Source organism: Brevibacterium sp. 91QC2O2 (assembly GCF_024580695.1).
In the GTDB taxonomy this organism is placed as follows: Bacteria; Actinomycetota; Actinomycetes; order Actinomycetales; family Brevibacteriaceae; genus Brevibacterium; species Brevibacterium moorei.
In genome coordinates, this window is the sequence record NZ_JANIJY010000001.1 from 284572 (window position 1) to 342242 (window position 57671).

Annotated in this window: 49 protein-coding genes and 7 tRNA genes (2 of these 56 only partly in view); 11 read left to right on the plus strand and 45 right to left on the minus strand. The window is 67.0% G+C overall.

The genetic code is table 11. The features are described 5' to 3' along the window. The 7 genes from ruvX to NQ036_RS01395 form a co-directional block, all read right to left on the minus strand. Positions 1-222, minus strand: partial view of a Holliday junction resolvase RuvX gene (gene ruvX / locus NQ036_RS01365; protein WP_257046453.1) — the 5' portion only. It extends 273 nt beyond the left edge of the window; only the first 222 of its 495 coding nucleotides appear in the window; its start codon is at positions 220-222; the stop codon falls past the left edge of the window. Then, entirely contained in the window at positions 219-2876 is a 2658-nt protein-coding gene (gene alaS, locus NQ036_RS01370; RefSeq protein ID WP_257046454.1) for an alanine--tRNA ligase, read from the minus strand. Before alaS ends, ruvX begins: the two co-directional genes overlap by 4 nt. Before the next feature lie 159 nt (positions 2877-3035). Next, on the minus strand, positions 3036-3662 hold the full coding sequence (gene rpsD / locus NQ036_RS01375; protein WP_257046455.1) for a 30S ribosomal protein S4: 627 nt from the start codon (positions 3660-3662) through the stop codon (positions 3036-3038). A 206-nt stretch (positions 3663-3868) separates the two neighbouring features. After that, entirely contained in the window at positions 3869-5251 is a 1383-nt protein-coding gene (locus NQ036_RS01380) for a replication-associated recombination protein A (protein ID WP_257046456.1), read from the minus strand. An 8-nt stretch (positions 5252-5259) separates the two neighbouring features. Then, the gene (gene aspS / locus NQ036_RS01385; RefSeq protein WP_257046457.1) at positions 5260-7035 is read right to left on the minus strand and encodes an aspartate--tRNA ligase; all 1776 of its coding nucleotides are present in this window, start codon (positions 7033-7035) and stop codon (positions 5260-5262) included. A gap of 88 nt (positions 7036-7123) precedes the next feature. Continuing rightward, the gene (hisS, locus tag NQ036_RS01390) at positions 7124-8470 is read right to left on the minus strand and encodes a histidine--tRNA ligase (protein WP_257046458.1); all 1347 of its coding nucleotides are present in this window, start codon (positions 8468-8470) and stop codon (positions 7124-7126) included. Positions 8471-8531: 61 nt separating this feature from the next. Next, on the minus strand, positions 8532-9179 hold the full coding sequence (locus NQ036_RS01395) for an MBL fold metallo-hydrolase (protein ID WP_257046459.1): 648 nt from the start codon (positions 9177-9179) through the stop codon (positions 8532-8534). A gap of 138 nt (positions 9180-9317) precedes the next feature. Between NQ036_RS01395 and NQ036_RS01400 the strand changes: the two genes are divergently transcribed. Both NQ036_RS01400 and NQ036_RS01405 read left to right on the plus strand, forming a co-directional pair. Further along, positions 9318-10679, plus strand: a complete 1362-nt coding sequence (locus NQ036_RS01400) for a DUF349 domain-containing protein (RefSeq protein ID WP_257046460.1) — start codon at positions 9318-9320, stop codon at positions 10677-10679. Positions 10680-10790: 111 nt separating this feature from the next. Next, positions 10791-11360 (plus strand): hypothetical protein, encoded by a 570-nt coding sequence (locus tag NQ036_RS01405; RefSeq protein WP_257046461.1) that lies wholly within the window; start codon positions 10791-10793, stop codon positions 11358-11360. 10 nt (positions 11361-11370) lie between these two features. Here NQ036_RS01405 and NQ036_RS01410 read toward each other — a convergent pair whose 3' ends face one another. From NQ036_RS01410 to NQ036_RS01450, 9 genes are all read right to left on the minus strand, one after another. Then, positions 11371-13674, minus strand: coding sequence for a bifunctional (p)ppGpp synthetase/guanosine-3',5'-bis(diphosphate) 3'-pyrophosphohydrolase (locus NQ036_RS01410; RefSeq protein ID WP_257046462.1), 2304 nt, complete (start codon positions 13672-13674; stop codon positions 11371-11373). A 102-nt stretch (positions 13675-13776) separates the two neighbouring features. Beyond that, positions 13777-14754, minus strand: a complete 978-nt coding sequence (gene secF, locus NQ036_RS01415) for a protein translocase subunit SecF (RefSeq protein WP_257046463.1) — start codon at positions 14752-14754, stop codon at positions 13777-13779. After that, positions 14755-16635 (minus strand): protein translocase subunit SecD, encoded by a 1881-nt coding sequence (gene secD, locus NQ036_RS01420; protein WP_257046464.1) that lies wholly within the window; start codon positions 16633-16635, stop codon positions 14755-14757. Between the two features lie 73 nt (positions 16636-16708). Next, on the minus strand, positions 16709-17137 hold the full coding sequence (gene yajC, locus NQ036_RS01425) for a preprotein translocase subunit YajC (protein ID WP_257046465.1): 429 nt from the start codon (positions 17135-17137) through the stop codon (positions 16709-16711). A 98-nt stretch (positions 17138-17235) separates the two neighbouring features. Further along, complete coding sequence (ruvB, locus tag NQ036_RS01430; RefSeq protein WP_257046646.1) at positions 17236-18231, minus strand: Holliday junction branch migration DNA helicase RuvB; 996 nt, start codon at positions 18229-18231, stop codon at positions 17236-17238. Positions 18232-18293: 62 nt separating this feature from the next. Beyond that, the gene (gene ruvA / locus NQ036_RS01435; protein ID WP_257046466.1) at positions 18294-18887 is read right to left on the minus strand and encodes a Holliday junction branch migration protein RuvA; all 594 of its coding nucleotides are present in this window, start codon (positions 18885-18887) and stop codon (positions 18294-18296) included. An 80-nt stretch (positions 18888-18967) separates the two neighbouring features. Further along, entirely contained in the window at positions 18968-19564 is a 597-nt protein-coding gene (gene ruvC, locus NQ036_RS01440) for a crossover junction endodeoxyribonuclease RuvC (RefSeq protein WP_257046467.1), read from the minus strand. A 9-nt stretch (positions 19565-19573) separates the two neighbouring features. Next, complete coding sequence (locus NQ036_RS01445) at positions 19574-20332, minus strand: YebC/PmpR family DNA-binding transcriptional regulator (protein ID WP_257046468.1); 759 nt, start codon at positions 20330-20332, stop codon at positions 19574-19576. Between the two features lie 68 nt (positions 20333-20400). Next, on the minus strand, positions 20401-20919 hold the full coding sequence (locus NQ036_RS01450) for an NUDIX hydrolase (protein ID WP_257046469.1): 519 nt from the start codon (positions 20917-20919) through the stop codon (positions 20401-20403). A 125-nt stretch (positions 20920-21044) separates the two neighbouring features. On the opposite strand from NQ036_RS01450, the gene lgt reads away from it, so the two are divergent. Then, on the plus strand, positions 21045-21941 hold the full coding sequence (lgt, locus tag NQ036_RS01455; RefSeq protein WP_257046470.1) for a prolipoprotein diacylglyceryl transferase: 897 nt from the start codon (positions 21045-21047) through the stop codon (positions 21939-21941). 79 nt (positions 21942-22020) lie between these two features. Here the strand turns inward: lgt and NQ036_RS01460 are convergent, their stop codons facing one another. The 12 genes from NQ036_RS01460 to NQ036_RS01515 all read right to left on the minus strand — a co-directional run bounded on the left by NQ036_RS01460 (position 22021) and on the right by NQ036_RS01515 (position 29382). Beyond that, on the minus strand, positions 22021-23997 hold the full coding sequence (locus NQ036_RS01460; RefSeq protein ID WP_257046471.1) for a S9 family peptidase: 1977 nt from the start codon (positions 23995-23997) through the stop codon (positions 22021-22023). Position 23998: 1 nt separating this feature from the next. After that, the gene (locus NQ036_RS01465) at positions 23999-24577 is read right to left on the minus strand and encodes an HIT domain-containing protein (protein ID WP_257046472.1); all 579 of its coding nucleotides are present in this window, start codon (positions 24575-24577) and stop codon (positions 23999-24001) included. After that, complete coding sequence (thrS, locus tag NQ036_RS01470; protein WP_257056909.1) at positions 24574-26565, minus strand: threonine--tRNA ligase; 1992 nt, start codon at positions 26563-26565, stop codon at positions 24574-24576. The genes NQ036_RS01465 and thrS overlap by 4 nt, the downstream gene beginning before the upstream one ends. Before the next feature lie 61 nt (positions 26566-26626). Further along, positions 26627-27424 (minus strand): hypothetical protein, encoded by a 798-nt coding sequence (locus NQ036_RS01475; protein WP_257046473.1) that lies wholly within the window; start codon positions 27422-27424, stop codon positions 26627-26629. A gap of 1 nt (position 27425) precedes the next feature. Then, on the minus strand, positions 27426-28490 hold the full coding sequence (locus NQ036_RS01480) for a DUF4190 domain-containing protein (protein WP_257046474.1): 1065 nt from the start codon (positions 28488-28490) through the stop codon (positions 27426-27428). 172 nt (positions 28491-28662) lie between these two features. Further along, positions 28663-28734 (minus strand) — tRNA-Val (locus NQ036_RS01485). Positions 28735-28760: 26 nt separating this feature from the next. Beyond that, positions 28761-28831 (minus strand) — tRNA-Cys (locus tag NQ036_RS01490). A 48-nt stretch (positions 28832-28879) separates the two neighbouring features. Next, a tRNA-Gly gene (locus tag NQ036_RS01495) sits at positions 28880-28952 on the minus strand. Between the two features lie 31 nt (positions 28953-28983). Beyond that, positions 28984-29056 (minus strand) — tRNA-Gly (locus NQ036_RS01500). A 38-nt stretch (positions 29057-29094) separates the two neighbouring features. Further along, positions 29095-29166: transfer RNA gene (locus NQ036_RS01505), tRNA-Val, on the minus strand. 47 nt (positions 29167-29213) lie between these two features. Then, a tRNA-Val gene (locus NQ036_RS01510) sits at positions 29214-29285 on the minus strand. Positions 29286-29309: 24 nt separating this feature from the next. Next, positions 29310-29382 (minus strand) — tRNA-Gly (locus tag NQ036_RS01515). A 196-nt stretch (positions 29383-29578) separates the two neighbouring features. Here NQ036_RS01515 and NQ036_RS01520 point away from each other — a divergent pair. Then, positions 29579-30103 carry a TIGR02611 family protein gene (locus NQ036_RS01520; protein WP_257046475.1) on the plus strand — a complete coding sequence of 175 codons (525 nt, stop codon included), beginning with the start codon at positions 29579-29581 and terminating at the stop codon, positions 30101-30103. A gap of 25 nt (positions 30104-30128) precedes the next feature. Here the strand turns inward: NQ036_RS01520 and zapE are convergent, their stop codons facing one another. The 8 genes from zapE to hrcA form a co-directional block, all read right to left on the minus strand. After that, positions 30129-31145 (minus strand): cell division protein ZapE, encoded by a 1017-nt coding sequence (gene zapE / locus NQ036_RS01525; RefSeq protein WP_257046476.1) that lies wholly within the window; start codon positions 31143-31145, stop codon positions 30129-30131. Between the two features lie 39 nt (positions 31146-31184). Beyond that, a complete protein-coding gene (gene era / locus NQ036_RS01530; protein WP_257046477.1) occupies positions 31185-32120 on the minus strand; it encodes a GTPase Era in 936 nt (311 codons plus the stop codon). Next, positions 32117-33409 (minus strand): hemolysin family protein, encoded by a 1293-nt coding sequence (locus tag NQ036_RS01535; protein ID WP_257046478.1) that lies wholly within the window; start codon positions 33407-33409, stop codon positions 32117-32119. Before NQ036_RS01535 ends, era begins: the two co-directional genes overlap by 4 nt. Then, complete coding sequence (gene ybeY, locus NQ036_RS01540; protein WP_257056870.1) at positions 33410-33889, minus strand: rRNA maturation RNase YbeY; 480 nt, start codon at positions 33887-33889, stop codon at positions 33410-33412. Continuing rightward, positions 33886-34857, minus strand: a complete 972-nt coding sequence (locus NQ036_RS01545) for a PhoH family protein (RefSeq protein WP_306439893.1) — start codon at positions 34855-34857, stop codon at positions 33886-33888. The genes ybeY and NQ036_RS01545 overlap by 4 nt, the downstream gene beginning before the upstream one ends. A gap of 137 nt (positions 34858-34994) precedes the next feature. Further along, positions 34995-35744, minus strand: a complete 750-nt coding sequence (locus NQ036_RS01550; RefSeq protein ID WP_257046481.1) for a 16S rRNA (uracil(1498)-N(3))-methyltransferase — start codon at positions 35742-35744, stop codon at positions 34995-34997. Positions 35745-35753: 9 nt separating this feature from the next. Then, positions 35754-36887 carry a molecular chaperone DnaJ gene (gene dnaJ / locus NQ036_RS01555; protein WP_257046482.1) on the minus strand — a complete coding sequence of 378 codons (1134 nt, stop codon included), beginning with the start codon at positions 36885-36887 and terminating at the stop codon, positions 35754-35756. A gap of 48 nt (positions 36888-36935) precedes the next feature. Next, positions 36936-37946, minus strand: a complete 1011-nt coding sequence (gene hrcA, locus NQ036_RS01560) for a heat-inducible transcriptional repressor HrcA (RefSeq protein ID WP_257046483.1) — start codon at positions 37944-37946, stop codon at positions 36936-36938. A 162-nt stretch (positions 37947-38108) separates the two neighbouring features. Here hrcA and NQ036_RS01565 point away from each other — a divergent pair, with 162 nt between their 5' ends. Beyond that, positions 38109-39026 carry a DUF3097 domain-containing protein gene (locus NQ036_RS01565; RefSeq protein WP_257046484.1) on the plus strand — a complete coding sequence of 306 codons (918 nt, stop codon included), beginning with the start codon at positions 38109-38111 and terminating at the stop codon, positions 39024-39026. A 143-nt stretch (positions 39027-39169) separates the two neighbouring features. Continuing rightward, a complete protein-coding gene (locus NQ036_RS01570) occupies positions 39170-39739 on the plus strand; it encodes a DUF4870 domain-containing protein (protein WP_257046485.1) in 570 nt (189 codons plus the stop codon). Positions 39740-39836: 97 nt separating this feature from the next. Here NQ036_RS01570 and hemW read toward each other — a convergent pair whose 3' ends face one another. Then, a complete protein-coding gene (hemW, locus tag NQ036_RS01575; RefSeq protein WP_257056874.1) occupies positions 39837-41060 on the minus strand; it encodes a radical SAM family heme chaperone HemW in 1224 nt (407 codons plus the stop codon). A gap of 1 nt (position 41061) precedes the next feature. Further along, positions 41062-42936 (minus strand): translation elongation factor 4, encoded by a 1875-nt coding sequence (gene lepA / locus NQ036_RS01580; RefSeq protein WP_257046487.1) that lies wholly within the window; start codon positions 42934-42936, stop codon positions 41062-41064. A gap of 75 nt (positions 42937-43011) precedes the next feature. Here lepA and NQ036_RS01585 point away from each other — a divergent pair, with 75 nt between their 5' ends. Together NQ036_RS01585 and rpsT are read left to right on the plus strand one after the other, a co-directional pair. Further along, entirely contained in the window at positions 43012-43710 is a 699-nt protein-coding gene (locus NQ036_RS01585; protein WP_257046488.1) for a type II toxin-antitoxin system PemK/MazF family toxin, read from the plus strand. A gap of 222 nt (positions 43711-43932) precedes the next feature. Further along, on the plus strand, positions 43933-44193 hold the full coding sequence (gene rpsT / locus NQ036_RS01590; RefSeq protein WP_257046489.1) for a 30S ribosomal protein S20: 261 nt from the start codon (positions 43933-43935) through the stop codon (positions 44191-44193). 93 nt (positions 44194-44286) lie between these two features. On the opposite strand, the gene holA is transcribed toward rpsT, so the two are convergent. From holA to NQ036_RS01610, 4 genes are all read right to left on the minus strand, one after another. Then, the gene (gene holA, locus NQ036_RS01595) at positions 44287-45297 is read right to left on the minus strand and encodes a DNA polymerase III subunit delta (RefSeq protein WP_257046490.1); all 1011 of its coding nucleotides are present in this window, start codon (positions 45295-45297) and stop codon (positions 44287-44289) included. A gap of 35 nt (positions 45298-45332) precedes the next feature. Next, the gene (locus NQ036_RS01600) at positions 45333-47609 is read right to left on the minus strand and encodes a ComEC/Rec2 family competence protein (RefSeq protein WP_257046491.1); all 2277 of its coding nucleotides are present in this window, start codon (positions 47607-47609) and stop codon (positions 45333-45335) included. Continuing rightward, positions 47606-48313, minus strand: coding sequence for a ComEA family DNA-binding protein (locus NQ036_RS01605; protein ID WP_257046492.1), 708 nt, complete (start codon positions 48311-48313; stop codon positions 47606-47608). Before NQ036_RS01605 ends, NQ036_RS01600 begins: the two co-directional genes overlap by 4 nt. 127 nt (positions 48314-48440) lie before the next feature. Continuing rightward, complete coding sequence (locus NQ036_RS01610; protein ID WP_257046493.1) at positions 48441-49334, minus strand: DegV family protein; 894 nt, start codon at positions 49332-49334, stop codon at positions 48441-48443. Between the two features lie 82 nt (positions 49335-49416). On the opposite strand from NQ036_RS01610, the gene NQ036_RS01615 reads away from it, so the two are divergent. Then, complete coding sequence (locus tag NQ036_RS01615) at positions 49417-50097, plus strand: hypothetical protein (protein ID WP_257046494.1); 681 nt, start codon at positions 49417-49419, stop codon at positions 50095-50097. On the opposite strand, the gene nadE is transcribed toward NQ036_RS01615, so the two are convergent. Both nadE and leuS read right to left on the minus strand, forming a co-directional pair. Then, positions 50094-50921 carry an ammonia-dependent NAD(+) synthetase gene (nadE, locus tag NQ036_RS01620; protein WP_257046495.1) on the minus strand — a complete coding sequence of 276 codons (828 nt, stop codon included), beginning with the start codon at positions 50919-50921 and terminating at the stop codon, positions 50094-50096. The two genes, NQ036_RS01615 and nadE, sit on opposite strands and share 4 nt — an antisense overlap. Positions 50922-51071: 150 nt before the next feature. Further along, complete coding sequence (gene leuS, locus NQ036_RS01625) at positions 51072-53960, minus strand: leucine--tRNA ligase (RefSeq protein ID WP_257046496.1); 2889 nt, start codon at positions 53958-53960, stop codon at positions 51072-51074. 163 nt (positions 53961-54123) lie between these two features. Here leuS and NQ036_RS01630 point away from each other — a divergent pair, with 163 nt between their 5' ends. Then, positions 54124-55932, plus strand: a complete 1809-nt coding sequence (locus NQ036_RS01630; protein WP_306428066.1) for a long-chain fatty acid--CoA ligase — start codon at positions 54124-54126, stop codon at positions 55930-55932. Here the strand turns inward: NQ036_RS01630 and NQ036_RS01635 are convergent. Continuing rightward, positions 55908-57017: an FUSC family protein gene (locus NQ036_RS01635; RefSeq protein ID WP_257046497.1), complete on the minus strand. Its 1110-nt coding sequence runs from the start codon at positions 57015-57017 to the stop codon at positions 55908-55910. The genes NQ036_RS01630 and NQ036_RS01635 overlap by 25 nt on opposite strands. Before the next feature lie 69 nt (positions 57018-57086). Between NQ036_RS01635 and ppk2 the strand changes: the two genes are divergently transcribed. After that, positions 57087-57671, plus strand: the 5' portion of a protein-coding gene (gene ppk2, locus NQ036_RS01640; RefSeq protein ID WP_257046498.1) for a polyphosphate kinase 2. Its footprint extends 357 nt past the window's final position; only the first 585 of its 942 coding nucleotides appear in the window; it begins with the start codon at positions 57087-57089; the stop codon falls past the right edge of the window.

A 57671-nucleotide genomic window follows, 5' to 3' on the forward strand; every position in this document is an offset into this window, starting at 1 on the left:
GCCCTCCTGCCCGCGCAGGGTCTTCGGCTTACCACAGACGATTTCGATAGGTTCGACTTCGTTAATGAGATCGCGGATCTCCCGCAGCGCGCGTTCGTCCCCATCGCGCCGGTAGACCGTCGCCAGCGGGGTGGCGAGAATCCCGTCGGGGTCGCAGTAGGCGACCCCGACGCGTACGCTGCCGACGTCGATGCCCAGACGTCTGCCCCTGCGGAAACTCACGAATGAGATCCGGCCAGGCGGGCGATCTCCTCCAGAGCCGCAGCGGCGCGGCCGTAGTCGCTGCCGCCGCCCTGGGCGATATCGGGCTTGCCGCCACCGCCTCCGCCGAGGACCGCAGAGGCGGCCCGCACCAACTCGCCGGCCCGCAGACCCAGCGCCTGCGCCGCATCGTTGACCGCGACGACGACCGCGGGCTTGCCAGCGGCATCGCCGATCCCGGCGATCACCGCTGGTTCGGCGCCCAGGCGTCCGCGCACATCGAGGACGAAGGCGCGTACGTCACCTGCATTGGACACGGCCCCCAGATCCGTACCGGAGAACCGGATGCCGGCCACCTCGCGGATGGAGGCGACGGCGGAGGCCGCCTGGCCCAGGACCCGTTCGGAGTTGAGCTTCGCCAGTTCGCGTTCGGTCTCCTTGATCCGCTCCAGGAGTCCCGCGACCCTGGCGGGGACGTCCGCGCCCGGCACGCGCAGCATCTCCGAGACCGAGGACAGAATCGTGCGTTCCTTGGCCAGATCGCGGAAGGCCTGCAGACCGACGCTCGCCTCGATTCGCCTGGTACCCGATCCCACGGAGGATTCGGCGATCACGGAGATCGGCCCGATCTCACTGGTCAGGCCCACATGGGTGCCGGCGCACAGCTCACGCGAGAACGGCCCGCCGATGTTCACCACGCGCACGATTTCCGGGTAGCGCTCACCGAACAGCGCCATCGCACCGGACTTCTTGGCCTCCTCGAAGGGCATGTACTGGTAGTCGACTTCCAGATTGTCGCGGACGGCGACATTGGCCGCGTCCTCGATCTCGGCCCTGGCAGCCGCCGAAAGCGCATCGGGGAAGGAGAAGTCGAAGCGCATATAACCGGGCTGGTTCAGCGAGCCCGCCTGGACGGCATTGGGCCCCAGGATCTCCCTGAGTGCCGCATGGACCAGGTGGGTCGCCGAATGCGCCTGCGCGGAGGCGAAGCGATGGGCCGGATCCACCGCGGCCAAGACGTCGCCGCCGGCGCGCAGCTCGCCCTCGAGCACCTCGACCTTGTGGGCGCGCAGGCCCTTGACGGGGCTCTGCACATCGGTCACACGGGCGGTGAAGCCATCACCGGAGATCAACCCGACGTCCGCGCGCTGGCCGCCGGCCTCGGCGTAGAACGGGGTGGTGTCGAGCACCAGGTCCACGGTGTCCCCGGGCCGGGCGACGTCGACGAACTGCCCAGCGGAGACCAGGCCACGCACCGTGGCGCCCGATTCCAGGGTGTCGTAGCCGACGAACTCCGTCGCCCCGCCGTCGAGCAGTTCGCTGAATGCCGTGACGTCGGCGTGGCCGCCCTTCTTCGATTTGGCATCGGCCTTGGCACGCTGTCGCTGCTGCTCCATCAGGGTCCGGAAGCCCGCCTCGTCGACCTCGACGCCCTGTTCGTGGGCCATCTCCAGGGTCAGGTCGATCGGGAACCCGTGGGTATCGTGCAGGGCGAAGGCCACCTCGCCGGAGAGCTCGTGTCCGCCGTGTAGGTGTGCCACCGACTTATTCAACAGCTCGGTGCCCGATTCCAGCGTGCGCCGGAAGGCCTTCTCCTCAGCATAGGCGACCCGCGAGATCCGCTCGAAGTCGGTCGCCAGTTCCGGATAGGACTCGGCCATGGCATCGCGTGAAACGGGCAGCAGCACGGGCAGGACGGGTTCGCTCACACCCAGCAGGCGCATCGCGCGCACCGCCCGGCGCAGCAGGCGGCGCAGAATGTAACCGCGACCCTCGTTCGAGGGGCGGACCCCGTCGCCGATGATGATGAGAGAGGAACGGATGTGGTCGGCGACCACGCGCATGCGCACATCGTCGTCGTGATCGGCGCCGTAGGTCTTGCCGGCCAGTTCGCAGGCCGCCGCGAGCACGGGATAGACCTCGTCGATCTCGTACATGTTCTCCACGCCCTGTTTGAGGAAGGCGACGCGCTCCAGCCCCATGCCGGTGTCGATGTTCTTCGCGGGCAGTTCCCCCGCGATGTCGAAGTCGACCTTGGTCCGCACGGCCGAGAGCTCGAACTCCGTGAACACGAGGTTCCAGATCTCGATGTAGCGGTCCTCATCGGCCTCCGGGCCGCCCTCGGCTCCATAGGCGGGCCCGCGGTCGAAGTAGATCTCCGAGCAGTACCCACCGGGACCGGGCTGGCCCGTGTGCCAGAAGTTGTCGGCGTTTCCGCGCTTCTGGATCCGCTCGATCGGGATCTCCGACTCCTCGAGCCAGATCCCGATGGACTCTTCGTCCTCGTGGTGGACGGTGACCCACAGCCGTTCGGGATCGAAGCCCAGGCCGCCATCGGCCTCGGGAGTCGACAACAGCTCCCAGGCGTACTGGATCGCCTCGCGCTTGAAGTAGTCGCCGAAGCTGAAGTTGCCGTTCATCTGGAAGAACGTGCCGTGCCGGGTTGTCTTACCCACCTCTTCGATATCGCCGGTGCGCACGCACTTCTGCACGCTCGTCGCACGCGGATAGGGCGCGGGTTCGCGGCCGGACAGGTAGGGGATGAAGGGGACCATACCGGCGATGGTGAACAGGACCGAGGGCTCCGGGCTGATGACCGACGCACTGGGCACGACGGTGTGTCCCTTGGATTCGAAGAATTTCAGCCAACGACGCTTGATTTCAGCGGTCTTCATTCCCAACCTTCCGGTTTTCTTAGCAGGGGGTGCGCCCGAGCGCCGTGGGACCGGCTGCGCGGACACTGTGTCAACACCCGATCGATTCTACGGGATGACACGACCGCCCCGACACCACAGTGGGTGCCGGGGCGGGGTGACGCTACCTGTGCGCGGCGATCAGCGCGAGTAGTGCTCGACGACCAGCTGGACGTCGCAGGTCACGGGGACCTCTTCACGCTTGGGCCGACGCAGCAGCGTGGCCTGCAGGGCTTCGAGGTTCACGTTCAGGTAACCGGGGACCGCGGGCAGCACATCGCGGTGCGCACCGGCGGCGGCGACCTGGAACGGATCCATATCGGCCGAGCGGGTGTGCACGGAGATGGTCTGGCCTTCCTTCACGCGGAAGGAGGGGCGGTCCACGCGCTGGCCGTCGACGCAGATGTGACGGTGCACGACGAACTGGCGGGCCTGGGCGATGGTGCGGGCGAAGCCGGCACGCAGGACCAGGGCGTCCAGACGCATTTCGAGCAGCTCGACCAGGTTTTCACCGGTCATGCCCGGCTGGCGGTGGGCTTCCTTGTAGACCTTGAGCAGCTGGGCCTCGCGGATGCCGTACTGGGCGCGCAGACGCTGCTTCTCCTTCAGGCGGATCGAGTAGTCCGAGTCGTTGCGACGACGGGCACGGCCGTGCTCGCCGGGCGGGTACGGACGACGCTCGAAGTACTTTTCGGCCTTCGGGGTCAGGGCAATGCCGAGGGCGCGCGACAGGCGGACCTGACGGCGCGAACGCGTTGCATGAGACATGTGATGTCTACCTTTCGTATGTGCATTGAGCTTCGACGCCTGTGCTCCACGGGAATCCGCGAGTACTGGGCTCGGCCGGCGTCCAAGCGGCTGTTTCCCAGGGTGGGAAGGCAATGGTCCGGCTCGAGTCAACCGGGCAAGGCCGCCTTTAAGGTGCAGGCACAGCAGTAGACAACTCTACCGCACCCGGACCCGTGCAAGCCGCCTCACCCCTGTGGTTTGCGTCTCGCCTCGATATGGCGCAGGCGCTCGGCCATGTTCCTCTCCGCCCCGTTGCCCGTCGGCCGATAGTAGCGAGCGGCTTCCAGGGACTCCGGCAGATAGTCCTGCGGTGAGATCGAGAAGGGGTAGTCGTGGGAGTATTTGTATCCGTCCCCGTGTCCCAGGGCCGCAGCCCCCGGATAGTGCGCATCGCGCAGATGAGCTGGGACCTCCCCCGCCTTGCCCGCTTTGACATCGGCGATGGCCTCGTTGATACCGGTGTACGAGGCATTGGATTTCGGTGCGGCCGCCAGGTAGACCACGGCCTCGGCCAGGGGGATCCTGCCCTCGGGCATGCCGATGCGCTCCACGGCGGTCTGCGCGGCAACGGCCAGGGTCAGCGCCTGCGGATCCGCCATGCCGATGTCCTCGGCCGCCGAGATCACGATCCGTCTGGCGATGAAGCGCGGGTCCTCACCGGCGACGATCATCCTGGCCAGATAGTGCAACGCGGCATCCGGATCCGAGCCGCGAATCGACTTGATGAAGGCACTGATCACGTCGTAGTGCTGATCCCCTGCCCGGTCGTAGCGGACCATCGCCTGGTCCGCCGCCTCGGCGGTGAAGGCCGCCGTGATGACGGGGGTCCCCTCCCCCTTGGTCCGCGCCTGGGCGATCGCCGCAGCGGCCTCGAGCACGGTCAGGGACCGGCGCGCGTCTCCCCCGGCGATCGCCACGATGTGCTCCCTGGCCTCGTCCTCGAGGACGAAACCGCCGGCCAGTCCCCGGTCGCTTGACACCGCGTGCTCGAGCAGGTGGGAGATGTCCTCGGGCGTCAGGGGTTTGAGTGTGAGCACCAGCGAGCGGGAGACCAGGGGTGCGATCACGGAGAAGGACGGATTCTCGGTGGTCGCCGCCACCAACACCACCAGACGGTTCTCCACGGCCGGCAGCAGGGCATCCTGTTGCGCCTTGGAGAACCGGTGGATCTCATCGAGGAACAGCACAGTGGTGCGCCCGTGCAGGTCCCGTTCGTTGCGCGCGTTCTCCACCACGCGGCGCACGTCCTTGACCCCGGCTGTGATCGCGGAGAGCTCCACGAAGCGCCGGTCCCCGGCATGGGAGATGACGTGCGCCAGGGTGGTCTTGCCCACGCCCGGCGGACCCCACAGGATCACGGAGGACGCGCCCGCCTTCGAACCGGCCTGTGCGCCGGCCAACTGCTGCAGTGGTGAACCGGGGAACGTCAGGTGTTCCTGGCCGACCACCTCGTCCATGGTCCGCGGGCGCATCCGCACCGCCAGCGGGTCCAGTGCGGATCCGGAGCCGGCGAAGGCCGGGGACGGCGATTCGTCGTCCCCGGCCTCCTGGTTGAACAGGTCCGCCACGATGGGTGTCAGTCCTCTTCTTCTGCGACGTAGTCCACGCCGGCTTCCTTGCGCTGGTGCTCGGTGATCGCACCGGGTGCATCGGTCAGCGGGTCGTAGCCGCCACCGGACTTCGGGAAGGCGATGACGTCGCGAATCGAATCGGAGTGGGTCAGCAGCGAGACGATGCGGTCCCACCCGAAGGCGATGCCGCCGTGCGGCGGGGCGCCGAAGGCGAAGGCGTCGAGCAGGAAGCCGAACTTCTCACGCGCCTCGGCCTCGGAGATGCCCATCACCTTGAACACGCGCTCCTGGATGTCCGGGCGGTGAATACGGATGGAACCGCCGCCGATCTCATTGCCGTTGCACACGATGTCGTAGGCGTAGGCCAGCGCGGAACCCGGATCCGTGTCGAAGGTGTCGAGGAATTCCGGCTTGGGCGAGGTGAAGGCGTGGTGCACCGCGGTCCATTTGCCGGCGCCCACGGCCACATCGCCCGCTGCCACCGCCTCTTCTGCGGGTTCGAACAGCGGAGCGTCGACGACCCAGACGAAGGCCCAGGCGTTCTCATCGATCAGGCCGGAGCGCGCGGCGATCTCATTGCGGGCTGAACCCAGCAGGGCGCGGGCGGCCTTGGGCTTGTCCGCTGCGAAGAAGATCGCATCGCCGGGGACGGCGCCCACCGCTGCGGCCAGTCCGGCCTTCTCGTCCTCCGAGATGTTCTTGGCCACCGGTCCGCCCAGCGTGCCATCGGCCTGGACCTGTACATAGGCCAGGCCCTTGGCTCCGCGCTGCTTGGCCCAGTCCTGCCAGGCATCGAACTGCCGACGCGGCAGCGAGGCCCCACCCGGGTAGACGACCGCGCCCACATAGGGCGCCTGGAACACGCGGAACGGCGTGTCCTTGAAGTATTCGGTCAGATCGGTCAGCTCCAGGCCGAAGCGCAGGTCCGGCTTGTCCGAACCGTACTTCTCCATTGCGTCCTTGTACGTCATCCGGGCGATCGGCGTCGTGATGTCGTAGCCGATGAGCTTCCACACGGCCTTGAGGACGTCTTCGGCCAGGGCGATGATGTCGTCCTGATCGACGAACGAGGCCTCGATGTCGAGCTGGGTGAATTCCGGCTGGCGATCCGCTCGGAAGTCCTCATCGCGGTAGCAGCGGGCGATCTGGTAGTAGCGTTCCATCCCGGCCACCTGGAGCAGCTGCTTGAACAGCTGCGGGGACTGCGGCAGCGCATACCAGTTGCCGGGGCGCAGACGCGCCGGAACCAGGAAGTCGCGGGCGCCCTCGGGGGTGGAGCGGGTCAGCGTCGGGGTCTCGATCTCCGTGAAGCGGTGGGCCTCGAGGACCGTCCTGGCCGCCCGGTTCGCCTCGGAGCGCAGGCGCAGGTTCGCGGCCTGGCCCTTCCGACGCAGATCCAGGTAACGGTACTTCAGCCGCGTCTCCTCGCCGACCTGGCCGGCGTCCTCGGCATGTTCGGAGACCTGGAAGGGCAGGGGCGCGGCCTCGGCCAGGACTTTGACCTCGGTGTCGACGATCTCCACATCGCCGGTGGCCAGGTCCGGGTTGGCGTTGCCCTCGGGCCGCTGGGCCACGGTTCCGGTGACCTGCACGACGGTCTCATTGCGCAGCTTGTCCGCGACGTCCTCGCGCACGACGACCTGGACGATGCCGGAGGCGTCGCGCAAGTCGATGAAGGCGACCCCACCGTGGTCGCGGCGGCGGTCCACCCAGCCGGCCAGGGTGATGGTGGTTCCGGCATCCGACAGCCGCAGGCTGCCTGCCTCATGCGTGCGTAGCACTGATCAGTCTCCTTGGTAGTTCGACTCTTGCACAAGAGTTCGCGATACAGCGACTAAGTCTAGTCGCAGGTCCCCGACGGCCCGGACCTCAGGCTCCGGCCGCGGGATTGACGACTCGGGGCCACAGGTCGTCTGCGCCCGGCGCCCAGATCTCCGGATCGGCCGGCGCCTGCACGCCGGTGCGGATGTCCTTGACCTCGTTCCCGGTCTCTCCGTCGAGGAACCAGACGAACGGGATACCGCGCTTATCGGCGAACTTGATCTGTTTGCCGAACTTCGCGGCACTCGGCGCCACGTCGGTGGCGATCCCGCGGGAGCGCAGCACGGCGGCGACCCGGTTCGCATCGGCCCGGTGGGATTCTGCGGTGACGGCCACCAGCACGGCGGTCGGCACGGACCGGGTGGCCCGCAGCGCCTGGTTGCGGCCGATGAAGCGCGAGAGCAGGCGGGAGACGCCCAGGGACATGCCCACGCCCGGATAGACCTTCTTGTCCGTTTTGGCCAGGGCGTCATAGCGTCCACCGGAGGCCACGGAGCCCAGGCCCTCGTGTCCGATCAGCTGGGTCTCGTAGACGGTGCCGGTGTAGTAGTCCAGACCGCGGGCGATCTTCAGCTGGGCGACGACCTTGCCCGGGGCCAGCTCATTGGCCGCATCGAGCAGTTTGACCAGGGCTTCGAGTCCCTGGTCGAGCAGGTCGTCGTGAACCCCCAGCGCGGTGACGCGGTCCGCGAATCCGGCGTCCGTCGCCTCGATCTCAGCCAGGGCCAGGCACGCCCGCTGCTGGGCGGGGCTCGCCCCTGCCTCTGCGGCCAGGAGTTCGCCCACCGCGGCCGGGCCGATCTTGTCGTACTTGTCGATGCAGCGCAGCACTGCGGTGATGTCGCTCAGCCCGATCCCACGGGCGAAGCCCTCCAGCAGCTTGCGGTTGTTCGCCAGGATCCGCACCGGCGGGATACCCAGTTCCCCAAGCGCCTCGAAGGCCTGCAGCATCACCAGCGGGACCTCGACCTCGTAGTGGTCCGGCAGGGTCCCATCGCCGATGACGTCGATATCGGCCTGAATGAATTCTCGGTAGCGGCCCTCCTGGGGACGCTCGCCGCGCCAGACGGGTTGAATCTGATAGCGCTTGAACGGGAAGTCCAGATGTCCCGCGTTCTCCACCACATAGCGCGACAGCGGCACCGTCAGGTCGAAGTGCAGGCCCAGGGGGTTCTTCTCCTCGCCCTCGGCGTGCAGCCGGCGCACCGCGAAGATCTCCTTGTCGATCTCCCCGTCCTTGGCCAGTGCCGTCAGCGGTTCGACCGCGCGGGTCTGGATTCCGGCGTAGCCGTTGAGCTCGAAGACATGGCGCAGATGATCGAGCAGCCGTTCCTGGACGATCTGATCGGCTGGAAGCCATTCTGGAAAGCCGGAGAGTTTGGCCGCCTGTGCCATGAGTGCTTCACTCCTAGTGTGATGCCCGCCGGGGCGGGTTGGGGTGGTTAATGGATCTCTATCATTTCAGGAAGGGATTGCCGGCCTGTTCGCGGGCCATCGTCGTGGCCGGCCCGTGGCCGGGATGGACGGCACCGTCGGGCAGACCGCGCAGTACCGCAAGGCTGTCGACCATGGCACGCGCACTGCCGCCCGGCAGGTCGGTGCGTCCCACCGAACCGGCGAACAGGATATCGCCGGAGAAGTACACCGTCTCCCCCGTGTCCGGCAGGCCCGCGGCGATCAGTGTGGAACCCTCCGTGTGCCCGGGCAACACCGTGAAGTCGAAGTCGAGCCCCGCCAGGCTGAGCCGCTCCGGCAGTGCCCGCGCCACCGGCGCCGGCCAATCGGGCACGGCGCGTGCCACCACCGCGGCGAAGTCACCGGTCATCGTGGCCGCGGGATCGGCCAGCCGGTAGTGGTCCGCGGCGGCCAGGTAGACCGGTACGTCCCAGGACTCAAGGTATGCGGGCAGTCCCAGCACGTGGTCGGGATGTCCATGGGTCAGCAATACCGCCACCGGGTGCAGGCCCGCGGCCTCAACCTGGGCGCGTACCCCTTCCGCGCCGCCGAGGCCCGCGTCGATCAACACGCACTCCTGCGATTCTGCGGCGGAGACGACATAGCAGTTGACGCCCAGAAACGGGGCGACAGTGGTCAAAACGCGCATAGCCCGATTCTATCCACGAGGCGGGCGCAGTGGACGGATTGGCCCTGCCCCGGACCACAACGGCTAAGCTGTGGGGGTACTTCAACCGCATAGTCGAGTGATCCGTGTGATTCGACCGACGACAGACAGGGAATCTCCATGACTGATTCGAACCATCCCGTTCCGAAACCAGGCCCCCGCCCGGGCCCGAAGCCCTCGGCGCTGGCGCCGGTGCCGGCGACCGAGCACCGCGACCGCAGCGCAGAGCTGGCCGCCGCCACCGCCTTCGGCCGGGTCGATGAAGCGCAGACGGTTTTCGTCCGGACGGCCGAGGGCGAACGCCCTGTGGGACAGTACCCCGACGCCGATGCCGCAGGCGCCCTGGAGTACTTCGCCAACAAGTACCTCGACCTGGTCGACGCGGCGGAGCTGCTGGGCCAGCGCCTGGCCGCCGGTGCGCCCGCCGATGCGATCCGGCGTTCCGCCGCCGCCCAGCGCGAGGCCCTGGCCGGCGCGGACGTGGTCGGGGACCTGGCCGGACTCGACGAGCGCCTCCAACAGCTCGCCGCACGTGCCGACACCGCTGCCGCCGCGGCCCAGCAGGAGACCGAGGCAAGGCGCGAGGAGGGCCGTCTGCGCCGCCGGGAGATCGTGGACGAGGCGGAGCGGATCGCCGCCCAGGATTCCGCCAGGGTCCAGTGGAAGCAGTCCGGCGCCCGGATGCGGGAACTGTTCGCGCGCTGGAAGGAGGTGCAGGCCGCCAGCCCGCGCCTGCCGCGGTCGGAGGATCAGGAACTGTGGGGACGCTTCGCGAAGGCCCGCAACGGGTTCGACCGGCGCCGCAAGGAGTTCTTCGCCGAGCTGGACGCCCACAATGCCGAGGGCAAGCGGCTGAAGGAGAAGCTGGTCGCCCAGGCCGAGGAGCTCTCCGGTTCCACCGATTGGCGCGAGACCGCAGGGCGGTTCCGCGACCTGATGGACAAGTGGAAGGCCACCCCGCGGGCGGGCCGCAAGGACGACGACGCCCTGTGGGCCCGCTTCAGGGCCGCACAGGATGTCTTCTTCGCCGCGCGCAAGGCCGAGAACGATGCGATCGACGCCGGCTATGCGGACAACCTGGTGGTCAAGGAGGCTCTGCTCGAACGCGCCAGGGCCCTCCTGCCGATCACCGACATCGATTCAACCAAGCAAGCCCTGCGGAAGATCCAGGACGAGTGGGAGGACGCGGGCCGGGTCCCGCGCGCCGATATCAGCCGGATGGAGAACGGTCTGCGCGAGGTCGAGTCGGCACTGTCCGCAGCAGAGGACGAGCGCTGGCGCAAGACCAACCCGGAGACCCGGGCACGGACCAGCGGAGTGCTCTCCCAGCTGACCGATCAGCTCGACGAGTTGCAGGCCAAGCTCGACGCCGCCGAGGCCGCAGGCGATCAGAAGCGCATCGCCAAGGCCGGCGAGGAGCTCGAGACGAAGCGTAAATGGTATGAGCAGTTGGCCCGCACTGCCGAGGAGTTCTCCGACTAAGGCATCAGACATCTGTGGATAACCGGCCCGCAGCGGTGGGCTCCGGGCCGGTTATCCACAGATTCCCCCGGGGGTCTGGCCTGGTGGCCAATGAGCTGCCAGGCTTTCCTCATGTCCACCTGCGAAGAATCAGCCCCCGTCGACGGGCTGTTGCGGCCGACTGCCGACGTCGACCGCGATACCCTGCGCTCACTGGCCCTCGACGGACTGCTCGTCCAGCTGACCGAGGACTGCTGGGTCGCCGCCGACGCCCCCGCCGGGCCGCGGCTGCGGGCGGCCGCGCTCGGCCCGCCCCAACTGGCCGACACCGCCTATTCCCACGCCACCGCGCACTGGGTCTGGTGGGGCTCCGGGCGCAGCCCGGTCACCGTGCACCTGACGACCCTCAAACGCCGCAGACTGCGCGGGAACTATGCCGCTCACACCTTCGAACGCACCTTGGGCCCCTTCGACGTCTCCCGCCCCGCAGCGGTGCCGGTGACGACTGGAGCCCGTACCCTGTTCGACGAGGCCATGGCGATCGAGACGCGGGACCCCGCGCGGCTGGCGGCGGCGATCACCACATTGCTCGTCGATGTGGGCCGCGCCGACCGACTGGCCTTCGGCGAATACGTTGACGGGCTCTACCGCCGCTCCGGGATCACCGTGCTGCGCCGGGCGCTGGAACTCGTCGAGCTGTGACCCCGCCGACTCAGCCGGTGATCCGGTAGACGTCGAACACGCCGTCCACCTGCCGTACCGCCGAGAGCACGCTGCCCAGGTGGGTGGAGTCCCCTATCTCGAAGACGAAACGAGACTGTGCAACCCTGGCGCGGCTGGTCGCCACGGAGGCCGAAAGGATGTTGACATGGTAGTCACTGAGCGCCTTCGTGATATCGGAGAGCAGACCGGCACGATCGAGCGCCTCGACTTGTATCTGCACGAGGTAGAGTCCGTGCGACTGCCCCGTCCATTCGACCTCCACCAACCGCTCGGGCTGGCGTTCGAGTGAGGCCATGTTCTTACAGTCCTTGCGATGAACCGATACTCCACTGCCGCGGGTGACGAAGCCGATGACGTCATCGCCGGGCACCGGGGTGCAGCAGCGCGCCAACTTCACCAGGATGTCGTCCATCCCCTTGACGCGCACGCCCTCGGTCGAGGAGTGGTGCCCGGAGGACCTGCCCGTCTTGTTCTGTGCGATCACCGGGGCGGGCTCCGGTTCGGCCTGTTCGCCCTGGACGTGTTTGGCCAGTAGATCGACGATGTGCGCAGCCGAGACGTTCCCATTGCCGATCGAGGCGTAGAGCGAATCGACGTCCGGCAGGTGCTGTTCTGCGGCGACGAGCTCCAGGGTCTCGTTCTTCATCAGCTTCTCGGCACTGATATGGTGACGGCGCATCGCCCGGGCCAGCTGGTCGCGCCCGTTGTCGATGGCCTCCTCCCTGCGCTCCTTGGAGAACCACTGTCGGATCTTGTTGCGTGCCCTGGGACTGGCGACGAAGGTCAACCAGTCACGGCTGGGACCGGCGTGTTCGTCCTTCGAGGTGAAGACCTCGACGACGTCACCGTTGTTCAGCTCTGTATCCAGCGGCACCAGCCGGCCGTTGACCCTGGCGCCCATCGTCTTGTGCCCGACCTCCGTGTGTACGGAATAGGCGAAGTCGACCGGCGTCGAATGCTGTGGCAGCGTGATGATGTCGCCCTGCGGGGTGAAGGCGTAGACCTCCTGGCTGCGTACCTGGTAACGCAGGTTGTCCAGGAACTCGTCGGGGTCCTCGGTCTCCTGCTGCCAGTCCATGATCTGGCGCAGCCAGTTGACCTGGTCGAGTTCTCCGGAGTCCGCCACCTTGACGGTCCGCCCGCCGGTGCCGGATCCCGCGGCCGTCGCCTTTGCCCGGTCCTTGTAGCGCCAGTGCGCGGCCACCCCGTATTCCGCCCTGGTGTCCATTTCATAGGTTCTGATCTGGATCTCCACCGGCTTGCCGTACGGGCCGATCACGGTGGTGTGCAGGCTCTGGTACATGTTGAACTTCGGGACCGCGATATAGTCCTTGAACCGCCCCGGCACCGGCGTCCACTTGGCGTGGACCAGCCCGAGCACCCCGTAGCACTCGTTGACCGTCGAGACCAGCACGCGCACACCGACAAGGTCGTAGATGTCGCCGAACTCGTGCCCGCGCACCACCATCTTCTGGTAGATGGAATAGTAGTGCTTCGGCCGGCCGGTGATGGTCGCATCGATCTGCGCTCCGTGAAGCACATCGCCCAGGTCCTTGGACACGATGCCCAGGTACTTCTCGCGTTCCGGGGTCCGCTCGGCGACCAGTCTGACGATCTCGTCGTAGACCTTGGGATAGAGCACTTGGAACGACAGGTCCTCGAGTTCCCATTTGATCGTGTTCATCCCCAGGCGGTGCGCCAGCGGGGCGAAGATCTCCAGGGTCTCCCTGGCCTTGCGCTCACTTGAGGAAGCCGGTACGTACTTCCATGTGCGTGCATTGTGGAGCCGGTCGGCCAGCTTGATGACCAGCACCCTGATGTCCTGACTCATCGCCACGATCATCTTCCGCACGGTCTCGGACTGGGCCGCAGCCCCGTATTGGATCTTGTCCAGCTTCGTGACCCCGTCGACCATCAGCGCTATCTCATCGCCGAAGTCAGTGCGCAGGTCCTCCAGGCTGTACCCGGTGTCCTCGACCGTATCGTGCAGCAGGGCTGCGGCCAGGGTCACCGGGGTCATGCCGATTTCGGCCAGGATGGTCGCAACCGCAACCGGATGCGTGATGTAGGGATCACCGCTCTTGCGGGTCTGGCCGCGATGCCATTTCTCCGCCACCCGATAGGCCCGCAGGACGATGTCCGGATCGGCCTTCGGGTGGTTCTTCTCCAGCGCCTGCAGCAGGGGCCCCAGGGCCGGGGGGAACTGCGGCGAATTCTGGCTGCGCGCCGTCCAGAACGCCAATCGGGACAGGCCCCGCTGGCGCTTGTTGGTGCTCTTCGCCTGATCGCTCATGACCCGTCACCCTCCCTGGGAACACCTGCGGGTTCCACGCGAATAAAAGAACCACCGGTGAGCGGACTCACCGGTGGTTCAATACTACAAGGAACTTCGTGCTCAAGCCGCAGGGCGGGCCTCGAGCACTCTGGCCTCCTGCTCCTTGACCTTCTTCTCCGTGGAACGCAGTACCGCGTACAGCGGAGAGGCGACGAACAGTGTCGAGGCCGCAGCGACCACGGTGCCCACGAACAGTGACAGCGAAATATCCGTCAGCGTGCCCGCGCCGAGCAGGAACACGCCGATGAACAGGATCGCGCCGATCGGCAGGGCCGCGATGATCGTGGTGTTGATCGAGCGCACAGTGGTCTGGTTGATGCCCAGGTTCACCAATTCGGAGAATGTCCTGTCCTTTGCACTCCCGAAGTCCTGGGTCGTCTCCCTGATCTTGTCGAAGACCACCACCGTGTCGTACAGCGAGAAGCTCAAGACCGTGAGGAAGCCGATCACCGCCTCCGGGGTGACCTCGAAGCCGGTGGCCGAGTAGATCCCCATGGTCAGGACCATGACGAACACCAGGCCCAGGATCGCCGCCAATGACATCTTCCAGGTGCGGAAGTAGATCGCCATGAACACCATCGCCAGGGCCACGAAGATGATGAGCGCACGCGCCATCTTCTGGGTGACGTCCGCGCCCCACTGCGGGCCGATGAAGTTCGATGTGACATCGGAGTTGTCGACCTGCAGATGGCTCACGAGCGAGTCCCTGACCTGCTGCATCTGCTCATCGCTGAGCTGGTCGGTCTCGATCTTGAGGGTGTCATTGGTCGTCGGGACCACGGAGGGATTCGCAGCGCCCACCGCATCGGTCACCGCCTGTGAGGCCGCGTCGACCTTGTCGGTGGCCACGTGGTCGACCTGGAACTGGGATCCGCCGCGGAAGTCGATGCCCAGGTTGAACCCGCCGAAGACGGGGACCAGGATCGACAGGACGGTCAGCACGGCCGCGATCGTCAACCACAGTTTGGACTTCCCGACGAACGGGATGGACGATTCACCGGTGTGGAGCCTGTTGCCCCATTCGAAGAAGCGTTTCACTTACTCGTCCTCTCCCGACTTCAAAGCGGCCTTGCGTTCGGCGATCGACATCCCGTCCTCGGCCTTCCGGTCGGTCCGGGCCTGCCGCCTCTTCGCCTCCTTGAAGGACTTGCCCTTCTTCGACTTCTCCTTCGCACGTTCCAAATCCAGGCCGAGGGCACCGCGGTAGGCAGCGGGCTTGACCCCGAGCAACCGCGGATCCATCCCGGACATGGGGTGGCCGTTGCCGAAGAACTCCGTGCGCGCCAGGGCCTGCAGCATCGGATGGGTGAACAGGACGACGACGAGCACGTCGACGATGACTGTCAGACCCAGGGTGAAGGCGAAGCCACGCACCGAGCCGACTGCCAGGATGTAAAGAATGACGGCTGCGAGCATGTTGACCGCCTTGGACGCGTAGATCGTCCGGCCCGCACGCGACCAGCCGACCTCCACCGCGGATTTCAGAGGTCTGCCGTCGCGCAATTCATCTCGGACACGTTCGAAGTAGACGATGAACGAGTCGGCGGTCATGCCGATACCCACGATGATGCCGGCGACGCCGGCCAGGGACAGCCGATAACCGTACCGCCACGATACGAACAGCAGGAGCAGATAGGTCAGGATTCCAGCGACGACCAGGGAACTGACCGTCACCGAGGCCAGGGCGCGGTACTGGAACAGCGAGTACACGATGACCAACAACAGGCCGATACCGCCAGCGAGCAGGCCCTTCGAGAGGTATTCCGAACCCAGGGTCGGGGAGATCTGCTCCTCGGACTGGACCTGGAAGCTGATCGGCAGTGCACCGTTCTTCAGCTGGTTGGCCAGGGTCTCGGCCTCCTCCTGCGTGAAGCTGCCGGTGATCTGCGCCCGCCCATCGGTCACGGCCGACTGTGAGACGGGTGCCGTGAGCACCAGCCCGTCGAGGGTGATGGCGAACTGGTTGTAGGGCTGCTGCTGACCGGTGATGGCACTGGTCACCTTGCCGAAGACGTCACGGCCGGTTCCGTCGAACTCCATGGACACGGCCAGATTGTTCGTCTGCTGGCCCGAGGAGGAAGTCTCGTAACCGAAACTGGCGTCCTTGACATGCGAGCCGTCGAGCTCTACCGGGCCCAAGACGTACTTCTCCTGTCCGTCCTTGGAACACGCCACGACCGGCTGATCGGGGTTCAAGCGCTTGCCACCAGTCCGGTTCTCCGGATTCGTGCAGTCCAGTTCGGCGAATTGCTTCTGGATTTTCTCGCTGGCCCAGGACTGATCGGCTGCCGGATCGAAGCGCGGAATCTTCTGTGCCTCGGTGGAGTCCTGCTGTTTGGCCGTGGGCGAGGCGCTCGGCCCGCCGGCCGGAGCCGCGGAGGCGGCCTGTTTGGACACCGTACCGCCGGCCTTGCCGGTCTCCGACTGCTTGCCCAGCAGATCCTCGAGCTTCTTCTTCTGTTCATCGGTCATCTCCGGCGATTTCGACTCGCTCGGACTCGCCGACTCCTGCCCTGCGGGTTGCGGGGCGCCGACGGCCGCGACGCGGCGGAAGGCCAGCTGAGCCGAGGACCGGACCAGACCGCGGGTCTGCTTATCGGGGTTGCCAGGCAGGTTGACGACGATGTTCTGATCGCCCTGCGTGCTGATCTCGGCCTCCGATACACCCGTCGAGTCGACACGCTGCCGGATGATCGCCACAGCCTGCTGCAGCTGCTCCTTGGAGATCTTGGCGCCTTCGTCCAGCTGTGGTTCGAGGATGATCGAGGTTCCGCCCTCGAGGTCGAGTGCGAGGTTGGGAGTCCAACTCGCCTTGCCCCAGATGGACCCGGCGGCGATAATCGCGGCCACGATCGCCGTGATGACGATCAGCCACGTAAAACGCAGCCCGGGCCGGGGCTTGTTCTCTGAAGATGACACGGAAGTTCTTTCGATTGGGAGCACCGCGCTTTCAGACCAGGAGCCCGACGCGGTGTGGGTGGGAGGACCTGATTCAGTCCTTGTCCTTGTCGGCGGAGTCCTTCCCCTGCTGGGAGTCGGAGTCCTGTTCGGGCGATTCGCGCTTGGCCGCGTTCATCGCGTCGAGTTCGGCGTCGGTGATACGCGGGGACTCGGAGTCCGCTGCGGACTCTGCCGGTTCGTCGGACGCGGGCTCTGCCGGCGCCGGGTCGGCCTGAGCGGCCTGCACCTGGCCGATGGCCTGCTTGTGGAAGACCAGGATGGTGCCGGGCCCCGATTCGATGGTGACCTTGTTATCGGCTTCGTCGACGGACACGACGGTGCCGTAGATACCGGAACTGGTCATCACCGAGGCGCCGGGGACCAGATCGTTCTTCATCTGTTCGGCGCGGGCCTTCTGTTTCTTCTTGTTGCTGAACATGAAGAAGATGAGCATCGCCGCGACGACGACGATCAGAATCATGCTGGGATCCACGGAGGTACGACCTTTCAGAGAATGGGCAGATCGGTCGCTAGTCTAGTTGGGACCACCTAAGGATGACCAATCCCGCGGCCCCGGAATCAGTCCACCCGCTCCTCCGGCGGAGTCAGGCCCAAGTGCGCCCAGGCCTCGCGGGTGGCGATCCGGCCGCGTGGCGTCCGCGATATCAGCCCTTCGCGAACAAGGAAGGGCTCGGCGACCTCTTCGACGGTCTCGGCCTCCTCCCCCACCGATACGGCGAGGGTGGACAGTCCCACCGGACCGCCGTTGAATCGGCGGCATAGGACCCGCAGAACGGAGCGGTCGAGCCGGTCGAGTCCCCGTTCGTCGACCTCATATACCTTCAGCGCCTCCTGCGCCGCGTGTTTGTCCACGACTCCGCTGCCGCGCACCTGCGCCCAGTCGCGCACCCGCCGCAGCAGCCTGTTGGCGATGCGCGGGGTACCGCGGGAGCGCATCGCGATCTCGACCAGGCCGGCCGGCCTGGCCTCGATGCCGATCATCTGCGCCGAGCGGACGAGGACCCTTTCGAGATCCTCATCGGAGTAGAAGTCCAGGTGCCCGGTGAACCCGAAGCGGTCGCGCAGCGGCGCCGGCAGCAGCCCCGACCTGGTGGTCGCGCCGACCAGCGTGAACGGCGGAAGTTCGAGCGGGATCGCGGTGGCGCCGGGGCCCTTGCCGACGATGACGTCGACGCGGAAGTCCTCCATCGCGACGTAGAGCATTTCCTCGGCCGAACGCGACATCCTGTGGATCTCGTCGATGAACAGGACCTCGCCCTCCTCCAGCGAGGACAGGATCGCCGCAAGATCGCCGGCGTGCTGGATCGCCGGGCCCGAGGTGATCCGGATCTGCGCGCCCATTTCGGCAGCGATGATCATCGCCAGTGTGGTCTTGCCCAGTCCGGGCGGCCCCGAGAGCAACACATGGTCCGGCGTCCTGCCCCTGGCCCTGGCTGCATCGAGGACGAGGGAGAGCTGTTCGCGCACCAGTGGCTGCCCGACGAATTCCGCGAGCCCCTTCGGCCGCAGAGCAGCTTCCTGAGCCCGCTCCTGGGCTCCGGCACCGGTGCCCATCAGGCGCTCGAGTTCCGCGCCGGTCGGGTCGTCCGAACCGAAGTCGATTTCGTAGCCGTCGGTCACTGGCGGCCCCCCAGAACCCGCAGACTGGCCTTGAGCAGAACCGGTACGGAGGCCTCGGGCAGATCTGCGCGCACCGCGGAGACGACGTCGAGCGCTTCCGCTTCCTTCCAGCCGAGCCCGGTCAGGGCCAGCACGACCTCGTCGTCCGCGGCGGTGTGCACGGGGGCCCCCGCAGCAGCGGCCGCCGGCAATCGGTCGAGCCGGTTGCCCAGCTCCAGCATCATCCGGGCCGCGACCTTCTTGCCGATACCCGGCACCCGGGTCAGAGCGGCCTCGTCGCCGGCGGAGACCGCGGTGCTCAGTTCGGCCGGCCCCAGCACGCCGAGCACCGCCAGCGCCAGTTTGGGGCCCACCCCCGAGATACCGGTGAGGACTTCGAAAACCGATTTCTCGTCGGGTGTGGGGAAGCCGAACAGCGTCAGGGAGTCCTCGCGCACCACCAGGATCGTGTGCAGCGCCAGCTCCATTCCCGGTCTGGTCTGCAGTGCAAAGGCTGGGGTGATGTGAACTTCACGACCGACGCCGTAGGTCACGAGCGTCAGTGTGTCGGTCGTGACCGCGTGGACGGTCCCTGCAAGATAGGTGAGCACAGTGCTTCTCCGTGGAAGGGCTTATGTGGGAACAGATGTACGATTTCTCCCTAGCCTAGCGCACGCACGGCAGGTCCGGCTCAGCGATTCCTCCGGATCGCCGCCGCCCACTGTTCCTGTGCCCGGGTCAGGCCCGAGCCCTGCCTGCCGGCCGCCTGGCGGGCCAGTAGGTCCTTGGTGGGGCCCGGGGTCGAGGTGGCCGCGGTCGCCCCGCGCCACAGGTGGCAGATAGCGATGGCCAGGGCGTCCGCGGCGTCCGCGGGCTTCGGTGGGGCGTCGAGCCGGAGGATCTTCGTGACCATGGTGGTCATCTGCCGCTTATCGGCCCTGCCGTTGCCGGTGATCGCGGCCTTGACCTCGGAGGGTGTGTGCATGGCTACGGGGATGCCGCGGCGGGCGGCCAGTCCCATGGTCAGTCCGGAGGCCTGTGCCGTGCCCATGATGGTCGACACGTCGTTGCGGGCGAACACCCGCTCGATGCTGACGACATCGGGACGGTAGTCGTCGAGCCAGGTGTCGAACACCTCGGCGATGCGGCCCAGGCGGACGTCCACCGCGTCCGAGGCGGGGGTCCTGGCCACACCCACCGCCACCATCCGTGGCTGGTGCGCCCGACTGGACTCGACGACCCCGAGCCCACAGCGGGTGAGCCCGGGGTCGACACCGAGGATGCGCACGACGGCGGCCTAGTCGGATTCTTCCAACTGCGCCATGACCTCATCGGAGACATCGGCGTTGGTGTAGACGTTCTGCACATCGTCGCTGTCCTCGAGCGCATCGATGAGCTTGAACACCTTGGCCGCGGTCTCCGCGTCCAACGGGACCTCGAGGTTGGGCACGAAGGCGGCGTCGGCACTCTCGTAGTCGATCCCGGCGTCCTGCAGGGCAGAGCGCACTGCGACCAGATCAGTGGCCTCGGAGATCACCTCGAAGGTATCGCCGTTGTCCTTGACCTCTTCGGCTCCCGCGTCCAGGGTCGCCTCGAGGATCGCGTCCTCGTCTGCGTTGTCCTGCGAGACCACGACGACGCCCTTGCGTGCGAAGTTGTAGGCGACCGAACCGGGGTCGGCCATGTTCCCGCCGTTGCGGGTCACGGCCACACGCACCTCGGCTGCGGCACGGTTGCGGTTATCGGTCAGACATTCGATCAGCAGGGCCACACCGCCCTGGGCATAGCCCTCGTACATGATCGTCTCGTAGTCGACGCCCGAGCCGTCGAGGCCACCGCCGCGCTTGACCGCGCGATCGATGTTATCGGCGGGAACCGAGTTCTTCTTGGCCTTCTGCACGGCGTCGAAGAGAGTCGGGTTGCCAGCGGGGTCCGGTCCGCCATTCCTGGCCGCGACCTCGATGTTCTTGATCAGCTTGGCGAACAGCTTGCCGCGCTTGGCATCGATGGCCGCTTTCTTGTGCTTGGTGGTGGCCCACTTGGAGTGACCTGACACGGGATTTGCTCCTCTTCACCGATAATGCGACGCCGCTAGGCGGCGTCGACCTCTTCCAACGATTTATATTACAGGCGCCCGTTGCGCAGCCGCAGCGGCATGTCCGGGACGAGGCCCGCCACTACCAACCGGGCCAGTTCGCCAACGGCCACAGGCCGCATCACCCCGACGGCCGAGGTCCCCTCGGGTCCGACGACCACGGCGTCCAGGTCGAGCCAGGCGGTCTCCAGGATCGCCTTCTTCTCCAGGTCTGTGCGCAGTGCGTTGTCGAGGTCCTCATCGTCACTGCAGAGGAGTCCGTAGAACACCTCATCCTGGATGTGGACGCCGTCGGAGAGCGTGATGCTGGCCCGGTGACTGGCCAGCGGGCCGGTCAATTCCATCGGCTCGCACTCGATGCCGGTCTCCTCGGCCAGTTCGCGTACCGCTGTCCGCCGGGGGTCCTCCCCCAGTTCGGCGCCCCCGCCCGGGGTCTCCCACCACGTCCGGGTGGGGTCGTAGATGTCGCGCACGTGGATCATGAAGACCTGCGCAGCAGGGTTGACCACGATGACGCGCGCCGCCTGGCGGACGGTGAGTTCGCTCATTTCCTGCCTTCGTCTCGTCCCGATCTCCCCGGATTCCTATCAAGGGTGACCCGATCGAGCATACCCGCTCGGCGTGCCGAGCGTGAATGCGGCATCCCATCGACGCCGGTCATAGACTGGTCACCATGCCATCGACCACCGATATCCAGCTCCTGGCGTCAATCCCATCGCCGAGTGTATCCTCCTTCCAGCTGGGACCGCTGACCATCCACTTCTACGCGCTGTGCATCCTCGTGGGCATCATTGTGGCGCTGTGGTTGACCGACCGACGGCTGCGGGCCCGTGGGACCCAGGACTGGCAGATCGTCGACGTCGCGGTATGGGCGATCCCCCTGGCCATCGTGTGCGCCCGCGTCTACCACGTGCTCAGCCATTTCGGCGACTACTTCGGACCGGGGCGCAACCCCTGGAACATCACCGAGTACGGCTCGGTGTGGGCGATCTGGGAGGGCGGCATCGCGATTTTCGGTGCCCTCTTGGGCGGGGCCCTGGGCGTGTTCATCGGCTGCCGCCAGACCGGCCTGCGATTCACCGCCGTGGCCGATGCCCTGGCTCCGGGGTTGATCCTCGCGCAGGCCTGCGGACGCTTCGGCAATTGGTTCAATCAAGAGCTGTTCGGACGCCCCACCACCGTGCCCTGGGGACTCGAAATCGCGGCGGGAAATCCCGCCATTCCGGCGGGCACCCCCGCGGGAACCCTGTTCCATCCCACGTTCCTCTACGAAGTGCTGTGGAACGCCCTCGGCGTCGTGGTGCTGTTGTGGTTGGGCCGCAGGGTCTACTTCCAGTGGGGCCGGCTGTTCGCCGTCTACCTCATCTGGTATGGCGCCGGGCGCACGGTCTGGGAGAACATCCGGATCGATCCCAGTCAGTTCTACCTGGGCATTCGCACGAACGTGTGGGCGGCACTGGGTGCGATCGCCCTGGGCCTGATCATCCTGGCCGTGCAAGCCCGCCGACACAACGGGCCCGAACCCTCGCCCTATCTGCCCGGGCGCGCTCCGGCGGCCGAGCAGGACTGAACCGGAACGCTCGCAGCACAAGGGGCGGGCCCGTGGAGATGATCTCCACGGGCCCGCCCCTTGTTACCGGAAAACCGCCTCAGGCCACCGGCAGGTGCTTCGACCACCACTCCAGGACCGCCTCGAAGCGCTGCACCCGGTGCCTGGGCCGGCCCGCCCTGGACAATTCGTGGTTCTCGCCCGGGAAGATCAGGAACTCGGCCGGAACACCGGCCCGGCGCAGTGCCGCATAGTACTGCTGGCCCTGTTCCAGCGGGCACCGCAGGTCCCGCTCCGAGTGCATCACCAGGGTGGGTATCCGGACCAGGGCCGCCCGCTCGATCGGCGACTGGCGCGCGATGTCCTCGGCCGCCGGGCCCGTGTACTCATCCGTGAAGTAGCGGCCGATGTCGCTGGTTCCGTAGAACGAACCCGGCACGAGGTAGCCGCGTTCGACGATCGCCGCCGAGAACCTCGTGCCCTCCTGCGAGCCGATGAGCATCGCGGTCAGGTAGCCGCCGTATGAACCGCCCTGCACACCGATCCGGGTCCCGTCGAGCTCCGGATGTGCCGCCAGCGCGGTGTCGAGCACTGCCAGCACATCGGCGGCGGCGGGCTCTGCCATATCGCCCTTGACCGCCAGCCCCCAGTCCCGGCCCCTGCCATTGGACCCGCGTGGGTTGGAGTACACGACGGCGTAACCCGCCGCCACCAGTACCTGGGTCTCGTCGAACAGCGCATGGGTGTACTGGGAGAAGGGACCGCCGTGGATGTTCAAGATCACCGGGTGCGGACCAGGACCCCGGGGCACTGCTACCCAGCCGTGCACCTCCCCGCCACTTCCGTCCGCCTTGATCGCCTCGGGCACCACCGCATCGGGCACGCCGCCGAAGTCCGTCAGAGCCTCAGGGGCGATGCCGGCACCTGTGGCGGACTCGGCGTCGAGGGCGGCTGCGGGCACTCGGAAGAGTTCGCCGAAGGAGTCCGGGACAGCCGCCGTGAACACCAGCGATCCGTCGGCGGCGAAGGCGAACCCGGAGACCACCGCGTCCGCCGGGGTCAGGAAGTGCAGATCGCGCAGGGTCGCGGGCCCTACTGCGTCCAGTTCGAGTGCCGTCAGTCGGATCGCGCCGTCGGTGACGACCCCGAAGTACACTCTCCCATCGACGAGCTGCAGCAGGCCACCAGCGGCGTCGACGCTCGCGGCATCGGTCAAGCGCTCGGTGGCGCCCGTGGCGGTGTCGTGGACGTAGACCCCGGAGAGCTGGGCGATGAAATCGGTCGGTCCATCCGTGAAGTCCTGGGCGACGAGCACACAACGCGTGTCGTCGATCCAACGGTGGCTGTGCACTGCCAGGGACTCGGGAATCTCAAGGGCCCTGGGACCCTCTGCCGTGTACACCCACACGGTGTCGCGCAGATCGACCTCATCGATGTCATCGTGCCGGCCGGCCACCGCCGAACGGATCAGACCCGACGGGGAGTACTGCGGATCCGAGGTGTCCCCCGGCAGTTCCGGCAGGACCTCGGGCACCGGGTAGGAGTCGATGCCGTCCACCCCGACGGGTTCGACGCCGGCCTCGGGGATCGCGATTTCGAATACCACGGTGCCCCTGTCGCGGAAGTACCCCAGCCCATTGTGCAGGTACTGCGGGTGGGTGATCCGGCGCGGCGCCTCGGCATCGGCCGAAACCTCAGGATCGGTGCCGTAGCGGCCCTCCTCCGGGATCCGGGCCAGGACCAGGGCGGAGTCACCGTTCGGGGACACCGCGAAATCGTCCACGCCCAGATCCACGTTCGTCAGCACCCTGGTGGCACCAGGGTGTTCGCCGATGTGCAGCTGGGCCACGCCACCGCGGGCTGCGCGCAGTAGGGCGAAGCCACCGGCACACGAACGCAGGTGCGAATCGTTGAACCCGTGGCTGATGCGCCGGGTGACCGCTCCATCGGTGGCGAAGACCTGGCCGGTATAGGCGTCCTGGGCCGTCTGGGGCCGGCGCAGGGTGAACAGCACACGCTGCCCCCACGCCACCGGGTCGGCCAGCTGGTGGACCGCGTCGATGTCCTCTGGTGTCATCTCAGGCGACTTCCTTCCATGCGCTCGAATAGAGTTCCCGCACCTGCCCGTGGACCTGCGGCAGAGCCTTGGTGTGGGCGACGATGGGCAGGAAATTGGCGTCCCCGCTCCAGCGCGGCACCAGGTGCTGGTGCAGATGGGCGGCGATTCCGGCTCCGCCGGCCTCACCCTGGTTGATCCCGATGTTGAAACCGTCGGGCCCGGACACGTGCCTGATCATCCGCATCGCGTGCTGCGTGAAATGCGCCAGCTCGAGGGTTTCGGCCTCCGTCAGATCCGGGTAATCGGCGACGTGGCGATACGGACAGATGAGGAGATGACCCGGGTTGTACGGATACAGGTTGAGGATCGCGAAAACCGTCTCACCACGTGCCACGATGAGCGACTCCTCGTCACTGTGGGCCGGTCCCGCACAGAACGGGCATTGATGTTCGGTTGCATCCTTCGGCTTGTCCTGCCCACCGATGTAGACCATCCGATGCGGGGTCCAGAGGCGTTGCAGGCCGTCCGGCTCCCCGGGGAACCCTGCAGCCGCCTCGGGTTCGGGCATTACGTTGCCGGCCCCATCGCGGACCGTCATACCTGGGCCTTGGTCTCGATGGCCTCGCGGATTCGGGCCACTGCCGCATCCACTGGCACCCCGTTGTCCTGGCTGCCATCGCGGAACCGGAATGAAACGGCTCCCGCGTCACGGTCCTCGCCGCCGACGATCAGCGTGTAGGGCACCTTCGACTTGCTGGCGTTGCGGATCTTCTTGGGGAAGCGGTCGTCGGAATCGTCGACCTCGACGCGCACCCCTGCATCGCGCAGGAGGGCGGCGATCTCCTGTGCGTAGTCCAGGAATTCCTCTGCCACCGGCACCAGGGTCGCCTGTACCGGCGAGAGCCAGACGGGGAAGGCCCCGGCATAGTGCTCGGTCAGCACCCCGAGGAACCGTTCGATCGAGCCGAACTTCGCGGAGTGGATCATCACCGGCTGTTTGCGGGTGCCGTCGGCCGCCTGATATTCCAGGCCGAAGCGCTCAGGCTGGTTGAAGTCCAGCTGGACGGTGGACATCTGCCAGGTGCGGCCGATCGCGTCTCGGGCCTGGACGGAGATCTTGGGACCGTAGAAAGCCGCGCCGCCCGGATCCGGGACCAATTCGAGGCCGGATTCGCGCGCCACCTTCTCCAGGGTCTCGGTGGCCTCACGCCACTGCTCGTCCGAACCGATGAACTTGTCCTTCTTCTTCCCGTCCTCATCGCGGGTGGACAGCTCGAGGTAGAAGTCGTCGAGGCCGAAGTCGCGCAACAGGCTGAACACGAAGTTCAGCAGATGACGGATCTCATCGGCCGCGCCCTCCTGGGTGACGTAGGAGTGTGAGTCGTCCTGGGTCAGCGCCCGGACGCGGGTCAGTCCGTGCACCACCCCCGAGGCCTCATTGCGATAGACAGTGCCGAATTCGAACAGGCGCAGCGGCAGTTCCCGATACGAGCGCCCACGCGACCGGTAGATGAGGTTGTGCATCGGGCAGTTCATCGCCTTGAGCCGGTACGGTGTGCCCTTCTTGAGGACCTCGCCGTTCTCACCGAGCACTTCGTCGACCGGCAGGGCTGGGAACATGTCCTCACCGTAGTAGGGCAGATGCCCCGAGGTGTAGAACAGAGTCTCCTTCGAGATGTGCGGGGTGCCGACGTATTCGAAGCCCTCTTCGATGTGCCTGCGGCGGACGTAGTCCTCCATCTCACGTTTGATCACCCCGCCCTTGGGGTGGAAGACGGGCAGCCCCGATCCCAGTTCCTCCGGGAAGGAGAACAGGTCGAGTTCAGCGCCCAACTTACGGTGGTCGCGGCGCTCGGCCTCCTTGATCCGGTCCTGGTAGGCCTTGAGTTCGTCCTTGGTCGCCCAGGCCGTACCGTAGATCCGCTGGAGGCTCGCATTGTCCTGGTCACCGCGCCAGTAGGCGGCCGAGGACTTGGTGACGGCGAAGCCGTTGCCGATGTACTTCGTCGAGGGCAGGTGCGGGCCACGGCACAGATCCTGCCAGACGACTTCGCCCTTGCGGTTGCGGTTCTCGTAGACGGTCAGCTCGGCACCGCCGACCTCCACCGAGGACTCATCGTTCCCATGGCCCTTGTCGGTGATGAGTTCCAGTTTGAACGGCTCATCGGCCATCCTGCGACGGGCCTCAGCTTCATCGACCACGACGCGGTTGAAGGTCTGGCCCTCCTTGACGATCCGCGCCACCCGCTTCTCGATCTTCTTGAGGTCTTCGGGGGTGAAGGGGTTCTCCACCTGGAAGTCGAAGTAGAAGCCGTCGGTGATGTAGGGCCCGATTCCCAGTTTAGTGCCCGGGAACAGTTCCTGCACGGCCTGGGCCACCGCGTGTCCGGTGGAGTGGCGCAGGATGTCGAGTCCGGCCTGGTCGGCCAGGGTGATGGGGGCGATATGGTCGCCGACGGACAGTTCCCTGTTCAGATCGGCCGGCGCCCCGTTGAGCATGATCGCCACAACATCCCGACGATCCTCGAACACCGTTGTGCCCGTCATTCCCTCTACGAACGGAATGGGATTGTCGTCAAGGTACATGACTTCTGACACGGATGTACTCCTAGGTGATGAGAGTCGGACTCTAATGGATACGTCGATTCTATCCGCGCACGCGGTAGGGATTGTCGCGGGCACCGTCGAAGGTCAGCCGCAGGTCCAGGGAACCGATCGCTTTTTTGGGCACCGCGTAGGCCATTCGGAAGGTCTTCGACTTGCCGGGGGCGATCGATTCGTTGAAGGGTTCGACGCCGGAGAGCGCCATGGCTTCCGAGTACACGTCATAGCAGTGTTCCCCTGCGGCACGGCAGTACATTGCGGGATAGCCGGGGGAATAGGAGCGCTTCGAGTCGTTGACGATGCGCACGTAGACCATCGCGACGGTCTTACCCGCATATTTCCCAGGCTGGGCGTCGTCCGGAGCGGACTCCGCACGGACCGCCGTGCGCAAGGTCACACCCGAGTTCAGGTGTGCCCGATGTGCGTCCTGCGGGAAGTCGATCCCCGTCTGCGGACGAGTCCCCTGTGCAGTGGGCGAGGGTTCCGCCCGTGGCTCGTCGGCCTCATCGGTACCCAGCCGTTTATGAGCGGCGTTGAAATGGTACCCGGGGACCTCATGACCGAACATCCCCGCCATGGACAACCCCACCTGGCCGACCATGGTCAGGCAGCCCAGCCCCACCGACAGGGCCGTCAACCCAGCCACCCACGCGGTACGCCGGCCCCGGCCGACCCCGGCCAGTGTCCCCAGCACCACGGCTGCGGCCCCCAAGCCGATGACCAGGGCATCGAACCGACTCGTCGCAATACCCCAGCCCGCGGCCAGGGCCGTTGCCAGGCCCGCCAGCCCGAGCAGCCCACGAATCACTCCGGCCACCGGAGTCTCACCCCTGCCGGTCATCTCAGCCGGCGAAGGTGAACTTCAGGGTTTTGCTGCCATCGGCACCGCCGACGAACCGATACTCCAGCGCTACGTCCTTCTGCTGATCGGCCGGAACCGTATAGGCAACCTCGAAAGTACGGGATTGGCCGGCCGCGACCTCCTTGGTGAAGCTCAGCTGGCTGATCAGTTCACCGTCCTTGAAGTCGGTGACAGCCTTGCACTCCTTACCGCCATAACTGCACTTCGCGATCGGGAAGGAGGGCTTGTACGTGCTGCTGGTGGTGTTCTTGAGCGTCACCGTCGCCAGGGTCACCTGCTTGCCCGCAATGTCCTGCGGTTGCGCCGACTGGCTTGCGGTGAAGGAGGACAGTTTGACCGACATGCTGACGCCCTTGGCCAATTCGGCGGTGCCGTTTTCGGCTTCCACCGCGTCGTCGCCGGGGGCCGGCTGCGCAGCGGGCGCCGTTGCCTGATCGTCCTCCCCACCGGGGGCGGCGGCCGGGGCCTGTGTCGGCTGACCGTAACCGTCGGCGGTGGACTCCTTGCAGGTGTTCTCCGAGCTCGACCAGTAGTGGCCGGGTTCGTTGCTGCACTCCTCGGCCTTGCTCGCAGCGCCGAGTCCCACGACCACGCCCACGATCAGCACAATGGTACCCAGTAGGCCCAGCACCGTGGTGATGGCGCCCGCGATAACACCCGTCAGCGCCTGTCCCCGGTTGTTCGCCGTACCGTTCTTGACATTCTTCAGGCCGATGCAGCCCAGGATCAGACCGACCACGCCGGCCAACCAGATGAGGATGCCGACGAGGCCCAGGATCATCGCCCAGAGGCCGACGCCGTTCTTCTCCGAACCCGCCTGCGGGCCCTGCGGACCTCCGGGGTAACCGGTCGGACCATACGGCGGATAGTCCCCTCCCCCGTAATTACCGCCCTGATAATCGCCGGTGGTGCCATACGCCTGAGTTCCGTAGTCCGCCTGCGGTTGCCCATACGGGCTGCTCTGTCCCGCGTACGGATCCGTCGGACCGCTGCCCTGCGGCACCCCATACGGGTTGGGCTGATTGGGATCGTAAGGCTGACTCATCGAATACTTCCTCGTCTACAAGAACCTGGTAGGGATGCCGCGCCGATCAAGGGGCCACCGGGATCGCGGACGATGCACCACTACCCTACCCGACTGCGTTCGGGGGCCCACGAACCGGGCGAACATACAAAAAAGCGGCCCCGTAGGACCGCTTGACTGAGCACACTGTGTGTGCGCGATACTGGGATCGAACCAGTGACCTCTTCCGTGTCAGGGAAGCGCGCTACCGCTGCGCCAATCGCGCTCATGACGAGCTATTCAGTTGTTACGAGGTGGCGACGGGATTCGAACCCGTGTATACGGCTTTGCAGGCCGCTGCCTCGCCTCTCGGCCACGCCACCAGGTTGGGTTGCGAACCCACTACCAAGAGTCTGAAACTCCGGCACGCGAGCGGATGACGGGACTCGAACCCGCGACCCTCACCTTGGCAAGGTGATGCTCTACCAACTGAGCCACATCCGCATGATTGTGCCCGGGGTTTGAACCCCACGCGAGCGGATGACGGGACTCGAACCCGCGACCCTCACCTTGGCAAGGTGATGCTCTACCAACTGAGCCACATCCGCACTGTTCACACTGGCGTCGATGACTTCCGACACCATCGTGCGCGATACTGGGATCGAACCAGTGACCTCTTCCGTGTGAAGGAAGCGCGCTACCCCTGCGCCAATCGCGCATGATCGAATCATGCATATTCTATTATCACAGTGAATCTCTTCACCGTGCGCGATACTGGGATCGAACCAGTGACCTCTTCCGTGTCAGGGAAGCGCGCTACCGCTGCGCCAATCGCGCCCATGTTACACCGTAGGGCAACCGAGCGGATGACGGGACTCGAACCCGCGACCCTCACCTTGGCAAGGTGATGCTCTACCAACTGAGCCACATCCGCATGTCGTTCCGGCCGCCTTTCGGCTTGCCTCGCAACGAAATTAAACTCTATACGACGGTATCCGCACATGCCAAATCGTGTGGACATGACCCTGATCACAGAGATGCCGAAGGGTGGGCATTCAACGCGCAGGATCTCATCGACCGTCCACCGGATTCCCGGGAAACCACGACCGTGGACCAGTAAACTGCCGACTATGAGCACCGATGAGGCGACCACCCGCCCGGTCATCCCCCCTGCGGACACCCGCGTACCGGCACCGGCTTCCCCCACCGCGGCGCGCCCCACGCGCGGTGTGCCGGCCACACGGGCCCAGTGGTTCCGCGTCACCCGCCTGCATGCGCTGCGCACCCGGCGCCGGATCCACTCCAACCGACACGTCTCGCGGGTCTACCGTGTCAGCGTCGGTGTGGTGGGGGCACTCGTCATCGTCGCCGGCCTCATCATGGTCCCACTGCCCGGACCCGGCTGGCTCGTGGTCTTCTGCGGCATCGCGGTCATCGCCAGCGAGTTCGCCTGGGCGCACCGGTTGCTGTGCTGGGCGCGCCTGAAGCTCCATGTCTGGACGCGCTGGTTGGCAGCCCAACCCCGTTGGGTGGGTCTGCTGATCGGCACCGCCACGTGCGTGTGCGTGTGCGCCTGTGTCTGGGGTGTGCTGCGCCTGGCGGGGATCCCCGATTGGGTCCCCGCCCGGCTGGCCCACCTCACCCTGCTCGACTGAGTACCGGTGAGCCGACCCCGCGTGTTCAGGACTCCGCGTTGGCCAGCGCAGTCAGGCGCGAAAGGCAGCGCAGGTACTTCTTCTTGTATCCGCCGGCCAGCATCTCGGGGGTGAAAACCGCATCCAGCCGGGCTCCCGTGTTCTTGATCTCCACGGCGCGGTCGTACATCCGGTCCACCAGTGCCACGAAGCGCAGTGCGACATCCTGACTGGGGATCGTGGCGACATTCGACCAGGCCGCAGCCGTGACGGTGCCGAGCATACGCCCGTACCGTGATGGATGGACCTGTCGCAGGTGTTCCAACAGCGCCTCGAAATCGTCGACCGCGACCTCGCCGTCGACCGTGCCGACATAGTCGGACAGGCCCTGCGCATCCAGGGGTTCGGGCGGGGTGGGTGCGCCACGGTGGCGGTAATCATCGCCGTCGATCGAGAGGATTTCGAACTGATCGGCCATCGCCTGGATCTCGCGTAGGAAGTCCTGGGCTGCGAACCGTCCCTCCCCCAGCGCACCGGGCAGGGTGTTGGAGGTCGCGATGATCTTGACCCCGGCATCGGCGATCTCCCGCATCAGGCGGGTCATCATCATGGTGTCACCCGGATCGTCGAGTTCGAACTCGTCGATGCACACCAATCGCATCCCAGACAACACGGTCTTCGCCTGCTGGAATCCCAGGGCGCCGATCAGGTTCGTGTACTCGACGAAGGTACCGAAGGCAGCCGGCTTGTCGTTGGCGTGCCAGGCCGAGGCCAGCAGGTGGGTCTTGCCCACACCATAGCCGCCGTCGAGGTACACCCCGCGAACGGCCGGGGCCTTCTTACCGCCGAAGAGCCGGCCCAGCAGGCCGGGGCGCTTCGCGCCGGCACCGGTGAAATCGCTCAGCTTGTCCCGCGCAGCGCTCTGACTCGGCTGCGTCGGGTCCGGTCGGTAGGAGTCGAAGGAGACGTTCTCGAACTGCGGCGGGGGCACCAGCCCCGCCACCAGTTCGTCCGGGCTGACCCGGGGATTACGGTCGATCAGGTGCACAGTCGTAGAACTCACAAGCAACCAGTGTAGCCGGGGGCCCGACCACCGGATCCGCTAGGAGAAGTCAAAGCCCAGACGGCCCAGCTGTTTGGGATCCCGCTGCCAGTCCTTGGCGACCTTGACGTGGAGGTCCAGATAGATCGGCGTGCCCAGGATCGCCTCGATCTCCGAGCGCGCCTGTGACCCGATCTGCTTGAGCCGTGTGCCCCGCCGACCGATGATGATGGCCTTCTGGCTGTCGCGCTCCACATAGAGATTCACGTGCACGTCCCACAGGGGGCGGTCCTGGGGCCTGCCCTCGCGCGGGCCCATCTCCTCGACCTGCACAGCCAGGGAGTGCGGCAATTCGTCGCGTACCCCTTCGAGGGCGGCCTCCCTGACCAGCTCGGCCACGAGCACGGATTCGGGTTCATCGGTCAGGTCCCCGTCGGGGTACAGTGGCGGGCTGTCCGGCAGGTGTTCGGACAGCACCCGATCGACGGTATCGACCTGGAAGTCGCCCACGGCCGAGACCGGGACGATGTCGGCGAAGTCGTAGAGTTCACCGACGGCCAGCAGTGCTGCGCCGACCTCCTCCCGCGAGACCTTGTCGGTCTTGGTCACCAACGCGACCACCGGGGTGCGCCCGGCCACCTTCTTCAACTCCGCTGCGATATAGCGATCGCCGGGGCCGATCTTCTCATCGGCCGGCAGGCAGAACCCGATGACATCGACCTCGGACAACGTCATGGCCACCAGGTCGTTGAGCCTGGCCCCCAACAGGGTCCGTGGTTTGTGCAGCCCTGGCGTGTCCACCAATACGGTCTGATGATCCGGCCGGTGGACGATCCCGCGGATCGTGTGCCTGGTGGTCTGCGGTTTGGCCGAGGTGATGGCCACCTTGGCGCCGACCAGGGCATTCGTCAGGGTCGACTTGCCCGTATTGGGCCGTCCGACGAAACAGGCGAAGCCGGCCCGGAAGCCCTCGGGGACTTCGGCGAATAGGCTCATTGGTGTTGTCCTTCCTCGGTGTGTGCGGCCGGAGGTCCCACACGGGTGATGATGACGTGTTCGACGCGGTGGCGTCTGCCCTGTCCGGCCTCGGCGGTGATCCGCAGACCGGCGATCTGCGCCGTGGATCCGGCGATCGGCACCAGCCCGATGAGCGTCGTGAGCAGGCCGCCGACCGTGCTGACGTCCTCCTGATCGATGCGGACGTCGAAGAAGTCGGCCAGGTCCTCGATCTGCATGCGCACGGAAACGCGGAAGGTCCCGGGTTCGAGCTCTTCGATGTCGGCATCCTGATGGTCGTACTCGTCGTCGATCTCGCCGAAGATCTCCTCGACGATGTCCTCGATGGTCACGACCCCGGCGGTACCGCCGTATTCGTCGACGACGACCACCACGTGCCGGCTCTCGGCCTGCATCCGGTGCAGCAGCGCGTCGACGGCGACCGTGTCCGGGACGAAGGGGACCTGCCTGGCCAGCATCCAGGCCGGCTCGGCATCGTCCTCGGGATGGACGTGGACGCGCCTGACCACGTCCTTGAGGTAGAGCACCCCGCGCACATCGTCCATATCCTCGCCAATCACCGGGATCCGGGAGAAGCCCGAGCGCAGGAACAGGCTCAGCGCCCTGCGCAGCGGCGTTTCGGCGTCGAGCACGACCAGGTCGGTGCGCGGCACCATCACCTTGTAGGCCCTGGTGTCGCCCAGATTGAACACGCTTTCGATCATGTCGCGTTCATCGTCCTCGATGACGTTTCCGGCACTCGCCCGGTCGACCAGATCGCGCAGCTGGGACTCCGAGACGAAGGGACCGTCACGATAGACCCGATCGGGGGTGAGCATATTGCCCAGCCACACGAACACCCTGGCCACAGGCCCCAGCGCCCGGCGGAGTCCGAAGACGACTCCGGACAGGGCGAGGCTGACCTGCGTCGAGCGGCGCCGGCCGATCGTGCGCGGCGAGACCCCGGAGATCACGAACACCGCGATCGCAGCGGTCAGCACGCTGGCCAGCATCACCTCCCAGGCCTGCCCGAATGCACCCGTGTAGCCATAGACGATGAACACCGTGGCCCCGGCCTCGAAGAGCATCCGGGTGAAGATGAGCACATTGAGGTGGGTTGGCAGGTCGCCGAGGATCCGCAGGGTCCGGTCGGCGGCCCGGCTGCCCTCGGCGGCCAGGTCGGAGATCTCATGATGGCTGACCACGGAGAGCGCGGCGTCGACCGCCGCCAGGCAGGCCGCCAGGCCCAGCGCGCCCAGCGCCGCCAGGAAGAACCAGAGGATCGTCACCTAGTCCTCCGTGGGTTCCGGAATCGAGGTCCGGCCGGGTTCGCGTTCGGCGAACCAGGTCAACAGCAGTTGACGCTGATACCCGAACATCTCCGCCTTCTCCTGCGGCTGCGCGTGGTCAAACCCCATCAGGTGCAGCATCCCGTGAACGGTCAGCAGAAGGATCTCGTCCATCGTCGAGTGCCCGGCGGCCAGCGCCTGCCGGCGCGCCACCCCGGGATCGATGACGATATCGCCCAGCACTCCCTCGCCCTGTTCGCCGGGCCGCAGCTCGTCCATCGGGAACGACATCACATCGGTGGTGCCGGGCAGATCCATCCAGCGCATGTGCAGATCGGCCATCGCCGCATCGCCGATGAAGGTCACCGAGACGTCCACCAGCGGATTGATCCGCATCTGCGCCAGCACATGCGTGCACAGCCGGTGGACCTCGTCGAGGTCAACCGCGGAATCGGTCTCATTGGCCAGCTCGATGCTCATCGGCTTCTTCTCCCCTTGTTGCGCGGATGGTTCTCCCCCGGCGTGTGCGCCAGCGTCCAGTGGTCGTAGGCGTCCACGATCGCCGTCACCAGGCGGTGGCGCACGACGTCCTTGCTGGTCAGTTCCATGAAGGCGATGTCATCGACGCCGGAGAGGATGTCGCCGGCCGCGCGCAGCCCAGAGCGGGTGCCGCCCGGCAGGTCGACCTGCGAGGTGTCGCCCGTGATCACCATCGTCGAATTGAGGCCCAGCCGGGTCAGGAACATCTTCATCTGTTCGAAGGTGGTGTTCTGTGCCTCATCGAGGATGATGAAGGCGTCGTTGAGGGTGCGCCCTCGCATATAGGCCAGGGGCGCCACTTCGATGACCCCGGTGTCCAACAGCGTCTTGATGTGGTCGGGATCGATCATATCGTGCAGTGCATCGTAGAGCGGCCGCACATAGGGGTCGATCTTCTCGTCCAGGGAACCGGGCAGGAAGCCCAGGTGCTCCCCCGCCTCGACGGCCGGCCTGGTCAGGATGATCCGCGCCACCTCACGGTGCTGCAGAGCGGTGACGGCCATGGCCATGGCCAGATATGTCTTCCCGGTACCGGCCGGGCCGGTGCCGAAGGTGATCGTGTGGTTCCGGATCGCATTGACGTACTGGTGCTGGCCGAAGGTCTTGGGCCTGATCGACGTGCCCCGGTGGGACAGGATGTTCGCCCCCAGGACGTCGGCGCCTGCCGCGGGCTCGCCCCATAGGCGTTCCACGGTCTCCGGATCGTTCGGCTGGCCCGCCGCCGCGAGTTTGCGCATTTCACCCAGGACGCGGACCGCTGCGTCGACATTCGCCTGCGATCCGGTGACGGTCACGTCATGGCCACGGACATGGAACCGGGTGTCGCCGGCCAGGGCCTCGAGGCGACGCAGTCCCGCATCTGCTGGACCGAACATCGCGACGGGGTCGACCTGGGCTCCGATGCTCATGCGCACCGTGACGGCCTCGGCCGGAGTCTCCGTGGTGCTGGGGGTCGTGTCTGCTGACTGAGTGTGCAGGGGGTTGTCCTTCCTGATGAGCCCGCCGGATTCCGCGCCCAGTCTACCGGTCCCGGCCACGCCCGGAATCATGCCCAACGGCCCAGGGCGACCTGGGCGATGCCGAGTGCGACGGGTCCTGCGGTCGAGGCCCGCAGAATCGTCGTGCCCAGCAGCGCCGGCCGGGCTCCGGCCGCCTGCAGCGCGGCGAGCTCGGCATCGGAGATCCCGCCCTCGGGTCCGACGACGAAGACGATCCTCTCCAGGTCCTCGGGCAACTGTGCCAATACCCGCGGCAGGTGCTCCTGCGCTGTTTCGTGCAGCACGATGCAGGCATCGCCGGGCCCCAGCTTGCCGGCCAGCGAGGTGCCACGGACCAAGTCGTGCAGAACGGGGACCCTGGACCGGCGGGCCTGCAGGGTGGCCGCCCGGAGAGTGTTGAGCCACTTCGCATGGGACTTCGCGGCCTTCTTCGCCGGCCAGTCGACGATCGAGCGCTGGGCCGCCCACGGCACGACCTCGTCGACGCCGACCTCGCAGGCGGCCTCGATCCCGGCCAGATCGCGGTCGCCCTTGGCCAGGGCCTGGACCAGGACCAGTGCGGGGCGCGGGGCGGGCTCCTGCACACAGGTGCGAACCCGCAGGCTCAGTGCCTCCGGGCTCGCGGTCTCGATGACTCCGCTCAACCGCAGACCGGCGCCGTCGATGATGTCCACCTCAGCGCCGGGGCCGAGTTTGCGCACGCGCACGGCATGGCCGGCCACTTCCGGGCCGAAACCCAGCAGATCGCCGACGGCGCCCGGCTGGGCGAAGGTCGACAGGAAAACGGGAGCTGTCATGTGCGCGCCTCAGCGTCCGGCGAACTTGTCGCGCAGGCGGGAGAAGGGGCCCTTGGCGTGCTTCTCGGCACTGGCATCGACCAGGCCGGAGGCATCGTGCTCGCCGCGCATTCCGGCGAGGCGCTCGAGCAGCTCCCGCTGTTCCTCGGTGACCTTCTGCGGAGTCTGCACCAGAATCGTCAGGACCAGATCGCCGCGGCTGTTACGGCGCAGCCGGGTTGCGCCCAGGCCGGCCAGCCGGGTCTGCGTGCCCGATTGGGTGCCGGCCTCGATGTCGACCTCGCGCGGCCCGTCGAAGGTGTCCACCGTGACGCTTGTGCCCAGGGCCGCTGCCGTCATCGGCACCCGCAGGGTAGCGCGCAGATTATCGCCATCACGGCTGAACACGGGGTCCTCGGCGACGGCGACCTCCAGGTGCAGATCCGCCGCGGGGCCGCCCCATGGCCCGACCTCGCCCTGCCCGGTCAACAGGATCCGGGTGCCCTCGCGGACTCCACCGGGGATCTTGACGCTGAGCGTGCGCTCGGTGCGCACACGGCCCTCGCCATGGCAGGAATTGCACGGATCGGGGATCACGGTGCCGAAACCCTGGCAGTTCGAGCACGGCTGGTTCGTCACCATATTGCCCAGCAGGGTGCGGGTCGTCTGGCGCACGGAGCCCTGCCCGTGGCACAGCGAGCAGGTGTCGTAGTCGGTACCGGGGCGGCAGCCGGAGCCGTCGCAGGTCTCGCACCGGGCCGCGGTCGAAATCGACAGTTCCTCGGTCCCCCCGAACACCGCGGTGCGCAGGTCGATCTGCAGGTCGACCAGGGCGTCCTGACCGCGCTGCGCGCGCGGGATCGGGCCACGGCCGGCTCCTGCTCCCCCACCGAAGAAGGTCTCGAAGATATCGCCGAAGCCCCCGAAGCCGGCGCCGCCGAAACCACCGGCCGCCTGGCCGTACTCGCCACCGCCGTTATCGTAGTTGCTGCGCTTGACCGGATCGGAGAGCACCTCGTAGGCCACGGAGACCTGTTTGAACTCCTCTTCGTGTCCGGGGTTGACGTCCGGGTGGAGCTTGCGCGCCAACTTCCGGTAGGCCTTCTTGATCTCCTCGGGCGCCGCGTCGCGCGCCACGCCCAAGGTCTCATAGTGATCGCTCACGTGTTTCCTTCGTCTTGAGTCGTATCGGATGCTTGTCTCCGCGCCCGCCTAGTCGGACAGGATCACGGATACGTACTTGGCGACCGCGCGCACCGCGGCCATCGTGGTCGGGTAATCCATTCTGGTGGGGCCGAGCACCGCCAGCCTGGCCCCGGCTTCCGGCCCCCCATAGGGACTGGCGATCACGGAGGTCGAGGAGAAGGACTCCAGGTCGTTCTCATGACCGATCCGCACCGCCACGGGTTCGGAATCCTGGGCCATCGAGGACAGCAGCCGCAGGAGCACGACCTGCTCCTCGAAGGCGTCGAGCAGCGGGGCGATCTGCGAGAAGAACTCGCCGCCGGCGCGCGCCAGGTTGGCGGTGCCCGCCATCAACAGACGGTCCTGCCTGCCGAGTCGGGCCAGGTCCTTGAGCACCTCGGCGAGCCGGGCGCCGGCCGCTGCGTGCTCGGCGGGCACCTGGAGGTCGTCCAGGGCTGTGTCGATCCGGGCCAGCCGGACCCCGCGCAGCGCCCGATTGACACCATCGCGCAGAGCCGTGGGATCCACCGGCACCACGTCATCGCCCAAGTCGACCACGCGCTGTTCGACCTGGCCGGAATCCGTGATGAGGACCGCCAGCAGGCGGCCCGGAGTCAATTCGACCAGTTCGACGTGGCGCACCCGGGTCTGCGAGGCCGTCGGGTACTGGACGAGCGCGACCTGGTGGGTCAGCCCCGAGAGCAGCCGAACGGTGCGCTCGAGCATATCGTCGATGTCGACCGGTGCCTGGAGAACCCGGGAGATGGCACGGCGTTCGGCCGTCGACAGGGGCTTGACGTCGTCGAGTCTGTCGACGAACACGCGGTAGCCCTTATCGGTGGGAATCCGGCCGGCCGAGGTGTGGGGCTGGGCGATCAGACCGTCCTGTTCGAGCGCTGCCATGTCATTGCGAATAGTGGCCGGGGACACCCTCAACCCGTGCCGGTCCACCAGCGCCTTCGAGCCCACCGGTTCATTGGTCGCCACGTAGTCCTCGATGATCGCCCGCAATACCCGATTCCTGCGGTCGTCGTTCACGGCCCCTCCTCAACTGACACGGTGTCGGCGGCTGCGTCCCCCACATTGGCACTCGAACACCCGGAGTGCCAATTCTACGCCGCGGACCCTGCGGGCCAAAATATCGTCGCTCACATCGGGTGGCTCCCACACCCGAACGGGGAACCGAGCTAGATTGGTGGGGTGACATTCACCGATCCCTATGGCCGCGATGTGCTCTCCGGAGGCCGCAGCGCCCACCGCAGGCCGAGTTCCCAAAAGGTGCCCGCCGACCCCGGCCTGGTCGTCGAGGAGGTCGCCACCGGTTTCGTCGGCGCGATACTGCAGGTGCAGAAAGCCCCCGGGGGCTTCTCCGTGGTGCTCGAGGACCGCATGGGCACGCGGCGCGCCTTCGAACTGGGCGCAGGCTTCTGGATCGACGGCCGTCCGGTCGAATTAACCCGGCCCAAGCACAGGGGACCCGAATACAGGATCGGTGCCGATGGCGCACCGGGAGCGCGCCGGACCCAGGCGGGGCCCCCTCCGGGGCGGACCGCCTCCGGGTCGATCGCAGTACCCGAGAGCCCCGCCCGTGTGGCCAGGCCCAGCCGGATCTGGGTCGAGGGAAAGCACGATGCCGAACTGGTGGAGAAGATCTGGGGCGAGGACCTGCGCTATGAGGGCGTGGTCGTCGAACCCCTGGGCGGCCTCGACGTGCTCGCCGAGCGGCTCGCCGAGTTCCGGCCCGATGCGCAGCACCGGGTCGGAGTGCTGGCCGACCACGTGGTCAGCGGCTCGAAGGAGTCCAGAATCGCCGCCGAGGTCATGTCCCACCGCGCCTACTCCGGCAGCGTCCACATCATCGGTCACCCGTTCATCGACATCTGGGCCGCCGTCAAACCCGCGGTGGTCGGCATCCGGGCCTGGCCCGAGGTCCCCAGGGGCGAGGACTGGAAACTGGGCACCCTGGCCCGGATCGGCTGGCCCCACGCCGACCACCGCGATACGGCCAGGGCCTGGGCGAGGATCCTGCGCAGTGTGAGCACCATGGGAGATGTCGATCCCGCGCTGTCCGGCCGGGTCGAGGAACTCATCGACTTCGTCACAGTCGGGCACTCCTGAACACGCGCCCCGACCTTGGAAAAGGCTTTGAATAGCACTCGTAGCGCCGGATTTGCCAAACCCCATGTGGTACCCGGCGTGGTGCGCCGGGTAGGGTGTGCTCAGTACGACACCGTCCCGCAGCCGATTCGAGGAGGAAGACCATGAGTCAGGACCCCCACAACGAACAGCCCGAGCAGAACGCTCTCGGACAGAACTACGGACAGGGATACGGGCAGAACCCGGATTACGCCCAGAATCCGCAACAGAACTACGGCCAGCCGGGCTATGGACAGCCCGGCGCCCAGTCCTACTACCAGCCGGGCCAGCAGCCCTTCACCGGCCCGCAGGCCTCGACCCAGTTGCCCGAGGGCGTCTACGGCGAGGGCTCCGAGGCCTTCTGGCGGGCCAGCCCGAACGATCGCACCACAAGCCTGTGGGTTGGGATCGGACAATTGTTGACCGGCTGGATCGTGCCCCTCATCCTCTTCCTTGTAAAGAAAGATGAGTCAGCATTCGTCAGGGAACACAGCAGGCAGGCGCTGAATTTCGGGATCACCATTGTCATTGCCAATGCTGCAATCTCCATCATCACAGTGGTCACATTCGGCATCGGTGGGATTCTCTACTTCGCAACAGCAATCGTGCAGATCGTCTTCGGCATTCTGCAGGCTGTTGCCGCCAACAAGGGCCAGGGATACCGTTACCCCATGACCATCCAGTTCATCAAGTGAACGCACCGCGAGTGTGAGCCGCACCTGCGCAACCGAGGGCCCCGGAGTAATCACTCCGGGGCCCTCGGTGTTCTGTGCCGGGGCCGCCGCATGGCGTTCAGATCAGCAGATCGCTCAATTCCCTGACCATGTAGTCGGCCATCAGGCGCCCGGAGACAGTGGGCGCGAACCAGATCGGATCGTCCTCCAACAGACCCATCCGCTCGAACCGGTTCAGGTACGCCGTGGCCCCATCCGGCAGCGAATCGCGCCGCAGGCCATGTTCGATCCGCGCTGCCAGCATGATCCGCTCGACTTCCCGGGTGTCCGGTCCGAGGACTTCCCGGCCCACTGCCGGGGACTGGCCCGCTGCCAGCCGGGCCGCCCAGGCACGCGGATGCTTCGCGTTCCAGAATCGGGTGCCGCCCACATGCGAATGGGCGCCGGCGCCGAACCCCCACCAGTCGCCCTCCTGCCAATAGGCGAGGTTGTGCCTGCAGCGGGTATCCGGGCCAGTAGAAAAATTGCTGACCTCGTACCAGTGCAGTCCAGCGGCCGCGAACAGCGCGTCCGCCAGTTCGTACTTATCGGCCAGATCGTCCTCATCGGGCATCGGGAGTTCTCCACGGCGCACCTGCGACCCCATCTTGGTGCCGGGCTCCACGATCAGCGAGTACGCCGAAATATGGTCGGGCTCGTTGGCCAGGGCGACTTCCACAGAGCGCCGCCAGTCTTCCAGTGACTCCCCCGGGGTGCCGTAGATCAGGTCGAGGCTGACCTGCAGGCCGGCGGCCTTGATCCACTGCACGACCTCGGGAATGCGCCGCGGATCGTGGGTCCGATCCAGGGTCTCCAGCACGTGCGGCACCGCCGATTGCATGCCCAGGGAGATCCGGGTGAAACCCGCGGCGGCCAGGGTGTCGATGTACGCAGGTGTCAGGGTGTCGGGGTTGGCCTCGGTGGTGACCTCGGCCCCGGCGGCCAGGGGCCAGCGCTCCTGCAGGTCCTGCAGCACGCCGGCCAGCACCTCGGCCGCCAGCAGGGTGGGCGTGCCGCCGCCGAAGAACACGGTGTCCAGGGGCCGCCTCGCCACCCCCGCCCGGTTGAGCACTCCTGCGGCAAGGTCCATTTCCGCGGCGATCCCCGCCCGGAAGTCCTCCCGGTTCGCACCGGGGCCCAGATCCGTCGAGGTATAGGTGTTGAAATCGCAGTACCCGCAGCGCACGCGGCAGTAGGGCACGTGGACGTAGGCGCTCCAGGTCCGTTGTGCACTGCCCTGTGCCACGCCGGCGGGCAGAGCGCCCGTGAGCGGCGGGATGTCGCCGATGGGCTGGGCCGGCACCCTACTTGTCCTTGCCCTTGCCGTCCTTGGAGCCGCCGCCATCGGAGGACAGGGCTGCGATGAAGGCCTCCTGCGGGACCTCGACGGAACCCACCATCTTCATCCGCTTCTTGCCCGCCTTCTGCTTCTCCAACAGCTTGCGCTTACGGCTGATATCGCCGCCGTAGCACTTCGAGAGCACGTCCTTGCGCATAGCCCTGATGGTCTCGCGCGCGATGATGCGCGAGCCGATGGCCGCCTGGATCGGCACTTCGAACTGCTGGCGCGGGATCAGGCCGCGCAGCTTCCCGGCCATCTCCACCCCGTAGGCATAGGCCTTGTCCTTGTGCACGATCGCGGAGAACGCGTCCACTGCGTCCCCGTGCAGCAGGATGTCGACCTTCACCAGGTCCGCTGCGGCCTGGCCGTCGTCGTTGTAGTCCAGCGAGGCGTAGCCCTTGGTCCGGGATTTGAGCTGGTCGAAGAAGTCGAAGACGATTTCGGCCAGCGGCATCCGGTAGCGCAATTCGACACGGTCCTCGGACAGGTAGTCCATCCCCTGCATCTGTCCGCGCTTGGACTGACACAGCTCCATCACGGCGCCCACGAACTCGCTGGGGGTCAGGATCGTGGCCTTGACCATGGGTTCGCGGACCTCTTTGATCTTGCCGTCGGGATACTCGCTGGGGTTCGTGACCTCGCGGGCACTGCCGTCCTCCAGCGTCACCTGATAGACCACGGATGGGGCCGTGGCGATGAGGTCGAGGCCGAATTCCCGCTCCAGCCGCTCCCGGATGATCTCCAGGTGCAGCAGGCCCAGGAAACCACAGCGGAAGCCGAAGCCCAGGGCGGCCGAGGTCTCCGGTTCGTAGACCAGGGCGGCATCGTTGAGCTTGAGCTTGTCAAGGGCATCGCGCAGGTCCGGATAGTCCGAACCGTCGATCGGGAACAACCCGGAGAACACCATCGGTTTGGGATCCCGGTAGCCGCCGAGGGCCTCTTCTGCGGGCTTGCGCGCATTCGTCACGGTATCGCCCACGCGGGACTGGCGGACGTCCTTGACGCCGGTGATGAGGTAACCGACCTCGCCCACGCCCAGTCCATCCGAGGGGTGAGGCTCCGGGGTCGAGGCGCCGATCTCCAGCAGTTCGTGGGTGGCGCCGGTGGAGAGCATTTCGATCTTCTCGCGCGGGGCCAACTTGCCATCGACCACGCGGACGTAGGTGACGACCCCGCGGTAGGTGTCGTAGACGGAGTCGAAGATCATCGCCCGGGCCGGCGCATCGGGGTCGCCCACCGGCGCGGGGACCTCGCCGACGATCTTGTCGAGCACCGCGTCCACGCCCTCGCCGGTCTTACCGGACACGCGCAGGCAGTCCTCGGGCTCGCAGCCGATCAGATTGGCCAGTTCCTCCGCGTACTTCTCCGGCTGCGCCGCCGGCAGGTCGATCTTGTTGAGCACGGGGATGATCGCCAGATCGTTCTCCAGCGCCAGATACAGATTCGCCAGGGTCTGGGCCTCGATACCCTGTGCCGCGTCGACCAGCAGCAGAGTGCCCTCGCAGGCGGCCAACGAGCGGGAGACCTCATAGGTGAAGTCGACGTGACCGGGGGTGTCGATCATGTTCAGCGCGTACGGGGTGCCGTCGACCTCCCATGGCATGCGAACGGCTTGGGATTTGATCGTGATGCCGCGTTCACGTTCGATGTCCATCCGGTCCAGGTACTGCGCGCGCATATCGCGGGGCTTGACGACGCCGGTGATCTGCAACATCCGGTCGGCCAGGGTCGACTTCCCGTGATCGATATGGGCGATGATGCAGAAATTGCGAATCAGTTCGCTGGGCGTGGCGGCGACGCGAATTCGCGCGGCTGACGCCTCACTCACCTGGGGCATGTGGCGTTCATTCCTTTACTCGATGGGACATCCCATTGTTTCACGAACCGGGTGCGCACACATAACCTTGAGGACATGGATTGGAAGAAGCTAGGGAATCGACTGCTGCGCGCCGGGGCCAAGGAGGGCGTCAAGCTCGCCAGGAAGGCGCTCGAGGATCCGAAGACCCGCCAAAGCGTCGCGGGCCTGCTCACCGGACCCGCTCGCGACACCGACAAGGACACCCGTGGGGACACCAGTTCCAAGCCCCCGCGCGCCGCGCAGCAGAACACAGGACGGACTACCCCCGCGGTCACCGGGCGCGAGGATTATCAGAGTGGTCGGACCGCGCAGCGCTCCGCTCCCAAACAGGGCTTCCCGCACCGCCCGTCCGGGGGCTACCCTGGTGATTTCACCGGTACGGTCAAGCCCCAGTACGCCCCCGACCTGGACGGCGACGCCGATCCCGGCGAGGTCGTGTGGGCCTGGGTGCCCTTCGAAGAGGACCCTGGACAGGGCAAGGACCGTCCGGTGTTGATCGTCGGCCACGACGGACGCTGGCTGCTGGGCCTCATGCTCTCGAGCAAGGACCACGTGCCCGGCGGGGTCGGCGACATCGACGAGACCCGCAACGCCCGCTGGCTCAATGTGGGCGCGGGCGATTGGGACGCGCAGCGGCGGCCTTCGGAGATCCGGCTCGATCGGATCATCCGGATCAGTCCATCCGGGGTGCGCAGGGAGGGCGCCATCCTCCCGATGGAGCTCTACTCGCTGGTTGCCAAGAACATCGAATGAGCGGCCGCGGCGCTAGTCGCGCACAGCACATCCGCTGAGCCCTGCGCAGCCGGTCCGCCATGTAGAATAGGTGATTGTGTATCCGCCAAGGCGTGTGTCTCGCCGTGGTCGGGCGGAATCACCCCGGTACGTCTGGGGCCGTTGTGTTTCCCCGCAGCGGGCCCGCGCAGTCGTCCGGGAGCCCTCACGACCAAATGTAAGCCGATAAGCAAAGGTACTAAATTGGCAAATATCAAGTCCCAGATGAAGCGGATCCGCACGAACGAAAAGGCCCGCCTGCGCAACAAGTCCGTGCGCAGCGAGGTCCGTTCCGCCATCCGCGCCGTCCGTGAGAACATCACTGCCGGTAAGAAGGACGAGGCACAGGCCACTCTCCAGGTTGCTTCGCGCAAGCTGGACAAGGCCGTTTCCAAGGGTGTGCTGCACAAGAACAATGCGGCCAACCACAAGTCGAAGCTGGCCAAGCAGGTCAACGCCCTCTGATCGTTGATCCGCTGAACAGCTGTTCGGCCCATGGGGGTTCGACCCCTGGAGACCATCGGCGCCGTCACCTCGGGTGACGGCGCCGATGTGGTTTCACCGTCGGGTCCGCGCCAGCTGGGAGACCCTGAACACCAGCCGTTCGACCGCATACACGGGGTCGCGACCACCGCCCTTGACGGCTTCGTCGGCGGCTGCCGCATGCAGGATCGCCTCCCCCAGCGCCACTTGGTTCCACGAGCGCAGGTCCCGCTTGGCCCGATCGATCTGCCAGGGCGCCATCTTCAGTTCCGCCGCGTTCTCCCCCACCGAACCGCTGAGCCCCTGGACCTTCGCCAACTGACGCAGTTTGAGCGCTACCGCGGCGACGATCGGCACGGCATCTGTGCCGGTGGCCAGGGCGTGGCGCACCAGGGTCAGGGCTTCGGCGGTGTGGCCGGCCACCGTGGCATCGGCGACCTTGAACCCCGTGGCCTCCACCCGCCCGCCGTAGTATTTATCGACCAGTTCGGTCGTGATGACGCCATCGGTATCGGCCACCAACTGGTCGATCCCGGCGTCCAGTTCGCTCAGGTCGGATCCGGTGGCCACCAGCAGGGCCTCGAGCGCCTGGGGGTCGATCTTGCGCCCGGCCCTGGTGAACTCCCTGGCCGCGAAGTCGTGTTTGTCCTTCTCCGTCTTGACCGCCAACGCGTCGACGGCGGGATACCCGGCACGTTCCAGGGCCTTCGTGAGCTTCGCCCCACGGTTGCCACCGGAGTGTTTGAGGATGAGCACCGCGTCCTCGTTGACATCGTCGAGATAGGCCAGGGCGTCGGTCAGGAACGCGTCCGACATCCCCGCCAGATTGTCGACGATGACGAGCTTGTCCGCGGAGAACAGCGAGGGCGCACAGGCCTGCAGCAGATCCCCGCGTTCGCACCTGGCCGCATCCAGCCGGGTCGTCTCGAAATCCCCCTGTTTGCGCACGGCGCCCACCAGACGGTCCTGAGCTTTGCGCACCAGCACCGCTTCCGGACCTGAGATCAGGATCACGGGCGCCGGCTTCGCCTTCTGCCAGGGAATCAGGTTCGATTTCTTCGCGGATCTCGCATTCTTCGCTGCCACATACCCAAGCGTAGTGCCATGGCCGGACACGCCCGTCATCCCCCACAACCACGGGTTCCCCGCAGGCCACCGTCGACATCGAGGACGATCGTGCCGCACACGTCGGTGCGCAGCACCGGAACCTGTCCGAAGGCCTCCAGCGCGGCCCGGGTCGGATGGCCGTAGCGGTTCTCCCCCACCGAGACCACGCCGGCGGCCGGACCCGCCCCAGCGAAGAAACCCGGATCAATATCGGCCGATCCGTGGTGTGGGGCGATGAGGACGTCCACCCGCCCGAAGGTGCCGGCGAGACGACGCTGTTGAGCGGCTCCGATATCGCCGGGGACCAGTACGGTGCGGTCGGCCACCATGATCAGGAAGACCAGGGACTCGGCGTTCCCGTCGGCCACCCGGCCGTCGGCTGCCGGGACGGTGCTGTCGGGACGCGGCCACAGGACCCGCCAGGATACCTCGGTACCGGGCAGCGAGAACGCGGCACCGGCGCGCAACGGCTGTGCCGACCGTCCGGTGATCGCCTCGGCACGGCGGGCGCGGTCATCGTCGGCCAGGGGCGCGCTGATCCACAGTGCTTCCACCGTACGCCCCCTGACCGCGCCCGACAGCCCCTGCACGTGATCCGCATCGAAATGTGAGAGGGCGACCCAGACGTGCTCGGCCCGCAAATCGCGCAAGCAGGAGTCGACTGCGGCGGGGTCGCGCCCGGTGTCGATCAACAGAACCCGGCCGGGGCCCAACGAGACCGCGGTGGCGCTGCCCTGACCGACATCGCAGACTGCCACCGTCCAGTGTCCGAGCTGGGCCCGGGGCGCCAGCGGGAGCACCAGGCCGGCAACCAGCGCCGCCGCTGCCACGGGCAGGCTCCAACGCCACAGCCGCAGCCTGCGGAGACAGGCTGCGGCGAAGGCCGCAGTGATCAGTCCGGCCAGTGCCAGGCCCAGGGGACCCGCCGGCCAGGGCAGCACGGCCCCTGGCAGCTCCGCACCGATCCGAGCGAGTTCGGCGATCCACCAGGACGGCAATGCGCCCAACTGGGCCAGCGCCCACCCACACCAGTCGATGCCAGGCAGCACACCGGAACCGAGGCCGCAGACCAGCGCGCCGAGCCCCAGAATGGTCGCAGGGGCCACCGCGGGCCCCGCCAGCAGATTTGCCACGACCGACCATGCACTGGGTGCCGAACCCAGGGCCACGAGCACCGGCAGCACCGCTATCTGCGCGCACAGTGGAACGGCCAGTGCCGCGGCAACCGGAAGCGGCAGGCGGGCCCGGCGCAGGGCGTCCGTAACGGGCCGGCCCAGCACGATCAGGCCCGCGGTGGCAGCAGCGGAGAGGATGAAGCCCGCGCTGACGGCCAGTTGTGGAGCGACGATGACGAGGACGAGCAGGGCGGTGCAGAGCACGGCAGGGGTATTGCGGCCGGTCTTCCGGGCCAGGGCCAGGGTGCCGGCCAACCCCATGGCGGCCGCGCGGAGGGCCGATGGTTCCGGTCCGACGATGAAGACGTAGGCCAGGCCGATGGCAGTGGAGACGGCCAGAATCGCGCCCCTGCGCCGGGTCAGGTGGCGTAGGACCCAGACCGCGGTAACCGTGATGAGGGTGATGTTGGCCCCGCTGACGGCCATAACATGGCTCAAGGAGACGATCTTCATCTGTTCGGCCAGCAGTTCGTCGACCGCAGCGGTATCGCCGATCACGAGGCCAGGCAGCAGGCGGGTGCCCGCGTGCCCGGTACCCGCGGCATCCGCCAGGAAACTGCGCAGGTGCGCGCGCAGACGCCAGGGAGCACCGGGCGGACCGAGGGTGGCGGGCCGGCTGTCGGTGAATGCCGTAATGCGCGGCCCGGCTGTCTTCAGGTCGGCGTCGAGCATGATGCGGCTGCCCGCCGGCGGGAGTCCGGCACGGCTCAGAATCTCCAGTGAACCACGCGGGGTGTGAACCGATCCCCGGTGCATACCGCCGGGCGTCTGCACGGGGTCGGACACGATGAGGGCCGCGCCCCGGTAGTGGTCGTCACCTGTCGGCATGGCGAGCAGGTGGGCCGCGACGAGACCCGCGGCCAGCGACGCCAGCAAACAGGTGGAGGCCGCCCACGCCGCCGGACGGGTCCGCCGCCGGCGGAGTGCGAGCGCGGCCAGGATCGCACAGACCACGGCGAGCAGAGCGGTGTGGCGGGGGTTCCCCGGTACTGCCGCCGCCGACCAGGCGGCCACGGTAGCCACCAGGAGGCGCCAGGTGGCCGCCCTGTGCAGGAGCGCCGCGCTCAGCCGTCCGCCGGCGGAGTCAGGGTCCCGGGGTGCGTGACGCCGTCTCATATCCGGGCGCGGTCCTTGAGCCCCTCGACTGTCTTCTGACCGATGCCGGAGACCTCGGTGAGTTGGTCCACACTCGTGAAGGGGCCGTGTTCCTCGCGGTGGGCGACGATCGCTGCGGCGGTCACGGGTCCGATGCCGGGGAGCGCCTCGAGCTCCGCTGCTCCCGCTTTGTTGATGTCGACGCTACTGTTGTTCTGCGTTCCGGACACCGCGCTGTTCTCCGCACGGCCGGTCGGCGGCGACCCGCGGGGTGTGACGACGATCTGTTCCCCGTCCACGAGGATGCGGGCCTGGTTGATGGAGGCCTCATCGGCTTTCTTCGTCATCCCTCCGCAGGCCCGCAGGGCTTCGGCCACGCGCGCCCCGGCAGCCAGTTCGACCACACCGGGCCGGGCCACCTCGCCGACGATGTGGACGGTCACGGCACCGGCCCGGTCGGCCGTGGGCCCGGCAGTGGAGGTCACGATCGGGGCCGGCGCCTCCGTAGTGGTCTGTGGCGGGGCGTTGAGGTACCGCAACAGGAGCAGCCCGATGACGGCGGCGAGGACCAGCGCGCCGATGAGGAGGAGCACCCGACGGCTGGGGACGGGGCGGGTGGCGGGCAGGAGGTCCGCGAGTTCCGGATCCTCGTCGGCCGGGTCCCAACCATCGCGGCGGGTGCGGCCCAGCAGGCTGGAGATGCGGTCTTCGGGCGATCGTGACATGCCGCAACGCTAGATCCGCGGATTCCGGCCCGCCAGGACGCCCGGTGCGCCTGTGGACGCCAGGGAGTTGTCAACAGTCCGGTGATGCGCTGTTGCACCCTCCTGTGACCTGCGGCGGGTCCGGTGCTCAGGGCAGGGTCTGGACGATGATCCCGGTGGTTCCCGGCCCCACATGGGCGGTGATGACGGTGGACAGGATCTCCTCGCGCACGCGCGTGCCTGTCGGGAGTTCGGCTTCGTCCACAAGCTCGCGCAGCCGGGTGAAGCCCGCACCGGCCTCTGCTGCACTCGCCTCCGCGTGCAGGAGGACGCATTCGATTCGGCCACCGCCTGCGGCGAGTTCGCGCGCCCGCCCGACGGCCGAGTCCACCAGGCGGGCGATCGCCCGGGAACTGGTGCGTACCCGGGCCAACGGGGTGACTTCGCCGGCGTCCAGGGTCAGGACGGGCACGATGGACAGCGCCCGGCCCAGCAGACTGGCCGCCCGGCCGATCCGCCCGCCGGCTCGCAGGTACTCAAGCGAAGCGGGCACGAAGTAGGCGCTCGTCTCCTCCGCACACCAATCGCGCAGGGTTCGTTCCAACACGGAGGCCCCGGTGTGTCGACCGGCCACCGCAATCGCCACGGCTCCGGCCAGACCGGCCGCGGCGGTCTGCGAGTCCACCACGACGACGGGGACCTCGCCGGCGGCGCCGGTGGTGCTGCTCGCGGCCGTATGGGTGCCGGAGAGCCTGGCCGAGAGAGTGAGCACGACGATGGCCTCGGATCCGGCTCGCACGAGTTCGCGGTATGCCTGTGCGAAGGCCGCCGCAGGAGGCTGCGACGTCGTCACGCGGGCCCCCGAGGCCATCGCGGTCGTGATGTCGTGGGCGCTCCACTGCCGGTCCGGGCGCTCGACTCCGGCCACGGCAACGGTCAGGTCCACTATGCGCAGGCGCCCGTCGAGCTCTGCGGTGAAGGTCTCCACCTGTTCCTCGCTCAGGCGGGCTGTCGAGTCGACGACCAATCCCAGTTTCTGCATGGTGCCCAGCCTAGTCCGGAATTCCCCGGCTTTACGGCAGGCCGGGCACGGCTGCGCGTCGTTCCTTGGATACGCTGGTGGGGTGAAGACCCTCTTGGATTACCTCGTCAATTCCCCGACTGCGGCCGTGTCCGGTGTACTCGGCATAGCGGGCGTCGTCGTGGCCCTCATTCCCGGGCTGCACTCCTGGGCCTGGTTGTTCCTCCTGGTACTGGCGCTGCTGCTCCTGGCCGGTCTATTCGCCTTGGCAGGCGAATGGCGCAGGACACAGGCCAAGATCGACGATCTGCACACCGAGCTGGCCACGGCACGCGCGCAGATCGGCGGGTTGACGGCCGTCAGCTCACCGGAGGACGACGAACAGATGGATCAGGCCCCGGCCCGGGAGATTCTGGGGCTGCTGCCGACTAGCGGCGGGATCATCGAGCACCTGCGGATCCAATCGGGTCCCTCGGGCTTCACGACGGCAGAGCTGGCCCCGGTGCGCACCCTGGTCGACGATTACACGAAGACGGCGTTCAGCACGCACGCGCTGCACGCGGCGTTCATGGAACTCTATCGGTGTTCGGCGGCACTCTTGGCGTGGATCGACAAGCAGACGAAGTCGACCGAGGACGGACTCGAGCTCATCCCCGGTGATCAACGCGATGGCGGGTGGCGGGAGTTCGCGCAGGTGCGGACCCGCGGGGCGGATCTGGCCGGTGATTTTCTCGCTGCGCGACAGGCCTTCGAGACCGCCGCTCTGGAAGCCGAGGTCCTCTAGAACCTGATCCACCAGTTGTCCCCCGGACACACCGGGGGGCGGCGTTTGTGCACCGTGTTCTGGAACCTGATTTCAAGGGCCTCGGTGACCGCATCGGCCACGGGGGCGCCTTCGAGGAAGTCGTCGATCTGCGCATAGGTCAGGCCCAGGGCCTCCTCATCGGGCTGACCAGGGGCACCGTCGAGCAGATCGCCGGTGGGTTCCTTGACCCACAGGCGCTCCGGGGCGCCCAGGTGCTCGAGCAGGCTGCGACCCTGGCGTTTGTCCAGGCCCGCGAGCGGGCTGACGTCGGATCCACCGTCACCGTGCTTCGTGAAGAAGCCTGTCACCGCCTCGGCGGCATGCCCTGTGCCCACGACCAGGAGGTTGTGCTCGCCGGCCAGTGCGTAGAGCGCCACCATGCGCATTCTGGCCTTGACATTGCCCTTGGTGAAATCGCTCATGGCCGTGCCCACGCTATCCGCGAACTCGGCGGACAGTCCGTCGACGGCGCCTGCGACGTTGAATGCCAGCTGCTGGTCGGGCCGGATGAAGTCCAGGGCGGTGCGCGCGTCGTCCTCATCGGCCTGGACCCGGTAGGGCAGGCGGACCGCCAGGAGAGCGGCGTCTTCGCCGCGCCTGCGCAATTCTTCTGCGGCCAGCTGGCACAGACGTCCGGTCAGGGCGGAGTCCTGCCCGCCGGAGACGCCGACGACGAAGCCCCGTGCACCGGTCGTCAGGCAGTACTCGACGAGGAACTGCACGCGGTGCGCCACCTCGAGCGCCGGATCTATCCGGGGCCGGACACCCAACAGCGAGCGGATCTCTGCTGCGGAAAAACTCATGCTCTTACGATATCCGCGTTCTGTATCCCAAATGTTTCCCATGCTGTGATCTTTGGCACAGGAAGTGTTCATCCTCTGTTCATCTACGCAGCAGGGGCACCCCCGGCAGGCATAGTCCCGCCGGCGGTGCCCCTGTGAACGTGCAGCCGATCAGGCCTCTGGAACGATGTTGACCAGCTTCGGTGCGCGCACGATCACCTTGCGCACCCCGGCACCGGCCAGGGCCCGCAGCGCGCCCTTGGACTCCAGGGCCAGCGCTTCGAGTTCCTCGGCGCTGATATCCGGAGACACCTCGAGCCGATCGCGTACCTTGCCCTTGACCTGGACCACGGCGGTCACGGTCTCGGCGACCAGGTAGGCCTCATCGTAGACGGGGTACGGCGCATACACGACCGTGTCCGCATGTCCCAGCCGATGCCACAGCTCTTCCGCCAGGTGCGGGGCCAGCGGACCGAGCATGGTGATCAGCGGTTCCAGCGCCTCGCGCGGGGCGCTGCCCGCCTTGGTCAGATGGTTGACCAGCACGATCAGCTTGGCCACGACGGTATTGAACCGGAAGGCGTCCATATCCTCGCGAACGCCCTTGATCGTCGCGTGCAAGACCTTGCGGGTCGCCTCGTCCGCCGGCTCCTCCGAGACCAGGGACGCACCGGTGGATTCGTCGACGGCCAGGCGCCATACGCGCTGCAGGAAACGCTGTGCACCGACGACCGCGCGGGTCTCCCAGGCCCTGGAGTCCTCCAGCGGGCCCATCGACATCTCGTAGACGCGGAAGGTGTCCGCGCCGTAGTCGTCGTACATCTCATCCGGGGTCACCATGTTCTTCAGCGACTTGCCCATTTTGCCGTATTCGCGCGCGACCTGCTCGCCCTGGTACCAGAACGTCGAGGTGCCGTCGGCCCCGGTCCGTTCGGTGACCTCGGCGGCCGGAACGTAGACGCCGCGGGCGTCGGTGAACGCATAGGCCTGGATGTAGCCCTGGTTGATCAGCTTGTGGAACGGTTCGAAGGACGATACGTAGCCCAGGTCGAACAGCACCTTGTGCCAGAACCGGGAGTACAGCAGGTGCAGCACCGCGTGTTCGACTCCGCCGACGTACAGATCCGCGCCGCCCGAGGCACCGGGGGTGCGCGGCCCCAGCCAGTAGGCCTCGTTGATCGGATCGACCAGCGCCCGGTCGTTGTGCGGATCGGCGTAGCGCAGCTGGTACCAGGAGGAGCCGGCCCAGTTGGGCATTGTGTTCGTCTCCCGGCGGTACCGCTTGGGCCCGTCGCCCAGGTCCAGGGTCACGTTCACCCATTCCTGGGCCCGGCCCAACGGGGGCTCCGGTTCGGAGTCGACGTCGTCGGCTGCGAAGGTGCGCGGCGAGAAGTTATCGACCTCCGGCAGGTCCACAGGCAGCATGTCCGCCGGCAGGGCGTGCGGGGTGCCCTCTTCGTCGTAGACGATCGGGAAGGGTTCGCCCCAGTAGCGCTGGCGGGAGAAGAGCCAGTCGCGCAGCCGGTACTGCTTCGTCTCCTGCGCCTGCCCCTTGGCGCCCAACCAGGCGAGGACGCGTTCCTTGGCAGTGGCGATGTCGAGTCCGTTGAGATCGATTTCGGCGTTCGCCGAGTTGATCTTCTCACCCGCGCCCGTATAGGGGGCGTCCTCATCGTGCTCGGCGCCCGGTGCAACGGTGCGCACATAGGGCAGGCCGAAGGCCTTGGCGAAGTCCCAGTCGCGCTGGTCCTCGGCCGGCACGCCGTAGACGGCACCGGTGCCGTAGCCCATCAGCACGTAATCGGCGACGAACACCGGCATCGCCCGGCCCGTGGCGGGATTGGCGACATAGGTGCCGGTGAATACGCCGGTCTTCGTCTTCTCCTCCTGGCGCTGCACCGAGGTCTTCGCCGCTGCCGCTCGCTGATAGGCGGTCACCGCCTCGCCCGGCGTCTGTGCCCCGTCGGTCCACCGGGAATCGGTGTCCGCCGGCCAGGCGGCGGCGGTGAAACGGTGCACGTCGGGGTGTTCGGGGCTGAGCACCAGGAACATGCCACCGAAGATCGTATCGGGGCGGGTGGTGTACACGCGGATCGCGTCCTCGCCCAGGGCGGCGCCGGAGGCGTCGGAGACCAGGAAGTCCAGATAGGCGCCCGTCGAGCGGCCGATCCAGTTGCGCTGCATGTTCTTCACCGCCTCCGGCCAGTCGACCCGGTCCAGGTCATCCGCCAGCCTGTCTGCGTACGCGGTGATGCGCATATTCCACTGCTTGAGCTTGCGGGTGAACACCGGGAAGTTCCCACGTTCACTGCGCCCCTCGGCGGTGACCTCCTCATTGGCCAGCACCGTGCCCAGACCCGGGCACCAGTTGACCGGCGATTCGGAGACGTAGGCCAGCCGGTAGTCCTGCAGCACCCGTTCCTGCTGCGTCGGGGTGAGCGCACGCCAGTCACCCAGGCCCGTGGCGCGCTCGCCCGTGGCGAACTGGGCGATCAGATCGGCGATCGGCCGGGCGGCGCCGCGGCCGTCGGCGGCCTGCGGATCGTACCAGGAGTTGAAGATCTGCAGGAAGATCCACTGGGTCCACTTGACGAATTCCGAGTCCGTCGTCGCGAAGGTCCGGCGGGCGTCGTGGCCCAGCCCCAGCCTGCGCAGCTGCCTGCGCATATTCGCGATGTTCTCCTCCGTGGTGATCCGTGGGTGCTGCCCGGTCTGCACCGCGAACTGCTCCGCCGGCAGGCCGAAGGCGTCGTAGCCCAGGGCGTGCATGACGTTCTTGCCCAACATCCGCTGATAGCGGGCGTAGACATCGGTGGCGACATAACCCAGTGGATGGCCCACATGCAGTCCCTTGCCGGAGGGGTAGGGGAACATGTCCATGAGGTACACCGGCTCGCGGTCCTCGGCACTGTAATCACGGGGACTGTCGGCCAGGTCGCCGACCGGATTGGGTGAGGCGTAGGTGCCCTCGGCCTCCCAGGCGTCCTGCCATTTGAGCTCGAGGGTGCCCGCCAGCTCAGCGTCGTAGCGGAACTGTGCCTGCTCGGCGGCAGAAGTCATGGGGGTCCTTTCCAATGGATCGTGCACATCCGGACGTCCCACGGTGGGAGATCCGGGAAAGATACCGGATCATTCTATCGCGCTGTCACCGGCGCCCGGCGACCTCCCGGGGCCCGAGCACGTACGATGGGTCCAAGCGCCGGCCGTTTTCAAAGGAGATCCCATGACCGGATGGATGCGTCAGTCCGCCACCCCAGCGACCTACTCCCCCGATGACACCTCGACGATCACCGACTGCTTTCTGCGCGCACTGGCCGCCGACCCCGATGCCCATGCGCTGAGCATCGTGCACGAACGGACGGAGGAGGCCATCACCCGCGCGGAATTCCACGCCGATGTCATCGCAGTGGCCAAGGGCCTGGTGGCGGCGGGTATCGGCCCGGGTTCCCGCGTGGGGATCTTCGGCCCGAGCAGTTACCGCTGGGCCGTCGCGGACTTCGCGATCTGGTTCGCCGGTGCCACCAGCATCCCGTTCTACGACACCGCGAGCGCCGAGCAGATCGAATGGATGCTCGCCGATGCCAGGCCCGCGCTCATGCTGGTCGCCGATGCCGGGCACCGCGAGGTGCTGGCCGGGGTGCCCGCCGCCGCCGGGCTGCCGGTCCATATGTGGGACGACGAGGACTCCCTGGCGCAGTTGCACCGGGCGGGGCGGTCCGTCACCGACACTGCGCTCGACGCGCAGCGGCGCCGGGTGGGGCCGCAGGATGTGGCGACGATCATCTACACCTCGGGCACGACGGGAAGGGCCAAGGGGTGCCTGTTGACCCACGCGAATTTCGTGCTCACCGCGCAGGCGGCGTCCCGGTCCATGCCCGAGGTACTCGCACCGGGTGCCCGGTGCCTGCTGTTCATCCCCACGGCCCATGTGTTCGCCCGGTTCATTCAGGTCATCTCGATCTGTGAGGGCGTGGTGTTGGGCCATCAGCACGACTTGGGCAGGTTGACCGAGTCCCTTGCGGTGTTCCGTCCGACCTTCGTCTTGGGTGTGCCGCGGGTCTTCGAGAAGGTCTTCAACGCGGCCAGGGCGAAGGCGCAGTCCGGCGGTCAGGGCAGGATCTTCACCCTGGCCGAGATCACCGCGGTGGCGTATTCGCGCGCCGCTGATGCCGGCCGGGTCCCCTGGGGGCTGCGCCTGCGCCATGCGTTGTTCGACCGGCTGGTCTACGCCAGGCTGCGCGCGGTGCTCGGCGGCAGGGCGGAGTATGCGATCTCCGGTGGTGGGCCGTTGGGCGAGCACCTGGGTCATTTCTTCTCGGGGATCGGTGTCAGGGTACTCGAGGGCTATGGGCTCACGGAGACGACCGCGCCCGTGACGGTCAACCGACCGGGTGCCTCGCGCATCGGCACGGTCGGGGTGCCCCTGCCCGGATGTGCGGTGGCGGTGGCCGGCGACGGGGAGGTCCTGGTCCAGGGCCCGCCGGTGTTCTCGGGCTATTTGAACAATCCCGAGGCCACGGCGGCGACATTCCGCGGCGATTGGCTGGCCACCGGCGATCTCGGCTCGCTGGATGAGGAGGGCTATCTGTCGATTACGGGGCGGAAGAAGGAACTCATTGTGACCTCGGGAGGGAAGAATGTGGCCCCGGCGCCCTTGGAGGACGTGATTCGCCGCCATCCCCTGGTGGGCCAGCCGGTCGTCGTGGGTGAGCAGCGGAAATTCGTCGGGGCTCTGATCTTCCTCGATCCGGAGATGCTGCCGGGTTGGTTGGAGGCCCACGGTCTGCCACCGCTGTCATTGGACCGGGCAGCGGCGCATCCGGCGGTGCGTGCCTCGATCCAGGCCGCGGTGGACCGGGCGAATGCGCGGGTCTCCCGTGCCGAGGGCATTCGGGCGTTCCGCATCGTGCCGGTGGAGTTGACCGAGGCCGCGGGTTATCTGTCCGCCAAGCAGTCGGTCAAGCGGCCGGTCGTGCTGCAGGACTTCGCCGCAGAGCTCGAAGCGCTCTATTCCACGCCGCGTCCGGCCTGAGCCCCCCGCCGCTTGCGGGCCAGCCGGGAGACCAGGAGAAGGGCCAGCACGACCAGGCCGCCGACCAGCGTGTCGGTGAAGCGCTCCGGGAGCATCCGGTGCACGGGATAGTGCGCCGACAGCTGACTCGATACCAGTGCCAGTGGGGTGACGAAGAACATCGCCAGCCAGTAGACCTGGCCGACGAAGAGTTCGGCGAGGAGCTGGGCGATGCCGACGACCACAATGCACATCCACACCGGGGGCTCGAACACGAGGATCCCGGCGGTGACCAGGACCCCTCCCGCCGTGCCGATGACGCGGTGGGCGATCCGCGAGAGGCTCAGGGGCTGTCCGGGCCGCGGCATGGTCGTGCACACTGCGCAGGCCGCCCAGTAGGCATGTCCCAGGCCCAGGCCGGCAACGGCCAGGGTGGCCACCGCCACGGCCCCGGCGGTCGTTCCGGCCGAGGCCCAGACCGCGCGGTTGCGCAGCGCACCCAGATTGCGCCCCGGCACGTGCAGGTCCCCTCTGGCCACCCGGTTGTGTTCGTCGAGCGCCCTGACGAGTCCCCCGGAGAGGCCGATGAACAGGCAGAACAGGCAGCAGCCCAGTGATACCAGGAACCTGCTGAGAACCTGCCCGGGGGCAACCGGCACGGAGGAGACGACGGAGAACGCGAAGACGAAGAAGATGGAACCGTAGGGCACCCAGTTCATCACCGCCGACAGGAGCATGCCGACGCCGGAGACCACGACGAGGATGAGCACGAAGACCAGGGGTACCCCGCCGAGGCGCGGACCCGTAGCCGCGGTGCCGAACGCCGAGTACAGCAGGCCGGCCAGGATACACGCCGACAGCATCCCGGCTGCGACCAGCAGGGTGCCGGTGCGGTGCTTGTAGGTCTCATAGCGGCCGTAGAGGGAGGTGAAGGCCGCGAAGGAGACATACGCTGCCAGGTCCATCCGTCCCAGTGCCAGCAGGACCAACAGTGGCACGGTGACGCACAGTGCCGCCCGCAGCGCCGCCTCGACGTCGAGGCGCAGCAGCCTTTCCGGCCAGATCATGATCGGGCCGAGGAATCGGGCAGCGGATCGTGTGGGCACGGGTGTCCCCTCCTATTCGACGGTGAAGAAACGGCGGTGCACGGGATTGAGTTCCCATAGACTGGCAGCATGAGCGAAACCGGCGGTAAACAGCACGTGGAGCGGATCGAGGATCCCCAGGACGAACAACGGCGGGCGCAGGCCCAGGCGCTTGCGGACAGCCTGCGGGGTGATTCGGAGGCGGCCGCCTGGAAACAAGATTACCCCTACGACAAGAAGCTCTCGCGGGCGGACTACGAGGCGCAGAAGCGACTGCTGCAGATCGAGTTGCTCAAGCTGCAGGCATGGGTCAAGGAGACCGGCCAGAAGCTCGTGCTGATCTTCGAGGGCCGCGACGCCGCGGGCAAGGGCGGGGCGATCAAGCGCTTCACCGAGCACCTCAACCCCCGCGGCGCACGGGTTGTGGCCCTGGAGAAGCCCACGGAGCGCGAGCTCACCCAGTGGTACTTCCAGCGCTATGTCGCGCATCTGCCGGCCGGGGGCGAGATGGTGCTGTTCGACCGGTCCTGGTACAACAGGGCCGGGGTGGAGCGCGTCATGGGGTATTGCACCGATGAGCAGTACGAGGAGTTCATGTGGGAGACGCCGCGGTTCGAGCGGTTGCTCGTGCGTTCGGGCATCACACTGGTGAAGTTCTGGTTTTCCGTGGGCCGG

Bases quoted from the DNA above. Each gene is read 5' to 3' on its own strand.
- alaS (WP_257046454.1), bottom strand. From the start codon at position 2,876: ATGAAGACCGCTGAAATCAAGCGTCGTTGGCTGAAATTCTTCGAATCC.
- rpsD (WP_257046455.1), bottom strand. From the start codon at position 3,662: ATGTCTCATGCAACGCGTTCGCGCCGTCAGGTCCGCCTGTCGCGCGCC.
- hisS (WP_257046458.1), bottom strand. From the start codon at position 8,470: ATGGCACAGGCGGCCAAACTCTCCGGCTTTCCAGAATGGCTTCCAGCC.
- NQ036_RS01395 (WP_257046459.1), bottom strand. From the start codon at position 9,179: ATGCGCGTTTTGACCACTGTCGCCCCGTTTCTGGGCGTCAACTGCTAT.
- NQ036_RS01400 (WP_257046460.1), top strand. From the start codon at position 9,318: ATGACTGATTCGAACCATCCCGTTCCGAAACCAGGCCCCCGCCCGGGC.
- NQ036_RS01405 (WP_257046461.1), top strand. From the start codon at position 10,791: ATGTCCACCTGCGAAGAATCAGCCCCCGTCGACGGGCTGTTGCGGCCG.
- NQ036_RS01410 (WP_257046462.1), bottom strand. From the start codon at position 13,674: ATGAGCGATCAGGCGAAGAGCACCAACAAGCGCCAGCGGGGCCTGTCC.
- yajC (WP_257046465.1), bottom strand. From the start codon at position 17,137: ATGATTCTGATCGTCGTCGTCGCGGCGATGCTCATCTTCTTCATGTTC.
- ruvB (WP_257046646.1), bottom strand. From the start codon at position 18,231: ATGGGCACCGGTGCCGGAGCCCAGGAGCGGGCTCAGGAAGCTGCTCTG.
- NQ036_RS01450 (WP_257046469.1), bottom strand. From the start codon at position 20,919: ATGAGCGAACTCACCGTCCGCCAGGCGGCGCGCGTCATCGTGGTCAAC.
- lgt (WP_257046470.1), top strand. From the start codon at position 21,045: ATGCCATCGACCACCGATATCCAGCTCCTGGCGTCAATCCCATCGCCG.
- NQ036_RS01460 (WP_257046471.1), bottom strand. From the start codon at position 23,997: ATGACACCAGAGGACATCGACGCGGTCCACCAGCTGGCCGACCCGGTG.
- NQ036_RS01465 (WP_257046472.1), bottom strand. From the start codon at position 24,577: ATGACGGTCCGCGATGGGGCCGGCAACGTAATGCCCGAACCCGAGGCG.
- thrS (WP_257056909.1), bottom strand. From the start codon at position 26,565: ATGTACCTTGACGACAATCCCATTCCGTTCGTAGAGGGAATGACGGGC.
- NQ036_RS01475 (WP_257046473.1), bottom strand. From the start codon at position 27,424: ATGACCGGCAGGGGTGAGACTCCGGTGGCCGGAGTGATTCGTGGGCTG.
- NQ036_RS01480 (WP_257046474.1), bottom strand. From the start codon at position 28,490: ATGAGTCAGCCTTACGATCCCAATCAGCCCAACCCGTATGGGGTGCCG.
- NQ036_RS01520 (WP_257046475.1), top strand. From the start codon at position 29,579: ATGAGCACCGATGAGGCGACCACCCGCCCGGTCATCCCCCCTGCGGAC.
- era (WP_257046477.1), bottom strand. From the start codon at position 32,120: ATGAGCCTATTCGCCGAAGTCCCCGAGGGCTTCCGGGCCGGCTTCGCC.
- ybeY (WP_257056870.1), bottom strand. From the start codon at position 33,889: ATGAGCATCGAGCTGGCCAATGAGACCGATTCCGCGGTTGACCTCGAC.
- NQ036_RS01545 (WP_306439893.1), bottom strand. From the start codon at position 34,857: ATGAGCATCGGAGCCCAGGTCGACCCCGTCGCGATGTTCGGTCCAGCA.
- NQ036_RS01550 (WP_257046481.1), bottom strand. From the start codon at position 35,744: ATGACAGCTCCCGTTTTCCTGTCGACCTTCGCCCAGCCGGGCGCCGTC.
- NQ036_RS01570 (WP_257046485.1), top strand. From the start codon at position 39,170: ATGAGTCAGGACCCCCACAACGAACAGCCCGAGCAGAACGCTCTCGGA.
- lepA (WP_257046487.1), bottom strand. From the start codon at position 42,936: ATGCCCCAGGTGAGTGAGGCGTCAGCCGCGCGAATTCGCGTCGCCGCC.
- NQ036_RS01585 (WP_257046488.1), top strand. From the start codon at position 43,012: ATGGATTGGAAGAAGCTAGGGAATCGACTGCTGCGCGCCGGGGCCAAG.
- NQ036_RS01600 (WP_257046491.1), bottom strand. From the start codon at position 47,609: ATGAGACGGCGTCACGCACCCCGGGACCCTGACTCCGCCGGCGGACGG.
- NQ036_RS01605 (WP_257046492.1), bottom strand. From the start codon at position 48,313: ATGTCACGATCGCCCGAAGACCGCATCTCCAGCCTGCTGGGCCGCACC.
- NQ036_RS01610 (WP_257046493.1), bottom strand. From the start codon at position 49,334: ATGCAGAAACTGGGATTGGTCGTCGACTCGACAGCCCGCCTGAGCGAG.
- nadE (WP_257046495.1), bottom strand. From the start codon at position 50,921: ATGAGTTTTTCCGCAGCAGAGATCCGCTCGCTGTTGGGTGTCCGGCCC.
- leuS (WP_257046496.1), bottom strand. From the start codon at position 53,960: ATGACTTCTGCCGCCGAGCAGGCACAGTTCCGCTACGACGCTGAGCTG.
- NQ036_RS01630 (WP_306428066.1), top strand. From the start codon at position 54,124: ATGACCGGATGGATGCGTCAGTCCGCCACCCCAGCGACCTACTCCCCC.